Consider the following 56,303-nt stretch of genomic DNA (forward strand, 5'->3'; position numbering starts at 1 on the left):
GCACCTTCTCCAGGACGGGAGCCTGACCGGTGGCCTCGAGGTCGGCGTAGTACGCGCGGGCCTCGTTCTGTGTGACAGCGACCTGGTGGAGCTGGGGGGAATCGAACCCCCGTCCAACGCTGAGTCTCCACGCCTTCTCCGGGCGCAGTCTGTGGAAGCGTTCTGCTCGGCTCCGACCTTTGTCACAGACACCTAAGTCGACGAGCCCAGCCTGGGAAGAGTCCCACGTGACGTCCAGACGCCGTCACGCAGCAAGATTCCTAGATGACGCCAGGATCCGTATCGGAATCACATACGGTCTGACGGACTATCGGGCTCGCTTAGGCAGCGAGGGCGAAGTCGTTGCGCTTGGTTTCGGCAACTATTGTTTTGCAGAGAGCGTTTACGAGATAACTCTGCATCCTCGGCCCGCTTCTCGTGGATTCACAGGCGCTGTCGAAACCGATCAGCCCCGTGGTCCTTCTCTCGAAGGAGCCGCTGTCACGCTGTGGAATTGTCAGCCTCGGACGACGAGCGCCCGAGCATCACAGACTACAACGTCTGCGCCGCCGCCGCCATTCCCGCCGCCGTGCCCGTCGCGTAGAGTCGCCCCATGAGCGATGTGACAGTCACCGTCCGCGGCGAACACGAAGCCCGCCTGGCGCCGGAACGGGCGACCATCCGCGTCTCGGTGCGCGCCGAGGGTCCGGAGCGGGCGACCGTCGTCGACCACGTCATGCGCCTGGCTGAGCCGGTCCGCAGCAGCATCGTGGGACGCGTGGACGCCGGCTCCGCCCTCGACTGGAGTAGCACGCGGCTCTCCGTGCGCGCCGAGCGCCCCTGGAACGCCGATGGCAAGCGGCTCGCCCCGGTGTACTACGCGAGCATCGACCTGACCGCGACGTTCGCGGAGGCCTCGGAGCTCTCGCTCTGGATCTCCGACGTATCCGCCTGGGACGGTCTCGAGATCGGCGGGGTCGACTGGCACCTCACTCCCGAGACCCGCGTCCGCGTGGAGCGCGAGGTCGCCGCGCAGGCAGTCGGAGTCGCGGTGACGCGAGCAGAGGCGTACGCCACCGCGCTCGGCCTCGCCGAGGTGACGCCCCTGGAGATCGCCGACACCGGCCTGCTGTCCTCGGCGCCGGCGTCCGGCGCTCCGCTGGGGAAAGCACGCGGGGCCGTCGCCTTCGCGGCCGACGCCGCTCCCGCCATGGAGTACGAGCCGCAGGACATCGTCCTCACGGCGACCGTCGAGGCACGCTTCCTGGCTCGCTGAGCCTTGGTCGTCAGGCGCTGACGACGAAGTCCGCGAGGTCGGCGGCGAGCCGCTCGGACACGTGCGCGTGGACGGCGGTACCCGCCTCCCGATGCTCGACCGACAACAGCATCCCGGTCTCGTGGATCGCCGCGACGAGGTCGCCGCGATCATACGGGATCACGGCGTGGAGTTCCACGGCCGGCTTCGGCAGTGCCTCCTCGATCGCCGCGCGGAGCTCGACGATGCCTTCTCCGGAACGCGACGACACGAAGTGGGCCCGGGGCTCCAGGCCGCGCAGCACCAGCCGCTCGTCCTCCGGGATGAGGTCGGCCTTGTTGAAGACGACGATCTCAGGCATGTCGCGTACGCCGACATCGCCCATCACGTCACGCACCGTCTGCAGCTGGCCCGCCGGATCGGGGTGCGAGCCGTCGACCACGTGCAGCACGACGTCGGCGTCGCCGACCTCCTCCAGCGTGGAGCGGAAGGCTTCGACGAGCTGATGAGGCAGGTTGCGCACGAATCCGACCGTGTCGGTCAGCGTGTACACACGGCCGTCTTCGGTCTCCGACCGACGGACGGTCGCATCGAGGGTCGCGAACAGCGCATTCTCCACGAGCACGCCCGCGCTCGTCAGAGCGTTGAGCAGACTGGACTTGCCGGCGTTGGTATACCCGGCGATCGCGACGGAGGGGATGGTGTTCCGCTTGCGTTCGGCCCGCTTCGCCTCGCGTGCGGGCGCGAAGTCGCGGATCTGCCTGCGCAGGAGCGCCATCTTCGTCCGGATGCGTCGGCGGTCGAGCTCGATCTTGGTCTCACCGGGACCGCGCGAACCCATGCCCGCGCCACCGGCGCCGACCTGTCCACCGGCCTGTCGGCTCATCGACTCACCCCAACCGCGCAGGCGCGGCAGCAGGTACTCGAGCTGCGCGAGCTCGACCTGAGCCTTGCCCTCTCGACTCTTCGCGTGCTGACTGAAGATGTCGAGGATCACGGTGGTCCGGTCGATGACCTTGACTTTCACGACGTCTTCGAGCGCGCGTCGCTGGCTTGGGGCCAGCTCCGTGTCGGCGATGACGGTGTCAGCCCCCACGGCCGCGACGATGTCCTTCAGCTCCTGCGCTTTGCCGCGACCGAGATAGGTCGCGGCGTCCGGGTGCGGACGGCGCTGCAGGACGCCGTCGAGCACGACGGCGCCTGCCGTCTCCGCAAGTGCGGCGAGCTCGCGCAAGGAGTTCTCCGCGTCCTCCTGGGCACCCTGCGGGTACACGCCGACCAGCACCACGTTCTCGAGTCGCAGCTGCCGGTACTCGACCTCGGTGACGTCTTCGAGCTCTGTCGACAGACCGCCCACGCGCCGCAGCGCGTGCCGATCCTCGAGGTCCCACTGATCGCCGTCCGCCGTCGAGTGCGCGGCCGTGGCTTCGTCCTGGAGCGCCTGCGCTGCGCCGAACGTCCGCACCTCCGAGCGCTTCTCTGCGTTCGCCAGCACGCGGTCGACCGTCTGGTCGTCGGTGGAGGGTGTCTTCGTCTCCGTCATCCGTTCCTGTCTCTGGTTTCCTCGCGAGCCTTAACCTTAGCCCGCGCCGTCCGGTACGCTCACCGTATGGGGTCCGACCACTACTTCACTGCGGCCCCGGCTAGCCCCGAGAACCTGCGCAAGATCCGCGTATCCCTGGCAGGACGTGAGCTCGAAGTGACCACCGCGGGTGGTGTCTTCAGCCCTGATCGACTCGACGCCGGCACCGCAGTGCTTCTCGCCAACATGCCTCCCGTCCCACCCGGAGGTCATCTTCTCGACCTCGGCAGCGGGTGGGGTCCCATCTCCCTGTCGATGGCGCTGGCCTCGCCCCACGCGACCATCTGGGCGGTCGACGTGAACGAACGGGCTCTGGACCTCGTGCGACGCAACGCCGCAGCCCTCGGACTCACCAATGTCAACGCCGCACTGCCCGGAGATGTTCCCGCCGACGTGACCTTTCGCACGATCCGGTCCAACCCTCCGATCCGGGTCGGGAAGAACGAGCTGCACGGTCTGCTCGAGAAGTGGATCCCGAGACTCGACGAGCGCAGCGATGCCTGGCTCGTCGTCCAGCGGAACCTCGGCGCCGACTCCCTGCAGCGCTGGATCGCGGCGACCTTCCAGCCGGGCTACAGCGTCTTCCGGACGGCGACCGGCAAGGGCTACCGCATCCTCAAGGTGCGAAAGCACGGAACGCCCCCGACGGAGCCGATCGACGTCATCTGAGCGGCCCGCCCGTCGGCGCCTCAGGCGAGATCGACTTCGCCCTGATAGACGAGCTGCGCCGGTCCGGACAGCGCGACATGCTCCCCGTCTTCGGCGGGGAACATGCGGACGCCCAGTGTGCCGCCGGGAACCTCGACCTGCCAGTTGTCGGGGGCCTGGGCTCCGGCCCAGTAGCGCACAGCGAGAGCCGTGGCGGCGACGCCCGTTCCGCAGCTCAGCGTCTCTCCGACTCCGCGCTCGAACACACGCATCCGCACGTGCCCGATACCGTCGCGCACGAGGGGCTCACCGGGCACCACGAACTCGACGTTGGCTCCCGCGGGCGGAGCCGGCTCCAGCTCGGGCGTGCGGGTGAGTTCCAGCAGTCCGAGCTCCGCGTCCGAGGCCAGCGCCACCACGACGTGCGGGTTCCCGACATCGATGCCCAGTCCCGGACGGGTGACGGTCAGCCCGTCCGCGCGCACCAGCGGGTCGTCTCCCGACAGCTTCCACACGCCGAGGTCGACCTGATAGCCGCTCACGCTGCGTGTGACGTCACGGACGCCCGCTCTGGTGCCGATCGGAAGCGTGCTGCCCGGCTCGATCGCCGCGAGACCGGAGCGGACGAGGTAGTGGGCGAAGACGCGGATCCCGTTGCCGCACATCTCCGCGACGGAGCCGTCCGCGTTCCGGTAGTCCATGAACCACTCGGCATCCGGCTCCTCGGCCAGGGCCGCAACGCCCTCCGTGATCGCGGACGATCGCACGACGCGCAGCACGCCGTCAGCGCCGATCCCGAAATGCCGATCGCAGAGCACAGCCACCTGCTCGGCCGTCAACTCCAGCTGGCCGTCGGGGTCGGCGATGATGATGAAATCGTTGCCCGTACCGTGCCCCTTGGTGAATGCGACCATACGACCATCCTACGGAGCCGAAGGCCCCGCATCCGGCCGTGCGACGCGATAGCGCCCGCAGAGGAAGCTGCGGTTGCGCGCCACCTCGATCAGCTCGAGGTCGAGGCGCCGGGGAAGCAGCGGAGCCCCTGCACCAAGAGTGACCGGTGCGTACTGCACCCACACCTCATCCAGAAGCCCGGCGTCCGCGAACTGGCCCGCCACGTCTCCCCCGCCGACCACCCAGAGGTCTTTGCCGCCGGCCGCGTCGAGCATCGCCGCGTGCACGTCGCGGATGTCGGCGCTCGTCACCCGGATCGCGGCTGCCGCCGGCACCGCGAGATCACGATGCGAAAGCACCCACGTGGGCTGCGAGTAGGTCCAACGGCCTTCCTCATGGCGCATAACCCACTCGAAGGTCGACGCTCCCATCACGAGCGCGCCGATGTTCTTCTCAAAGGCCGGATACGCCATCGGACCTTCCATGTCGATGTCCTGGCTCAGCAGCCAGTCCAGCGAATGCTCGGTCGTGGCGATGTATCCGTCGAGACTGGACGCGGTGAAGTAGTGAGTGGCCATGCGCGCATCGTCGCACAGGCCGCCGACATCGGATCAGACGTCCAGCAGGTCGGCGATCGCGACCGGCGGCGTCAGCCACTCCAGCTCCGGGTACCGCTTGAACCACGACACCTGTCGACGTGCATAGCGTCGCGTGAGAGCCTGCGTCTCGGCGATCGCCTCTTCGGCAGTGAAGCGGCCGTCCAGCTGTGCGAGCGCCTGTGCGTATCCGATCGCCCGCGGGGCTGTCGTCCCCCGCTCCAGACCGTGTTCCCGCAGCCCGGCGACCTCGGCTACCAGGCCGTGCTCCCACATCCGACGCACGCGGGCATCGAGGCGGGCGACGAGCTCGGCGCGATCCACGTGCAGGCCGATCAGCCGCGTGTGCGGGTACCAGAGCGTGGGTGTCTCCGGCAGTGCCGCTCCGTGCGTCGCACTCCCCTGCTCGACGACTTCGAGGGCGCGGACCACGCGTCGACCGTTGCGTGGGTCCACGCGCGCCGCGGCCTCCGGATCGCGCACACGCAGCCGCTGGAGCAATGACTCGACACCATCTCGATCCAGTTCCTGCTCCAGACGCTCGCGGATGGCGGGGTCCCGAGGCGGAAAGTGAAAATCGTAGACGACGCTCGAGACGTAGAGTCCGGATCCGCCGACGAGGATCGCGTCGCCGCCTGCCGCGTGGATTCGCTGCACAGCCTCTCGTGCAAGAGGCTGATACCAGGCCACGGCGGCGTCCTGCGTCACCTCTCGCGCGTCGAAGAGGTGGTGCGGAATGCCGCGACGTTCGGCGACCGGCAGCTTGGCCGTGCCGATGTCCATGCCGCGGTAGAGCTGCATGGCATCGGCATTGACGATCTCCGCCGGGTTGCCGCGGCGCCGGAGCTCCTCCGCGAGATCGAGTGCCAGGTCGCTCTTTCCCGTGCCGGTCGCGCCGACGACGACCCAGAGCCGAGGTGCGGTCACACCCCGACGCGGAGAGTCGGAAGGCCGAGGGAGACGGCGCGCGGAGCGCCGTCGCTCGGTGCCGGCACGGCGCACGACTCGGCCTGTCCCCGATCCCAGGCGTCGCCACCACGCGTGCGGCGGATGCGGAGCGGGGCACCCGTCGGGTCGTCGGCGAGGAGGTGGAACGGCGCGGCGTGCGTCACCGTCACCGTGACGACATCGCCCGGGCGCGGCAGCTCGGACCCGGGAGTGACCTCGAAGTGCACGAGGCGGTTGTCCTGCGCCCGCCCGGTCAGGCGACGCGTCTCCGTGTCCTTCTTGCCTTCGCCCGTGGACACGAGAACCTCGACCTCCCGGCCGACCTGCTTCTGGTTCTCCTCGAGCGAGATGCGCTCCTGGAGCGCGATCAGCCGGTCGTAGCGAGCCTGGACGACGTCCTTGGGCACCTGGTCCGGCATCGTGGCCGCAGGGGTGCCTTCGCGGATCGAGTACTGGAAGGTGAAGGCTCCGGAGAAGCGCGACTGCTCGACGACGCGCATCGTCTCCTCGAAGTCCTCCTCGGTCTCGCCGGGGAAGCCGACGATGATGTCGGTCGTGATGGCCGCGTGCGGGATGCGCTCACGGACGCGGTCCAGGATGCCCAGGAAGCGCTCGCTGCGGTAGGAGCGACGCATCGCCTTGAGGATCCGGTCGCTCCCCGACTGCAGCGGCATGTGGAGCTGCGGCATGACGGCGGGGGTCTCCGCCATCGCGTCGATCACGTCGTCCGTGAAGGCGGCGGGATGCGGGCTCGTGAAGCGGATGCGCTCGAGCCCCTCGATCTCGCCGGCGGCGCGGAGGAGCTTTCCGAACGCCTGACGATCCCCGAACTCCACCCCGTACGAGTTCACGTTCTGCCCGAGGAGCGTCACCTCGATGGCGCCGTCCTCCACCAGCAGACGGATCTCGTTAAGGATGTCGCCCGGGCGACGGTCCTTCTCCTTGCCCCGGAGGCTCGGGACGATGCAGAAGGTGCAGGTGTTGTTGCAGCCGACGGAGATCGACACCCAGCCGCTGTGCGCGGAGTCGCGCTTGGTGGGAAGCGTCGACGGGAAGACCTCGAGGGACTCGAGGATCTCGAGCTCGGCATCGCCGTTGTGGCGCGCGCGCTCCAGGAGACCGGGCAAGGACCCCATGTTGTGCGTGCCGAAGACCACGTCGACCCAGGGGGCCTTGTCGAGCACGGCCTGCTTGTCCATCTGTGCCAGGCAGCCGCCGACGGCGATCTGCATCCCGGCCTTGCGGCGCTTGACGGCGGCCAGGTGCCCGAGCGTCCCGTAGAGCTTCCCGGCGGCGTTGTCCCGGACGGCGCAGGTGTTGATGATCACCACGTCCGCCTCGGCTCCGGCCTCGGCGCGGATGTAGCCGGCGCTCTCCAGGGACCCGGACAGACGCTCGGAGTCGTGGACGTTCATCTGGCAACCGAAGGTGCGCACTTCGTAGGATCGCCGGCGCCCGTCGTCGTCGACGGCCGCTGACGACGCGCTGATGATCGTCGGTACGCTGCGGGGGATAGTCATGATCCTCCCATTGTACGAGCGTCGCCGAGAGCCGACCGCGAGCGGACCGTCAGTCGGAATCCACGAACCGGACGCCGGAGACGCCCCCGCCGAACGAAGCTTCCCGCAGCGCCGTCTTCGCCGCGTTCATGGCGACCGATCCCCCGTACCCGCGGCGAGACAGCTGTCCGACCAATCGGCGAAGCGCCGCGTCCGGATCGAGACGTCCCATGGAGCGGGCCTTGGTCCGGGCGAACTCCAGCGCGCGTTCGGCGTCGTCATCGGGGAGCTCATCGAGAGCGGCGTCGATGACCTCACGGGGAATGCCCCGCTGCGACAGCGCTCGTGAGAGGGCGACCCGGCCCTGACCCTTGCGTTCGACACCGGACGTGACGAGGAGCTCCGCGAGCACGGCGTCATCGAGGTAACCACGGCGTACGAAGTCATCGATCACGTCGTCGATGGCGTCCGTGGCGAGTCCGTGTCCCTTCAACACCAGCCGGGCCTCGGAGACCGACAGCGACCGCGTTCGCAGCTTCCGCACCAACGACTCCTCCGCCGTCGTTCGGATCTCCTCCGCCGACGCGCCGCTCTCTGTGTCCGCCCCCTCTTCCGTCGAGCGGGACACGCCGCCGACGGCGCGCAACGTGGTGGTCTTCCCGCCCCGGGAAGCGGCTCGCGCCGAGGCACCACGAGCGGGATGCCGGGCGCTGGGGGAACCGTCGTCAGCCGACGGTGTCCCTGTGGGCGCGGGCTCGTGCCACGTCGAGCGCCAGAGTCCCGCAGCGTCCGCCGGCGACCCGGACCGCACGGGTCGAGCGGACGACGAGTCGCCTGCCCCGCTATCAGCCGGACGCTCGGTGCGCGCAGCTCCGCCGAAGAGAGGGATGATGGGGGCGATCCGCTCGGAATCGCCCCCACGCTGATCACTCATCAGGCCGGGCGACGCTCGGCCAGCTCATCAGCACCCGGAGCCGCGGCCGGGCCGCCGATGCCGAGCTTCTGCTTGATCTGGCTCTCGATCGCCAGCGCGATGTCCGCGTTGTTGAGCAGGAACGTCCGCGCGTTCTCCTTGCCCTGACCCAGCTGATCGCCGTCGTAGGTGTACCACGATCCCGACTTCTTGACGATGCCGTGCTCGACGCCAAAGTCGATCAGGCTGCCCTCGCGGGAGATGCCGACGCCGTAGAGGATGTCGAACTCCGCCTGCTTGAACGGCGGGGCCATCTTGTTCTTGACGATCTTGACGCGGGTGCGGTTACCCACGGCGTCCGTGCCATCCTTGAGCGTCTCGATGCGGCGGATGTCCATACGCACGGAGGCGTAGAACTTCAGCGCCTTACCACCGGCAGTGGTCTCCGGGGAGCCGAAGAACACGCCGATCTTCTCGCGCAGCTGGTTGATGAAGATCATCGTCGTGTTCGTCTGGTTCAGACCACCGGTGAGCTTCCGCAGCGCCTGCGACATGAGGCGGGCCTGGAGACCAACGTGGGAGTCTCCCATCTCGCCCTCGATCTCCGCACGCGGCACCAGGGCCGCCACCGAGTCGACGACGATGAGGTCGATGGCACCGGAGCGCACGAGCATGTCGGCGATCTCGAGAGCCTGCTCACCCGTGTCGGGCTGCGAGACGAGAAGGGCGTCGATGTCGACGCCGAGCTTCGCGGCGTAGTCGGGGTCGAGCGCGTGCTCGGCATCGATGAACGCCGCGATACCGCCGGCTCGCTGGGCGTTGGCGATGGCATGCAGCGTCAGCGTCGTCTTACCGGAGGACTCCGGGCCGTAGATCTCGACGATGCGGCCACGCGGCAGACCTCCCACGCCGAGGGCGACGTCGAGGGCGATGGAGCCGGTGGGGATGACGGCCACAGGCGCCCGCTCATCGCTGCCCAGCCGCATGACCGAGCCCTTTCCGAACTGGCGGTCGATCTGAGCGAGAGCCGTCTCGAGGGACTTCTCGCGGTCGGCGGGTGATGGCATGGTGTGCTCCTTCTGCGCGTGTGCTGCCGCCTGTAGGCTGTCGCGGCTCTTCCGGCTGGAAGGAACTCTCCGACAAGGCGTATGGCTTTTCAGCTTGGCCCTCACGGTACGGCGGGCCTCCGACATTGCATCGAGGAGCCACGGATCGTGAGGATCAGAGCCTTCTGACCACTTGTGCAGAAGACTACGCCCGGTTCGAACAGATTTTCGACAACACGCCGGAGTAGGCGTGTCGAACATCCGCACACCGGGACACGCCCGTCACCGCCCGCGCGGCTCCAGACGCCCCACCCCGTGGCGCCGGGAATCGGGCACATCCATGTCGGCGCACAGCGCGAGCCAGATGTCCCGCGGGGGCACCCCGGCGTCGAGAGCTTCGAGCGCGGTGCGCCCACCCATCCCGGAGAGCACGAGGTCGTTCAGCAGAGAGGACGCCCGGGCTTTGAATTCGGCGTCCACGGCGCGCAGGAACTCACTGCGTCGCATGAAGAAGTTCTCCGGGAATCAGCGGAGCGAGAGCTCGGGTTCCACGGAAGCGACCAGGTCGTCCGGGACCACGTCGGGGAAGACCTGGATGCCTTCGAGGACCGAGATGCGGTCACCGACCTCACGCATGATGGTGGAGATGGGGACGTCGAGAGCTTCCGCCACCGAGGCGAGGATCTCGCTCGAGGCCTCCTTCTGTCCGCGCTCGACCTCACTGAGGTAACCGAGAGCGACGGACGCCTTGCTCGCGACTTGGCGGAGCGTCCGCCCCTTCTGCAGACGGAAGTCCCTCAGCACGTCGCCGATCTCCTGTCGTACAAGAATCATCGGAACCTCCTCCGCAGTTCATGAATCGAGGTCTCCCTCGAAGAGACGGCCAGTCTAGTCCTCCTGGCTTGCACAGAATCTACCCTTGCACTCTGTGGTTTAAATGTGAGCACATCCGTATCAACATGACGCGAGGGGTCGCTATTCCCGCAGCGCAGCGGCCAGCACATCGAGGACCGCCCCGACCGTCTGTGCTCGCACCGCGTCGCGGTCCCCCTCGAAGTGGAACGGTCGGGTCCGACTCGCCGTCGGGGTGACCACGCCGATGTGGACGGTGCCCACGGGTTGCCCATCCGGAGACTCCGGGCCCGCGATCCCCGTGGTGGACACTCCGACATCGGCGGGGAGACCATCCACCGCGACGGCCTCGCGCACTCCGGCTGCCATCTGCCGCGCGACCTCCGGGTGCACTGGCCCGTATCGCTCCAGCAGGTCGGTGTCGACGCCCAGCAGCGTGTGCTTGACGGGGGTGGCGTAGGCGACGACGCCGCCGAGGAGCACCGCGGAGGCGCCGGGCACCGCGACGAGCGCCGCGCACACCGCACCGCCAGTGAGCGACTCCGCGACACCGAGGGTCCAACCTCGCTCACGCAGAGCGTCCAGAGCCTCGGCCGGCGTCGTGCCGATCATCGGCTCTGACGGGTGCCGCGCACCTGCGCGACGATGTAGTCGATCCCGCTGACGACAGTGAGCACGAGCACGATGACCATGAGGACGGTCGTCACGACGGTCCACGGGCCGAGCCCGATGAACACGTGCAACGGCAGGAGCGCCCACCCGAGGGCGACGCCCTGGAACGCCGTCTTGATCTTGCCCATCCAGGCGGCCGCGACCACATGCTCGCTGGCGACGACCAGCCGATGGATGGTGATCCCCCACTCGCGGACGAGGATGATCACGACGATCCACCACGAGACCTCGCCCAGGATCGCGAGCCCCACGAATCCCGCACCGGTGAGGAGCTTGTCCGCGATCGGGTCCCAGAGCTTGCCGAAGTCGCTGACGATGTCGTAGCGACGTGCGAGATAGCCGTCGACCCAGTCGGTCGAGATGGCGACGATGAAGAGGACGGCGGCGATCCAGCGCACCGTGAGATCGGCGAGGCCGTACGTCCCCCCGACGAGCAGGAGGACGAAGAACACCACGGCGAGCGGGATGCGCGCCACCGTGATGGCGTTGGGGAGCTGCCGAGGGATCGCCATCAGTCGCGTCCCGTCAGGCCCCAGGCGTCTTCGTCGCCCTCCGCTTCGACGACTGGCAGGCCGTCGTACTGCGCCTCCAACGGATCACGTTCGGCAGGCGCCGCCGCGGCCGCAGGAGCCGACGGAACGTCTTCGCCGCGGAGCTTCGCCATGACCTGCGGCAACTGCTCCGGGGTCGCGAGCACATCGCGCGCCTTCGAGCCCTCCGAGGGGCCGACGACCTCGCGCGACTCGAGGAGATCCATCAGGCGTCCGGCTTTGGCGAAGCCGACCCGCAGCTTGCGCTGCAGCATCGACGTCGATCCGAACTGCGACGAGACGATGAGCTCGGCCGCCGCGAGCAGGAGCTCGAGGTCGTCGCCGATGTCCTCGTCGACCTCCTTCTTCTTCGCCGGCTCCATCGCCTCCTGGACGTCGGCACGGTACTCGGGGCGTGCCTGACGCGTGACGTGCTTGACGACCGCGTCGATCTCCTTCTCGTCGACCCATGCGCCCTGCAGACGGAACGGCTTCGACGAGCCCATGGGCGAGAAGAGCGCGTCGCCCTGACCGATGAGCTTGTCGGCGCCGGGGCTGTCGAGGATCACGCGGCTGTCGGTGACGCTCGTGACGGCGAAGGCGAGGCGGGACGGCACGTTCGCCTTGATGAGGCCGGTGACGACGTCGACGCTCGGGCGCTGCGTGGCGAGCACCAGGTGGATGCCGGAGGCGCGAGCGAGCTGCGTGATGCGGACGATCGAGTCCTCGACGTCGCGCGGGGCGACCATCATCAGGTCGGCGAGCTCGTCGACCACGACGAGGAGGTACGGGTACGGCTTGAGCACCCGTTCGCTGCCCGGGGGCACCTCCACCTCGCCCGCACGCACGGCCCGGTTGAAGTCGTCGATGTGGCGGAAGCCGAACGACGCGAGGTCGTCGTACCGCATGTCCATCTCCTTCACGACCCACTGCAGCGCCTCGGCCGCCTTCTTCGGGTTCGTGATGATGGGGGTGATCAGATGCGGAACACCCGCGTAGCTGGTCAGCTCGACGCGCTTCGGGTCGATGAGGACCATGCGCACGTCGGACGGGCGCGCCCGCATGAGGAGGCTCGTGATCATCGAGTTCACGAAGCTGGACTTACCGGAGCCGGTGGAACCGGCGACCAGGAGGTGCGGCATCTTCGCAAGGTTGGCGACGACGAAGTTGCCGCCGACGTCCTTGCCGACGCCGATCGTGAGCGGGTGCGTGCTCTTCTGCGCGGCTCCCGACCGCAGCACGTCACCCAGGGCGACCGTCTCGCGGTCGGTGTTCGGGATCTCGATGCCGATCGCGCTCTTGCCGGGGATCGGCGAGAGGATGCGCACGTCGTTGGAGGCGACCGCGTACGCGAAGTTGTTGCTGAGCTGGAGGATCTTCTCGACCTTGACGCCGTGGCCGACCTCGACCTCGTACTGCGTGACCGTCGGGCCGCGGGAGAAACCGGTGACCTTGGCGTCGACCTTGAACTGGTCGAGGACGCTCGTGATCTGCTCGACGATGCGGTCGTTCGCCTCGGACCGCGCGACCGAGGGCGGACCCTCGGACAGCACACCGGGCGACGGAAGGATGTACGGGGCCACCGGCGCCTGCGGGCCGCGGTCGCCGGGCCCCTCCGTGCCGAAGCCGTCCAGTCCGGGGAGCTCCGGCATCTCGCCGGTGTCGGACTCGTCGTCCAGAAGCGCGGTCGTCTGCTGCTCCGCGAGCGTGTCCGTCACGGAGCGGACGTCGCTGAGCACCTCGGTCGCCGCGTCATAGGGGTTCGCCACCGTGACGGCCTGGTCGTACGCGGGGGTGGCCTCGGTCGTGGACAGCAGCGCGGTGATGTCGTCCGAGGCGAGGGTCCCCTCGTCGGGGTCTTCCTCGCGGCCGGTCTTGTTGCGCCGCCACCAGGGCAGCACGTCCGGGTCGTCGACCTTGTCGGCCTCGTCGACCGCGGCCGAGGAGTCCTTCGCCGGCTTCTCCGGGCGCTCGGCGTCGAACATCCACGCGTAGAGGTCTCCCAGGCGCGCACCGATGCGGTTCGGCGGGGTCTTCGTGAGGATGAGGATGCTGAGGGCGGCGAGCAGCCCGAGGATGATGTAGGCCGGGATGTCGGTCAGGTACGTCAGGGGCTGCCCCACGAGCCATCCGAGCAGACCACCCGACTCGCTCAGCGCGGGCATGCCCTGGTTCGGGTGGGGACGAGGGCCGGCGACGTGGAAGATGCCCGCCAGAGCGAGCACGAACATCCCGAAGCCGATCCCGATGCGCCCGTTGTCGTGCACGGACGACGGGTGCCGGAACAGCCATCCCGCCAGGAAGAGCAGCAGCACCGGCATGATGAAGGCCACCCGACCGACGAAGAGCCCCACCGAGTAGGCGCTGATGTTCGCCGCGACCTCGTTGCCGATGAAGAACCACTCGTTGACGGCACCGAGCGCCGCCAGGATCACCAGCAGGAACGGGAAGCCGTCCCTGCGGTCGTCCTTCTGCAGCGTCTCGGGCCCGAAGGCCCGGAAGAGTCCGCCGACGCCGTGCGCGAGCCCGTTCCAGGCGCGCGCGGCGACGGGCGGCTTGTCCGCCTCGTCGATGTACTTCTTCGGAGCGGGCTGCGCCTTCGGAGCCGCCTGCCGCTTGGGGCGCGACGGGGCGCTCGTCGAGGCGCGCTCGGTCTTGGTGCTGCTCCTGGCCATGCCTCCACGGTACGACCCGAGACCGACATCTCCGCGTCACCACGCGGAACTCGACGATCACGGCGCGCGCGGGCACGCCGTGATCCGACGGTCAGGCCTCGATGACGAGAGGGACGATCATCGGACGACGGCGCAGCTTCTGGTTCACCCAGCGGCCGATCGTGCGACGCACCACCTGCGACAGCGCGTGCGTGTCGCGCACGCCGGTGCCGGACGCCTCCTTCAGGGCGGCGACGATCTTCGGGGCGACGTCGTCGAAGACCGCGTCGTCCTCGGCGACACCGCGCGCATGGATCTCCGGACCGGAGATGATGCGCCCGGTGGCGGCGTCCACCACGACAATGACCGAGATGAACCCCTCCTCGCCCAGGATGCGGCGGTCCTTGAGGTCGGCGTCGGTGATCTCGCCGACGGTCGAGCCGTCGACGTAGACGAACCCGAGGTCGAGCTGCCCGGCCACCCGCGCGACTCCGTCCTTCAGGTCGATCACAGTGCCGTTGGAGGCGATGATCGTGTTCTGCTCGGGGATCCCGGTGTCCTGGGCGAGCTTGGCGTTGGCGATCAGGTGCCGGTACTCCCCGTGGACAGGGAGGACGTTCTTCGGCTTGAGGATGTTGTAGCAGTAGAGCAGCTCGCCGGCCGCGGCGTGCCCGGACACGTGCACGCGTGCGTTGGCCTTGTGCACGACGTTCGCGCCCAGCTTGGTGAGTCCGTCGATGACGCGGTAGACGGCGTTCTCGTTGCCCGGGATGAGGCTCGACGCCAGGATGACGGTGTCGCCCTCGCTCACCTCGATGGCGTGGTCCATGTTGGCCATGCGGCTCAGCACGGCCATCGGCTCCCCCTGCGAGCCGGTCGACATGTAGACGATCTGCTCGTCCGGGAGGTCGCGCGCCTTCTTGAAGTCGATCAGCACACCCGCCGGCACCTTGAGGTAGCCGAGCTGCTCCGCGATCGTCATGTTGCGGACCATGCTGCGGCCGAGGAACGCGACCCGACGTCCGTGCGCGTGCGCGGCGTCGATCACCTGCTGCACGCGGTGCACGTGGCTGGAGAAGCTCGCGACGATCACCCGGCGCGGAGCCTTGCCGATGACCTGGTCGAGGACAGGGCCGATGGAGCGCTCCGTGGGCGTGAAGCCGGGGACGTCGGCGTTGGTGGAGTCGACGAGGAAGAGGTCGACCCCCTCCTCCCCCAGGCGCGAGAAGGCGCGCAGATCGGTGATGCGGCCGTCCAGGGGCAGCTGGTCCATCTTGAAGTCGCCGGTGGCGAGGGCCATGCCCGCGGGGGTGCGGATCGCGACGGCCAGCGCGTCGGGGATGGAGTGGTTCACCGCGACGAACTCGAGGTCGAACGGTCCGACCTTCTCCTGCTGCCCTTCCTTCACCGTCAGGGTGAAGGCCTTGATGCGGTGCTCCTTCAGCTTCGCCTCGACGAGGGCGAGCGTGAGTCCGGAGCCGATCAGCGGGATGTCGCTCTTCAGCCGCAGCAGGTACGGAACGGCCCCGATGTGGTCTTCGTGCCCGTGCGTCAGCACCACGCCCACGATGTCGTCGAGACGATCACGGATCGGCTCGAAGTCGGGGAGGATCAGGTCGACGCCCGGCTGGTGCTCCTCCGGGAAGAGCACCCCGCAGTCCACGATCAGGATCTTGCCCGCGTACTCGAACACGGTCATGTTGCGACCGATTTCCCCCAGGCCGCCGATCGGGATGACCCGGAGCGTCCCTTCGTCGAGAGCGGACGGTTCGGCCAGGGGAATGGACATGCTGTCTCCTCAGTCGGACACTCCACGCGTCCGTTCGTTCATGGTGACGCGGCTCAGCGCGTCGTGCCGTGCACCTTCGGCAGGGCGCCGCCCGCGGCCGCGTTGCGGTCGGGCCGGAAGTTCGAGAAGTCCGCCCCCGGCACGCCGCTGACGAGATCGAGCTCGTCCTCGATGAGGGCGGCCTCCCACTCCTCCGGGCCGACAAGGGGAAGGCGGACACGCGGACTGGAGATACGGCCCAGCCCGTGCAGGATGTACTTCGCGGCGACCGTTCCGGGGACGTGCGTCATGACGGCCCGGACCAGCGGCTCCAGTCGCTTGTGCTCGGCCGTCGCGGTGGCGAGGTCGCCCCGGTTCACCGCATCGATGATGGTCCGGTACGGAGCAGCGGCGACGTTCGCCGTCACGCCGATGAGGCCGGTCGCCCCGATCGACAGGTGCGGCAGCACGTTCGCGTCGTCACCGGAGAAGTACATGAGATCGGTCTGGTTGAGCACACGGCTTACCTCGGAGAAGTCGCCCTTGGCATCCTTCACCGCGAGGATGTTCGGGTGCTTCGCGAGCCGGAGGATCGTCTCGTACTTGATCGGGACCCCGGTCCGCCCGGGGATGTCGTACAGGATGACCGGCAGGTCGGTGGCGTCGGCGACGAGCCGGAAGTGCGTGAGGATGCCCGCCTGCGTCGGCTTGTTGTAGTACGGCGTGACGATCATGATGCCGTCGGCGCCGGCCTTCTCGCTGGCCTTGTACAGCTCGATGGCGTGCGCGGTCTCGTTCGAACCGCCGCCGGTGATGATCTTCGCGCGGCCTGCGGAGACGGACTTGCCGACCTCGACGAGCTTGAGCTTCTCCGGGTCCGTCAGGGTCGAGGTCTCGCCGGTCGTTCCCGTCACGACGATGCCGTCCGCGCCTGCGGTGATCACGTCATCGATGTGCTTCTCGACGGCGGGCCAGTCGACTTCGCCGTCGGCCGTCATCGGAGTGACGAGCGCGACGAGAACCTGTCCGAAGGGGTTGCCCGAGTGCGTCATGCGTCCAGCGTATCGGGTCGGATGCCGCTGCCGCGGACGCGTCCGCGTCCTCCTCTCCCGTCGGCCATAGGCTCACACCATGGGTTGGATCACGCACGCCTCACGCACGACCTACGAGAACGCCTGGATCCGCGTCCGTGAGGACGACGTCACCGGGCCGGGCGGCCCGGGCGTCTACGGCGTGATGACGGTCAAGAACCCCGCGGTCTTCGTCGTCGCGATGGACGCCGACGACCGGGTCTGCCTGGTGACCGTCGACCGCTACACGGTGGGACCGTCCGTCGAGGTCCCCGCCGGCGGTACCGACGGCGAGGACCCGCGTGCCGCCGCGGAACGGGAGCTCCGGGAGGAGTCCGGGTACCGTGCGCACCGGTGGGAGCACCTCGGCAGCACGCACGCACTCGACGGCATCGCGGAGGCCACGGAGCACGTCTTCCTGGCACGGGAGATCGAGCGCATCGACGACGCGGTCGACAGCCGCGCGGAGGAGGGCATCGACACCGTCGAGTGGGTCGCGTTCGGGGAGGTCCTCCGGATGATCGCCGACGGTCGGATCACCGACGGGGAGACGATCGCCGCGATCGCTCTCGCCGGGATCCGTCTCGGGCGATTCCGCTGACCGGAAGCGTCAGACCCGGCCGCGACGGGCTATAGCCGCAGTGAAGGATCGGGGCAGCACCTTCGTCACGGCGACGACGGCCTTGTAACGCAGCGAGGGGATGGACACGGACTTCCCGCCCGCGGCGTCGCGGAGCCCTTCGCGCACGACGTCGCGGGCATCGAGCCACAGGACCGGCGGCACGCCCTCCTCGCCGACTGCGAGACCCATCCGCTCGTGGAAGGAGGTGTGTGTGAAACCGGGGCAGAGCGCCGTGACGCTCACGCCGTCCGGACCGTAGGCCGTGTTCGCCCATCGACTGAAATCGATGAGCCAGGCCTTGCACGCCGAGTACGTCGACCGCGAGATGAACCCGGCCACCGACGCGACGTTGATGATCCTGCCTCCCCGCCCCCGCATGGTCTGCAGGGCTGCGTGCATCAGGCGCATGGAGGCCTCGACGTGCACGCGCAGGTGCCGCACCTCGTCTTCGATGTCGTTGTCGGCGAACTGCAACGGCAACCCGAACCCGGCGTTGTTCACGAGCAGGTCGATCGGGTCGTCCCGATCGCGGAGCCGAGCCGCGACGCGCTCGACGCCGGCCTCCTCGGACAGATCGGCCGGGAGAACCTCGACAGCCACTCCCCACTCGCCGCGCAGCTCCATCGCGAGAGCCGACAGCGATTCCTCCGAGCGGGCAACGAGAACGAGATCGGCGCGCCGACGAGCCAGCTGACGGGCGAACTCGGCGCCCAGCCCGGCGCTGGCTCCGGTGATCAGTGCGGTGGGCATCAGCGCTCGTACCTCAGGAAGCGATACCGGATACCGGTGCGGGAGGTCTGCCACTCCCCCTCATCCACCACGCGCCATCCGGTCTTCGGCGGAGCGAAGGTGTCGCCGTCGACCTCGAGGTCGAGCTCGGTGACCTCGAGGCGGTCGGCATCGGCGATCACCTGGCGGAAGATCTCCGCGCCGCCGATGATCCACACCTTCTCACGACCGCGGACGGCCTCGGACACCGTGGCCGCACGGCGGGCGCCCTCCGCCGTCCAGTCCTGCTGGCGGGTCACGACGATGTTGTCGCGACCGGGCAGGGGGCGGAACCGCTCCGGCAGCGAGTCCCAGGTCTTGCGCCCCATGACGACCGGAGCACCCTGCGTGGTCTCCTTGAAGTGCGCCAGATCCTCCGGCACGTACCAGGGCATGCCGCCCTCGGCGCCGATCACGCCGCCAGCGGCCTCGGCCCAGATGAGCCCGACCCAGGTCATACCGCCACCGCCGCCCTGATCGGTGCGTGGTGCTGGTAGTCCTCGACGACGAAGTCCTCGAACCGGTAGTCGAAGATCGATTCCGGCTTCCGTGCGAACCGCAGCGTCGGGTACGGATAAGCATCTCGCGTCAGCTGCTCACGCACCTGCTCGACGTGGTTGTCGTAGACGTGGCAGTCCCCGCCGGTCCAGACGAAGTCGCCGGGCTCCAGCCCCACCTGCTGCGCGATCATCATCGTCAGCAGCGCGTAGGAGGCGATATTGAAGGGGACGCCGAGGAACATGTCCGCGCTGCGCTGGTAGAGCTGGCAGGAGAGCTTTCCGTCAGCGACATAGAACTGGAAGAGCGCGTGACACGGCGCGAGGGCCATATCGGGGATGTCTGCGGGGTTCCAGGCGGAGACGAGCAGGCGCCGCGAGTCGGGTGAGCGCCGGATCTGCTCGATGACCTCGGTCAGCTGATCGATGCTGCCGCCGTCGGGTGTCGGCCAGGAGCGCCACTGGACGCCGTACACCGGGCCGAGGTCGCCGTCCTCGTCCGCCCACTCGTCCCAGATCGAGACGCCGTTCTCCTGCAGCCAGCGGACATTGGAGTCGCCCCGCAGGAACCACAGCAGCTCGTACGCGATGGACTTGAAATGGACGCGCTTCGTGGTGATGAGGGGGAACCCCTGCGCGAGGTCGAAGCGGATCTGGCGCCCGAACACGCTGGTGGTCCCCGTCCCGGTGCGATCGCTCTTGTGCGTGCCCGTCTCGAGCACATCGCGGAGCAGGTCTTCGTACGGAGTCGGGACAGCGGCGCTCATGGTTGTCAGGATACCCGCCCCGCTCCCGTCGGAGGCGGTGACCGTGACGCGATCCGCGCGTCACGTACTGAAACATCGCGACGCTTCCACAGCCGCGGCTCTAGCCTCGAGGGATGTCCCCCGCGCTCGCTTTCGCCGCCCTGGCAGCGCTTCTGGTGCTCGCCACCGTGGTCGGTCTCGTGCTCCGCGGGAGAGAGGGCCGCCGCCGCGACGGCGGCGACCTGCGGTTCGATCCGGCCGACGCGGAGGGCGCGGCACTGGGTGCCACCGCGACGCTCGTGCAGTTCAGCACGGAGACCTGCGCCCGCTGCCCCCAGGTGCGTCGTCTTCTGGGCTCCTATGCGTCCGGGGACGGCGGCCTCGCCCACATCGAGATCGATCTCACCCATCGCCCGGATCTGTCGGCGCGCTACCGTGTGCTGCAGACGCCCACCACCTTCGTGCTCGATGCCACCGGGCGCGTCAAGGTCCGCTTCGCGGGCATACCCGCTCGCGAGAGCCTGACCCTCGCCCTCGCCGCCGTCTGAGACCCCGTCTGGAGCAGATGATGACCCCTCCCCCCGGAATCGATCCACGCGGGCCCCGCTTCGCCGCCGGGATCACCGCACTCCTGCTCGCCGTCGCGACGTTCCTGGCCCTCATCGGGATCTCCACCGCGCGGACCACCGATCGCTGGTTCGCGCTCACGGCGTCGTCGGAGTTCGCGTTCGTCGGAGGAGGCGGCTGGGCGGTCTCCTCCGCAGGGCCCGTCGCGCGCGTGCTCGACCCGGGCTTCCTCCTCGCCACGCTGATCGCGCTCCTGTTCCTCTGGGGTGTGGTCTCCCCGGCCACCGCGCCGTGGGGCGTCCTCTACCGCCGCCTCGTCCGTCCGCGCCTCGCGCCGCCCGCCGAGCTGGAGGATTCGCGCCCCCCGCGGTTCGCCCAGGGCGTGGGTCTCGTCGTCGTGGAATTCGGCCTCCTGCTCCACCTCGCCGGGGTGCCGTGGGCCCTTCCGATCGCCACCGCCGCCGCGTTCCTCGCCGCCTTCCTCAACGCCGTGTTCGGACTGTGCCTCGGGTGCCAGCTCTACCTCCTGCTGCAGCGCGTCGGGCTCACCGGCCGACCGCGCCGCGCCGCCTGACGCCGGTTCCCGAAGACCCGCTCGCTCGGTAGGCTGACGAGCAAGCGACGCCGCTCCCCCGGCGGCGTCAGAACCGGAGGAACCATGCCCGTCACCAGTGAAGCCGCCGCCACCTGGACCGGATCGCTCACGGAGGGTTCCGGCACGGTCGCCTTCTCCTCCTCGCATCTGGGGACGTTCCCGATCGACTGGAAGTCCCGCAGCGAGGGCAGCGAGACGACCACGACGCCGGAGGAGCTCATCGCCGCGGCCCATGCCTCCTGCTTCAGCATGGCGCTCTCGCACGCACTCGCAGAGAACGGCACGCCCCCGGAGCGCGTCGACACCAGCGCCTCGGTCACCTTCAAGCCGGGGGTCGGCATCACCGGCAGCCACCTCAACGTCAACGCCTCGGTGCCGGGTCTGACCGCCGAGAAGTTCCAGGAGATCGCCGAGGGGGCGAAGACCGGATGCCCGGTGTCCCAGGCGCTCGCGGGCATCGAGATCACGCTCGAGGCGACGCTCGCTTGAGCCGCGTGGACGTCAGGCGCGGGAGAGGCTGATCGCCTGTCTGATGCTCGCCCTGGCGTCCTTGCGGCGTCCGGCCGCGTCCTGCACGACGCCGAGGCGATAGCGCGCCCTCCAGTCGGTGGGTGCCGCCTCCGCCTCCGCCGTGTACCGCGCGACGAGCGCGTCCGCATCCTTGCGGGCGAGGCGCCCGCTGGGCGTCAGCTCGGTCTCGACCGGCGGCATGCCACCCTCGGCGTCGAGCAGCCGGCCCAGGCGGTCGGCGCCGAACCCGAAGAGCATCTCGCGAACCAGCGCCCACCCGCCCACGGGTGCGAGCACGAGGAGCGTGATGCCCATCCCGATGGAGACGGGCGTCCCCACGGCCAGGAACATGACGGCCAGCCAGCCCGCCACGACGAGGTAGAGGAGGAGGGCCGCGGCCATCAGCCCGACCCCGATCCGCGACATCACGAGCGGATGCCGATGTCGAGCATGTTCTCCAGGCCGACCACGACGCCGGTGGCGGTGGCCGCATAGGGCACGGCAAGACGGATCCCCGGCGCGTACGCCAGGGCCGGGTCGGTGGTGTCATGCGTGAAGGTCAGCGACTCCCCCGGACCGGACAGGATGACCTCCTGCTTGGCGATCACCCCGGGGCGGCGGAGCGAGTGGATGGGCACGCTGCCGACCTGCTGCCCTCGGGCGCGCTGATCCGCATGCGGCGCACTCACCGGGCCCTGGGTCGCACGCGCGGCGGCGATGAGCTCCGCCGTGCGGACGGCTGTCCCGCTGGGCGAGTCGACCTTCGTCTCCCGGTGTGCCTCGACGATCTCCGCCGAACCGAAGTAGGGCGCGGCGGCCGCCGCGAGTGCCGAGCCGAGAACGGAGCCGAGGGAGAAGTTCGGGATGAACACCGCACCGGTGTCGGCAGATTCGACGAGCGGCCGGACGAGAGCGATCCGCTCCGCCGACCAGCCGGAGGTGGCGACGAGGATGTTGAGCCCGTGTTCCACGGCCGTGCGTACCACGTCGATGCTGACCTGCGGCGTGGAGGCGTCGATCACGAGGTCGGCCCCCGCGAGCTCCGACAGGTCGCTCGCCGACGTCAGCACCCGGCTCACCTCGTAACCCTCGAGCTCCTCGATCACCGCAGCGATGATCGTCCCGAGCTTTCCGGTCCCTCCGACGAGGGCTACCTTCGTGGTCATGCGTCCAGTCTATTTCCGGGCGTCGGCCGGCGGTCGCGGCGCGCGGAGGCGTCGATCAGACCAGCAGCGCGTCCGGGATGCCCGTCCGCAGCTCCATCGGAAGATGGCCGGTGTCGTTGTGGGTGAGCAGGGTCCAGGGCCGTCCCTGCTTCTGCGCGATCACCGTCAACCCGCAGTGCGACTGGTTCAGGGTCATCCAGCGCCAGTCCGGTGCGGCGAGGACCTCGCGCACGAACCACGAGATCACGAAGTTGTGGGTGATGAGCACCTCGTGCACGTCGCCGGTCTTCCGCACGAGGAACTCGTTGACGGCATCCGACATCTGCGCGCGGCCCGCCTCGATCTCCGCCTCGGTCACGGAGCCGAAGAAGGGCTCGAACACCGCGGGCGTCTCCTCCGTCATCCCCGTCGGCACGCAGTCGAACAGCAGGGCGGACGGCTCCGGATCCACGGACGGGAGTCGGCCGGCGATGGCCCGCGCCGTCTCCGCCGCGCGAAGAAGCGGCGAATGCCACACGGCGTCGAGCGGGAGGCCGGACAGGCGGTCCGCGATGAGCTCCGCCTGCCGCTGGCCGCGCGGCGACAGGGGTCCGTCGGCGAGGCCGTGCTCGGCATCCTGATGTTCACCGTGTCTGACCAGATAAATGTAGTGCGTCACAACTCGCTCGCTCGCCTCGTCGCCAGCATCCGCCGGTCTTCCTCTTCCACCCTATGTCACGGGTGATGCGAGCTCAGGCGCCCGCGCGGGTGAGGTCGGCGACCTGCACCCGGGACAGCGTGACACCGGCGCCCTGCATGAGCTCGTCGACGTGGTCGGTCGCGAACGTGTTCACGATCGGCGCGGCGACCGTGCGCTGCGCGAGCAACCAGGCGATGGACACGGCCGCCACGGGGACGGCCAGTTCGGCAGCCACCTGATCCAGCGCACGCAGCACCTTGGTCCCGCGGCGGTTGAGGTGACCCCGCAGCTGCTCGCCGCGGACGCCGCGCGACGCGACCGCCTTCGTCCGGTGACGGCCGGACAGGAACCCGTGCTCCAGAGCGTGGGACGGCGTCACGGCGAGGTTCTGCGCGCCCGCGACGAGCCGCAGGTCGCCCTCGAACGGCTGCCGACGGACGAGGTTATACGGCGTGTCGATCACCGTGATGCGCGGATATCCCGCCGACGCGAGGATGCGCGCCTCGACGAGCCTCTCCGGAGTGAAGCCGTACGCGCCGAGCGCGCCGATCTTGCCCGCCTCGACGAGCCACTCGACCGTGGCCAGCGTGTCCTCCAGGTTGGTGGTCGCATCGAGCGTGGCGTCCAGATAGAGCACGTCGATGCGATCGACGCCGAGCCTCGTGAGCGACCCCTCGACGGCGCGGACGAGGTTGACCGATCCCAGACCGGGGTTGTCGGCGTGCGCTCCGATACGCACGCTCAGAACGACGCGCTCGCGCTGGTCGCGAGACCGCAGCCACTGTCCGAGGATGTGCTCGCTGCGCCCGCCGGAGAATCCGTCGGCGGTGTGGATGGCGTTGCCGCCGAACTCCACGTAGCGGTCCAGGATGCCGTGGCTGGTCTCGAGATCGACGTTCCACCCGAACTCCGCCGCACCGAGCATGAGCGGGAACGTCTCGTATCCGGTCTCGCCGAGGGCGGCGCGGATGGACTCCCCGACCCCGGGACCGACGATCGGGATGGGGGCGGAGGGATGGTCCTCATGCTCCTGCGGGGCGCGTTCAGCAGGTGTTCCTGCGCCTACGCTGAACAACCGCATACTCTCACCCCCGCCGCGATCGGCCGGAGCCGATCGACATCACTGCTTCGCTGGCACCCCCCGGTGCGTACTTCGAGGGTATGCGACGTGCGCGAACGTCCCGACCAATCCGGGGAACGGCGCGCAAACTTCCCATAACGTTTCGATCACGGCACAGACGACGGAACCCGGGCCCTCCTGACGGAGGAGCCCGGGTTCCGTGTCATCCGTGACTTACTCGGCGGCGTCCTCGGCCGGAGCCTCGTCCGCAGCGGGCGCGTCGTCGAGCACGGGCTCGAGCGACAGCTTGCCGCGGTCGTCGATCTTCGTGATCTTCACGAGGATCTTCTGGCCGACGGAGAGCACGTCCTCGACGTTCTCCACACGCTTGCCACCGGCGAGCTTGCGCACCTCGGTGACGTGCAGGAGCCCGTCCTTGCCCGGGAGCAGCGAGATGAAGGCGCCGAAGGTGGCGATCTTCACGACGGTGCCGAGGAACTGCTCGCCGACCTCCGGGTTGGTCGGGTTGGCGATCGCGTTGACCTGGGCACGGGCTGCCTCGGCCGAGGGGCCGTCGGTCGCGCCGATGTAGACGGTGCCGTCCTCCTCGATGGAGATCTGCGCACCGGTCTCGTCCTGGATCGCGTTGATCGTCTTGCCCTTCGGCCCGATCAGCTCACCGATCTTGTCGACCGGGATCTGGACGCTGATGACGCGCGGCGCGGTGGGTGCCATCTCGTCGGGGGCGTCGATCGCGGCGTTCAGGACGTTGAGGATCGTCAGACGAGCATCCTTGGCCTGGGTCAGCGCGCCCGCGAGCACCGACGACGGGATGCCGTCGAGCTTCGTGTCGAGCTGGATGGCGGTGACGAACTCGCTCGTACCGGCGACCTTGAAGTCCATGTCACCGAGCGCGTCCTCCGCACCCAGGATGTCGGTCAGCGCCGCGTAGCGGGTCTCCCCGTTGACCTCGTCGGAGACGAGACCCATCGCGATGCCGGCGACGGGAGCGCGCAGCGGCACACCCGCGTTCAGCAGCGACAGGGTCGACGCGCAGACGGAGCCCATCGAGGTGGAGCCGTTGGAGCTGAGCGCCTCGGACACCTGACGGATCGCGTAGGGGAATTCCTCGCGGCTCGGCAGCACCGGCACCAGAGCGCGCTCGGCGAGGAAGCCGTGCCCGATCTCGCGACGCTTCGGCGACCCCACACGGCCGGTCTCACCGGTCGAGTAGGGCGGGAAGTTGTAGTGGTGCATATAGCGCTTGCTGGTCGTGGGCGACAGCGAGTCGATCTGCTGCTCCATCTTGAGCATGTTCAGCGTGGTGACACCCATGATCTGGGTCTCACCGCGCTGGAAGATCGCGGAGCCGTGCACGCGCGGGATGACCTGCACCTCGGCGTCGAGCGGACGGATGTCCGCCAGCCCACGGCCGTCGATGCGGGTGCCCTCGGTGAGGATGCGACCGCGGACGATCTTCTTCGTGACGGACTTGTACGCCGCGGAGAACTCCAGCGGGGCCGCGGCCGGGAGCGAACCCGCCTCGGTGGCCTCGATGAGCTCGGCCTTGACGCGGTCCTTGATCGCGTCGTCGGCGTTCTGGCGCTCGGTCTTGTCGGCGATCTGGTAGACGTCGCTCAGCTCGGCGAACGCGCGCTCGGAGACGAAGTCGTAGACCTCGTCGCTGTACGCGGGGAAGACCGGGTAGACACCCGGCTCCTTCGACGCGGTGGCGGCGAGCTCGGCCTGCGCCTTGACGAGCTGGGCGATGAACGGCTTCGAGGCCTCGAGGCCCTGGGCCACGATGGTCTCGTCGGGCTTGGTGGCACCGGCCTTGATCAGGTTCCAACTGCCCTCGGTCGCTTCGGCCTCGACCATCATGATCGCGACGTCTTCGGAGCCGTCGGCCTTGGTGACCACGCGACCGGCGACGATCAGGTCGAACACGGCCTCGGAGACCTGCTCGGCGGTCGGGAACGCGACCCACTGGTCCTCGTGCTGACCGTGGCCGGGGATGAACGCGAGGCGCACACCGGCGACGGGGCCCGAGAACGGCAGGCCCGAGATCTGGGTCGACGCGGACGCGGCGTTGATCGCGAGGGCGTCGTAGAACTCGCCCGGGGCGATCGAGAGGACCGTGATGACGATCTGGACCTCGTTGCGCAGGCCGTCGACGAACGACGGACGCAGCGGACGGTCGATCAGACGGCAGACCAGGATCGCCTCGGTCGAGGGACGACCCTCACGACGGAAGAACGAGCCGGGGATCTTGCCGGCGGCGTAGGAGCGCTCCTCGACGTCGACCGTCAGCGGGAAGAAGTCGAAGCCCTCACGCGGGTGCTTGCCCGCGCTCGTGGCCGACAGGAGCATGGTCTCGCCGTCCAGGTAGGCGGCGACGGCGCCCTGAGCCTGCTGCGCGAGGCGGCCGGTCTCGAAGCGGATGGTGCGGGTGCCGAAGCGGCCGTTGTCGAGAACGGCCTCGGTGGCGGTGATTTCAGGACCTTCCAAGAGGTCTCTCCTTCTTTGTTTAGACTCGCGAATCCGTGTGACGCGCGAGCGTGTTCAAAGGAGCGGAACGGAAGGGTTCGGGCGCGCGGGCATTCCCGCGAATCTCGCCTGCGCTGGCCACCAGTAGAAAGCCACCCGACATGCGCCGAGGAACCCACCACAGGGGACCAGCTTCTCCGCCGATCGCTCCATGAGTCGATGTGAAATTGTCGGGTGACCGGAGTCACCCTCGACCACACTACCAGCGTGTCCGTCAAGACCCGAGGGTTATGCGCGCGGCGCAGTCCCGACACCCGACCGTCACCCGGCGTTCACCGTCCGTGCGCCGGAGCGAGAGACGGCCCGGCTGTGCTGAGCCCATGCGGATGTCGGTGATCGGATGCGGGTATCTGGGAGCGGTGCACGCCGCGGCGATGGCCTCGCTCGGGCACGATGTCGTGGGGATCGACGTGGACGAGGGCAAGGTGGTCGGCCTCTCCGCGGGTGCCGCGCCGTTCTTCGAGCCGGGGCTCGCCGAGCTGCTCGACGAGGGGCTGCAGTCAGGGCGGTTGCGCTTCGCCGCGGATCCGGCTGCCGCCTCCGGTGCGGATGTGCACTTCCTCGCGGTCGGCACCCCGCAGTCAGCCTCCGGCCCCGCGGCCGATCTCCGCTTCGTCGACGCGGCGATCGACGGGCTGCTCCCCCACCTGCGGCCGGACGCGGTGGTGGCCGGGAAGTCGACGGTCCCCGTGGGAACCGCCGCCCGTCTGGCCCGTCGGATCGCGCAGACCGGCGCGACCCTCGTCTGGAACCCCGAGTTCCTCCGGGAGGGCTGGGCCGTCCACGACACCCTCCGCCCCGACCGTCTGGTGGTGGGGGTCGAGGACTCCCCGCAGGGCGCCGCCGCCGTCGATCTGCTCCGCCGCGTGTACGCCGGGGCGATCGACGCGGGCTCGCCCTTCCTCGTGACCGACCTCGCCACCGCGGAGCTCGTGAAGGGTGCCGCCAACGCCTTCCTCGCGACGAAGATCTCGTTCATCAACGCCATGGCCGAGATCGCCGAGGCGGCAGGAGCGGACGTCACCCTGCTCGCCGAAGCACTCGGACACGACTCGCGCATCGGCCGCCGCTACCTCGGCTCGGGGATCGGGTTCGGGGGCGGCTGCCTGCCCAAGGACATCCGCGCGTTCGCGGCGCGCGCCGAAGAGCTCGGACGCGGGGAGGCCGTCGGCTTCCTGCACGAGGTGGACGCCATCAACCTCCGCAGACGGGATCGGGGGGTGCGGCTCGTGGTGGATGCCCTCGGCGGCCTCGTCTTCGGGCGGAGGATCGCCGTCCTCGGCGCTGCCTTCAAGCCCTTCAGCGACGACGTCCGCGATTCTCCCGCTCTGGAGGTGGCCGTGCGGCTGCGGGGACTGGGCGCCGACGTCGTGGTGACCGACCCCGCGGCGCTCGAGAACGCCCGCGCACGGCATCCGCAGCTCGGGTACGCCGCGTCCAGGGACGAGGCCCTGCGGGACGCGGATGCGGTCGTCGTCGTCACGGAGTGGGACGAGTACCGCCGCGAGCTCACTCCGCAGCACGCCGGCGGACTCGTGCGGGGCCGCATCGTGATCGACGGGCGGAACTGTCTGGACGCCGACGCCTGGCGGGCTGCCGGCTGGACGTACCGCGGGATGGGGCGACGCTGAGACCTCCCGTCGGTCAGACCACGCCGGCGTCCTGCGGCACCGTGGAGCGCCCGACGTAGACGTAGTCTTCGTGCTTCGCCCGACGCCCGTCCCCCGCGGCGCGGCCGTGCAGTCGTCGCCACACCCACGGGAGCGCGTACTGCCGCCACCAGGCGGCGCGTCCGATCGGCTCGTTCTCGTGCAACGCCGCATCCAGCACTCCCAGCGCGTCGGCGTGCGGTACCCCGAGCACCTCCGCGACGCGGTAGGCGAGGAAGCGGTGTCCTCGACTGCCGAGGTGCACGAGGTCCTCGCCCCAGTGCTGCCGCTCCCCCAGCTCCGGATGCAGATCCGTGTCGATGAGGATCGAACCGGTCCGCGCAGCGACCCCTGCGAGCGCCGTGGCGAAGGCGGAGAAGCGCCGCGCGTACAGCGCCGCCGCGCGGCGGGCGGGCAGGAACGGGGTGACCAGGATCACGTCGGCACCGGTCGCGCGCAGCCGCCGCACCGCGGCCTCCAGGCTCGCGGCGAGCGCGGCCACGTCGACGCGGTGCCTCACAAGATCGTTGGCACCCACCAGCACGGTGACCAGATCGGGGCGGAGGTCCAGCGCTCTCTCCGCCTGCCGGCCGCATACGTCGGCCACGCGCTTCGAGCGGATCGCGAGGTTCGCGTAGTGGAGGCCACCCCGCGCGGCGAGAAGCAGCGCGAGCCGGTCCGCCCACCCGCGGAGCGCCCCGTCGGGGCCGGGGTCGCAGAGCCCCTCGGTCACGGAGTCGCCGAGGGCGACGATCCTTCGCCACCGGCGCGCGGGCGCGGGCGGGGCCGGCTCCGGTCGGACGAGGCGCCGAGCGCCCAGCCGACGGTCCACGGCGTGCAGCCTCCGCGCCTCCTCGAAGTGATCCAGGAGCTGATCTCCGAGGTGCGCCCAGCTCCGGCCCTGCACCGCGCTCCAGCCCGCCTCCCCGAACTCCCGACGCCGACGCTCGTCTCCGGCGAGCGCGGTCACGCGATGGCGGAGGTCTGCGAGGTCTCCTGGTCGGTACAGCCATCCGTCGATGCCGTGTCGGACGAGATCGAGCGGGCCTCCTCTGCCTGTGGCGACCACGGGAACACCGCTTGCGTGCGCCTCCTGGAGCGTCTGCCCGAAGGTCTCGCTCTCCCCCGGATGCACGAAGACGTCGAAGGAGGCCAGCGCCGCGGCGAGCGCCTCCCCGTCGAGCCGCCCGAGGAACAGGGCGTCGGGAAGCTGCTCCTGCAGCCGCTCCCGCCGGGGGCCGTCTCCGACGATGACGAGACGCGTGCCGGGGATGCCGTGTAGCGCGGCGAGATCCTCCACCTGCTTCTCGGGGGCGAGGCGTCCGACGTAGCCGATGACGATCTCGGCTCCCCACTCGGCCCGGAGCGCGTCGCTGCGCCGCGAGGGGTGGAAGAGCTCGGCGTCCACACCCCGCCCCCAGGACCGGATGCGGTCGATGCCGAGCCGGCTCAGCTGCTGTGCCGACTCGGTGGACGGCGCGAGGGTGAGCGTCGCCCTCCGGTGCAGTCGAGCGATGTGGGCATGGGCGATCCCGGTCGTCGCCGCGACGCGATACCTCTCCGTGTACGCGGCCACGTCGGTCTGGTACGCCGCGACCGTTCCGACACCCCCTCGTTCTGCAGCGAGCAGGCCCCGCCACCCGAGCGCGAACGGCGACGCGAGGTGGACGACGTCGGGACGGAAGCGGTGGAGCTCCGCGCCGATCCTCCGAGTGGTCGCCGCGCCCACCCGGACGTCCCGGTACCCCGGGAGCGGGACGCTGGTAATCGCCGTGACGGGCGCGCCGTGCAGCTCCGCCGGGATTCCGATCGCGGCCGGAGCGAGCACACAGGAATCATGCCCTCGGCGCTCCAGGTGACGGAGGATCTGCATCACGGATCCGGTCACACCGTTCATGTGCGGAAGGAAGGACTCGGTGACGATCGCGACTCTCACACCCTCAGGATGGCGGCGCTCCCCGTCCCCGCCGAGGGGAATCGGCGTCGGGCACCGGATGTTCACCGGATGCTGGATCACGGGTCACCGGCTATCCGCGCGTTGGTTCCCGTTCACCACCTCGGGGCAGAGTGACGCCCGTGCCGACAGACCTGCTCGCTGACGTCCTCGCCGGCCCCTGGAGCCTGGCCGCGATGAGCCTGCTCGTGCTCGGTGACGCGTTCTTCGTCGTCATCCCTGGAGAGATTGCCGTGACCGCCCTCGGCGCCGTGGCGGTGACCACCGGAACGCCCGCGCTCTGGGCGGTGGTGCTCTGCGCTGCGGGGGCAGCGGTGCTCGGCGACGCCTGTTGCTATCTGATCGGCCGCGTCGTCGGCACCGAGCGCTGGGGCTGGATGCGAGGGCGCCGCGTCCGGCAGGCCCTCGCCTGGGCACGCGAGCGGCTGGACCACGGCACGGCCACGGTACTGTTCACCGCGCGCTTCGTGCCGTTCGCCCGGCTCGCCGTGAACCTCGTGGCGGGCGCCTCCCGCATCCATCCACCTCGCTACCTGGTACTCGTGACCCTGGCCGCGCTCGGGTGGGCGGGCTACCAGGCCGCCGTCGGAGCGATGGTCGCCGCAGTACTGCCCGGGGGCCCTCTCGTCGCCGTCCCGGTGTCGGTGGCACTCGCCGTCGCCCTGGGGCTCGGGCTCGACCGACTCACCCGGGGGCGGGAGCGGTGACCCTCGCCGCCCGTCCGGCCGTGCTCTAGGCTCGGGAGCATGAGCACCGAAGAAGGCGCCGGCTCCTCCTCCGAGGACATGAAGCGCAAGTTCAAGGAAGCGCTCGAGAAGAAGAACGCGCACCACCGGCAGGGCGAGGCACACCTCGACGGCGATTCCGCCGTGCATGCCGCCAACGCCCCGCAGACGCGGCGCGAGTTCCGACGCAAGAGCGGTTGACCGCGCGGATGCGGGAGCCGGTCTCCCTGCTCCCGCATCCCTCTCCGCAGACAGGGACGTGCCCCGCACCGGAAGGCGCGGGGCATGTCCATGTCAGGCAGCCGTTCGGGTCACTCTCCGGCGAGACCGCCGAGCATGTGACCGAAGGAGCGTCCCTCACCCAGGTAGGTGGCGGGGTCGTACGGGTCGACGACGGCAGCGGCATCCCTGCGCGCGACGGCCTCGGCGAGTTCCCTCGCACCCTTCTCGACCCGCTTGGCCAGCGGCGCGACGTCGTCTCCCGCGCCGCCCCAGTCGCTCGACGCCGCGAAGACGCCCGTCGAGACGGCCTCGGCATGCAGGTAGGCGAACAACGGTCGGATCGCGTAGTCGATCGCGAGGGAGTGCCGCGGCGTTCCCGCGTTGGCTCCGATCAGCACCGGCTTCCCGGTGAGCGCGTCCGGGTCGAGCACGTCGATGAACGACTTGAACAACCCGGAGTAGCTCGTCGAGAAGATCGGGGTGACCGCGATGAGGGCGTCGGCCGAGACGACGGTGTTGATCGCCGTCTCGAGTGCGGGAGGCGCGAAGCCGGTCAGCATGTTGTTCGTGATGTCGTGCGCATGGTCGCGCAGCTCGATCACGTCGACGGTGGCCTCGATGTCGCGCTCCGCGAGCGCCTTCACGGTCTCCGCGGCCAGCCGGTCGGCGAGCATCCGGGTGGACGACGGGTTGGACAGCCCCGCCGAGACGACGGCGATGCGACGCGTGGTCATGTCAGGCCTCCTTCCGGCCGAGTCCGAATGCGGCACCAGCGGGCGCCGGCGTGTCCTGGTAGGGCGAGTCCCCGGTGAGGTTGTCTCCGCGGTTCGCACCGGGGCGCGCCTGCCGGGTGGGCCCGTCACCGTACGTCGCCTGCACGCGCGCGGCGTGGGTCGGCGCGTCGGGCACCGTGGACGGGCGGTCCTTCGCGAGCTCCTTGCGGAGCACCGGCACGACCTCGGAGCCGAGGATGTCGAGCTGCTCCAGGACCGTCTTCAGCGGCAGACCCGCGTGGTCGATGAGGAACAGCTGGCGCTGGTAGTCGCCATAGTGCTCGCGCATCGCCGCGTACCGGTCGATCACCTGCTGCGGCGATCCCACGGTCAGCGGGGTCATCTCGGTGAAGTCCTCCATGCTGGGGCCGTGACCGTAGACGGGCGCGTTGTCGAAGTACGGGCGGAACTGGTTCACCGCGTCCTGCGACTTCGCGGCCATGAACACCTGGCCGCCCAGACCGACGATCGCCTGCTCGCGCGTGCCGTGGCCGTAGTGTTCGAAGCGCTGACGGTACAGCTCGATGAGGCGCTGGTAGTGCTCCTTCGGCCAGAAGATGTTGTTCGCGAAGAAACCGTCGCCGTAGTACGCGGCCTGCTCCGCGATCTCCGGAGTGCGGATCGAACCGTGCCACACGAATGGGGCGATGCCGTCGAGGGGACGGGGCGTGGACGTGAAGCCCTGCAGCGGGGTGCGGAACTTGCCCTCCCAGTCGACGACGTCCTCACGCCACAGCTTGTGCAGCAGCGCGTAGTTCTCGATCGCGAGCGGAAGGCCCTGACGGATGTCCTGCCCGAACCACGGGTACACCGGGCCGGTGTTGCCGCGGCCCAGCATGAGGTCCATGCGGCCGTCCGAGACGTGCTGCAGCATGGCGTACTCCTCGGCGATGCGCACAGGGTCGTTCGTCGTGATCAGCGTCGTCGAGGTCGAGACGATGAGGCGTTCCGTCTGGGCGGCGAGCGCGGCGAGGAACGTCGTGGGACTGGACGACCAGAAGGGCGGGTTGTGGTGCTCGCCGATGGCGAAGACGTCGAGGCCCACCTCCTCGGCATGCGTGGCGATGGCCAGCGTCGCCTTGATCCGCTCCTGCTCGCTGGGGGTGACTCCCGTGGTGGGGTCGCGGGTGATGTCGCTGACCGACATGATGCCGAACTGCATCGCCTGCGCGCCTGACTGCTCGCTCATGATTGCTCCGTGTTCTCCGAATCGGATGTCGGACATCCGGTTCTATTCATTTGAATGTAATTGGGTCAACGCGTGCAGGGCAACTTTATTCCCGGCCGGTAGCCTCGGAGAATGAGCACCACCGGAGTCGGGACGACGGGGCCCCACACAGGGCCGGTCGCCCGCAAACGCCGACGCGTGCCCTTCTGGGACAACGCGCGATACGCCTGCATCGTCCTGGTGGTGTTGGGTCACGCCATCCAGCGCCTCAGCTACGACTCGGACATCGCCTTCGCCCTCTACCTGGCGCTGTACGCGTTCCACATGCCGGCGTTCGCCATCATCTCGGGCTACTTCTCCAAGTCGGGCTCCCCCACCCGGACGCAGATGGCCCGCGTCATCACCGACATCATCCTCCCCTACGTCATCTTCGAGGCGCTCTGGACGCTCACGAAGTGGCTGGTGGAGGGAGAGACCACCCCGAATCCGACCCAGCCCAGCTGGACGCTCTGGTTCCTGCTCGCGCTCGGGATCTTCCGTCTCGTCCTCCCCTACCTCGCGCTGCTGCGCTGGCCGCTGCTGTGGACGGTCGTGATCTCCGTCGGCGCCGGCTACCTCCCGAACGTCGACAGCACGTTCTCGCTCTCCCGGACCCTGGGCCTGCTGCCGTTCTTCACCCTGGGCTGGTGGCTCCGGGAGCGGAACGTCGTCGACCGCCTCCGCCTCCTCGACGTCCGCCCGTGGTGGAGCCGCGTCCTCGCGCTCGTCGTCCTCGGCACGGCCGGATGGGCGGCGTGGAACTGGCTGCCGCTGTGGCAGGCGGTCGACCTGCGGCACTGGCTGTTCTACGAAGACTCCTACGTCGACCTCGTCGGCGACCAGTGGTGGGCTGGCGGCATCCGCATCCTGCTCATGCTGCTGGCGGTCGTGCTGTGCACCGCCTTCTTCGCCCTCATCCCGCGCGGAGCGTACTGGTGGACCACGTTCGGCCAGTACACGATGTACGTCTACCTCCTGCACTCCTTCGTGCTCTACCCGTTCCGCGAGAGCGGCGTGCTGCGCGACCTCGAGCCGACCTGGTTCTGGCTCCCTGCGGTCACGGCGCTGTCGGTGGTCCTCGCGCTGCTGCTCGCGACCAAGCCCGTGCGGCGGGTGTTCCGTCCGCTCGTGGAGCCGCGGCCGCGGTGGCTGTTCGCCGACCCCGAGCTCGCCTCGCGGGAAGGCCGCCGGAACGATCCGACCGGCTCCCGGCGTCCGCGATGACAGCCGCCCACCCCGCGTCCGAGGTCCGGGACCGGCTCGTGGCGATCGCCGACTCCCAAGGGTTCGCCGCGCACGGGCTCCACGTGCGCATCGGCGACGACATCGCGGATCACCGCTGGACGCCCGACGTGCGTGAGGACGTGCACTCGATCGCGAAGGGCGTCTGCGTGCTGGCCGCCGCGCTCGCCGCCGACGACGGGCTGATCCGCCTGGACGATACCGTCGCCACCCTCCTGCCGGACCACGAACTCGGAGAGGGCGTCGCTCACATCACCCTGCGTCACCTGCTGTCGATGTCGAGCGGCATCGACCTGCCGTGGTCCGAGACGCTGATGACGGACTGGCCGGATCTGGCCCGCGAGTTCCTGCGACGACCCTCGCGCGGGCGTGTGTTCCAGTACTCCAACGCGAGCACCTACACCGCGATGACCGCCCTCTCGACCCGGGTGGGCGACGTCGGCGACTACCTCTCGACGCGCCTCTTCGCCCCGCTCGGCATCGAGGACGTGGCGTGGTCCCGCTGCCCGAACGGACGCATCGAGGCGGGTGGCGGCCTGCCGCTCCGCACCGAGGAGGTCGCGCGCCTGGGGCTGCTCATCCGCGATCGCGGCTCCTGGCGGGGTGGACAGCTGGTCTCGCCCGAGTGGATCGACGCCATGCATCAGGACGGCGTCGTCGCGGGCGTCAACCCGGGTTACGACCGCTATGCGCTCGCGGGCTGGCAGGGTCCGGGGCGGGCGTGGCGGCTGCACGGGGCCCACGGCCAGCTCCTCCTGTTCCTCCACGACGCGGTCGTGACCGTCACCGCTCACGATCACGCCGGGGCGGATGCCTTCGCGGCCGCGACCGTCGGTGTCCTCGAAGAGGTCGCGGTCTCCCCCTGAGTCCTGCTCAGGCGAACAGCTCCGCCCCCACGTACGAACCCGGTCGCGCTCCCGGCGGGATGGCCCAGATGCCCGAGCCCACGTGACGGATGTACTCGTTGAGACGATCGGTCGACAGTCGGCGCTGCAGGCCGATGAACTGCGCGGGATCGCGCTGGTAGGACAGGAAGAACAGCCCGGCATCCAGGCGCCCCAGAGTGTTGTTGCCGTCGACGTAGTTGTACCCGCGGCGCAGGATGCGGATGCCGTCGTTCTGCTCGGGATGCGCGACCCGGACGTGGCTGTTCGCATCGATCGTCGTGCCGTGGAAGTCCGGAGCCGTGAACTCGTCGCCTCCGGAGAGCGGCGCCCCGACCCCCTTGTCCCGTCCGATGATCGTGTCCTGCTCGGCCAGGCGCACCCGGTCCCAGGTCTCGATGAGCATGGCGATCTTCCTGGCGACCAGATACGAACCGCCCGCCATCCAGGACGGCTCGTCGCCCTCGGCGACCCAGACGTGGTCGGCCAGCGCCGCGATGTCGTCGGCGAGGATGTTGGCCGTGCCGTCCTTGAAGCCGAAGAGATTCCGCGGCGTGGCCTGGCTTGCCGTCGTGCGCGAGGTCTTGCCGAATCCGAGCTGCGACCAGCGCAGGCGCGCCCGTCCGAACGCGATGCGGCTGAGGTTGCGGATCGCGTGCACGGCGACCTGGGGGTCGTCGGCGCAGGCCTGGATGCACAGGTCGCCGTGCGACGCCGTGGGGTCGAGGTCGTCCCCGAGGAACGCGGGGAGCCGTTCGAGACCGGGCGGCCGCCGGGCGGCCAGACCGTAGCGATCGCCGTCCTCGTTCTCGAACAGCCCCGGACCGAACCCGAACGTGAGGGTCAGGCCCGCGGCGGGGAGCCCCAGCGCCTCCCCCGTGTCATCCGGGGGCGCTTCGGCGGGACCGTTCACCGCGCCGCTCGCACTCACCTCCAGCCCCTGCGTCATCCGTGCCGCGGCGTACGACCAGTCCTGAAGCAGGGAGAGGAGGTCGTCCCGGTCGGTGCGAGGCATCATGTCGAAACTCGCGAAGTGCAGGTGGTCCTGCACCGGCGTCGTGATGCCCGCCTGGTGCGCGCCGAAGAACTCGTACCGCGACTCGGCCTCCTCCGCGGCGCGTGCGCGTCCGAGCGCCACGCCGCCGGCCGTCCCGGCTCCCAGGCCGACGGCCAGGCCCGCGACCCCACCGCCCACGGCCAGCCCGAGCAGCCCGCGGCGGCTGAGGCCGCCGCGGGAGGGCGCGGGAGGCGACCCCGCTGCCGTCTCCCGGGCCTCCGGTTCCGACTCGTTCACGTCCGTGCTTCTCCGTGTGCCGTCGTCAGTCGAGCACCGTGCCGGTGAGCTGCGAGAGCGGCTCAGCCAGGGCGTTGATGAGATCGGTGAACTCCCGCTTGTCCGCTTCGGTCAGCTCGCCGTAGCTGACGAACCCGTCAGCGAGCGAGCCGTGCGCGGCGAGGGACTCCTCGAGGGCGGCGTAGCCGTTCTCGATCTCGGAGACAAGGGCTTCACCGTGATCGCCCTGTGCTGCGGCGAAGTCCTGCACGAGCGAGAAGGCCATCTTGGAGCCCTCGACGTTCGCGGCGAAGTCGAAGAGATCCGTGCCGGACCACCAGTCCTCCTCGCCGGAGATCTTGCCCGTGGCCACCTCGTCGAGCAGCGCGATCGCGCCGTTGGAGATGCCGGCGATCCCCTGGTCGTCCAGCGCGGTCGTGAAGTCGTCCGAGTGCACGTAGTCGTACAGCTCCTGCACGTCGGCCAGCAGCAGATCGCCGTAGTCGGCGCGCTCCGCAGGCGTGGACGGCGCCCAGTCCTGCCACGCCGGCGTCTCGCCGTCGGCGTTCAGCGCGTCCTTCGCCGGCACCCAGAGGTCCTTCTCGATGCGGTGGAAGCCGGTCCAGTCCAGCCCTTCCGCGACCGCATCGACCTCTCGGTAGTCGATCCGCGGGTCGAGGTCCCCGAGCGCCTCGGCGACGGGCTCGATGCGCTCGTAGAACGCCCTCGTCTGCGGGAAGAGCGTGCGGGCGGTCTCGTCGTCACCGGACTCGTACGCAGCCACGAGGTCTTCCACGGCCGGTACGAGCTGCCCGACCTGATCCTTCACGAAAGCCCCGTAGAGATCGACGGCCTTCTGCTTCTGCTCGGCGTCGGGGCCGTCCACCGCCACCCGGTCTCCGGTCACCGTGAACGAGGCCCGGCCGACACCGTCGCCGACCATGCCCGGCTTGCAGAGCGTGAAATACTCGCCCGGCTGGGCGACCACCGTCAGCGTGCGGGACGCGGCCGGGGCGATGTTCTCCACCTCTCCCACGATGCGCAGACCGTCCTCGGCCAGTAAGTAGAACTCGGAGACCTGATCGGTGTCGTTCGTCACGTCGAACGTCAGCGTCCCGCTCTTCGCGGTGGAGCCCGAGACGGCGCAATCGGTGTCGGTGGACGACACGTCGAATGCCCCGGTCGCCGCGGCGTCGCTCTTCGCGACGCAGCCGCTGAGGAGGAGGACGGCGGTGCCCGCGGCGGCGGCCGCGGCGAGGACCCGGTGCGAGGTGATCATGCTGCTCCTTGCTGTGTGAGGGAGGACGTCGGGGCGGCGGCGGAGGCGCCGCGCGTCGAAGGGCGTGCCGAGCGCAGGCCGCGGAGGTAGAGCCCGCCCACGACGAGGAGGTAGAGGCCCCAGGCGAGCACCTGCAGCCATGTCATGGCGGGCATGAAGCCGACCGTGGCCTGCAGGACGGAGGCCAGCGCGCCGCCGGGAGCGATCGCCGCCGACACGTCGAACGCCCAGCCGAACGGGAAGCCGGCCGCGCCCACGGCGACGGCGCCGGTGACCGGGTCGAGCGGAGCGGCGGCGGTGAACGGGCCGGGAAGCGCGCCCGCCTCCTGCAGATCCATCAGCGCGTAGGCGAGGACGCCGGCCGCGACGATCACGAGGAAGCCGCCCGTCCAGGCGAAGAAGCGCCGCAGGTCCAGGCGCAGCGCCCCGCGGGAGATGAGCCAGCCAAGCACGACGGCCACGGAGAGTCCCAGGAGCGCGCCGACGAGCGCCGAGGGGGCGTCGCCGAAGGACTGTACCATCGACCACAGCAGCAGCGTGGTCTCGATGCCCTCGCGCGCGACGGACACGAAGCCGATCGCGACGAGCGCCCAGAGGCCCCCGGCCGTCAACGCCCGGTCGATGCCGCCCTCGAGCGTCGCCTTCATGGTGCGGCCGGCGCGCTGCATCCAGAAGATCATCCACGTCACCATCGCCACCGCGACGAGCGAGAGACCGCCGCCGATCAGCTCCTGGGCCTGGAAGGTCAGCTCGTAGGCCCCGAAGGTCAGGACCGCGCCGATGCCCAGAGCGAGAGCGATCGCGAGACCGACGCCCGCCCACATCCGCGGCAGCGCGTCACGACGCCCGAGCCGGCGGAGGTAGGCGACGAGGATGCCGACGACGAGCGCGGCTTCGAGACCCTCGCGGAGTCCGATGAGGAAAGTGGCGAGCACGGGAGACACACTCTCTGACGGGCGACTGAGGTAAGGCATCCCTTACCACCGAGACTCTAGCACCGCGACCGGACCTCACCCGACACCGCCCACCGAAGTAATGGAGTGCAACAGAGCATCCTCGGGCCTCATCTGCGACATAGCCTCGGTCCATGGCTGAACTCTCGCTCCCCATCCTCGACCTGTCCCAGCTCGACGACGGCCCCGAGGCCGCGGCGCGCTTCCGCGACGACCTCCGCGCGGCCACCCACGACGTCGGCTTCTTCTACCTGACCGGCACCGGGATCTCGCCGGAGCTCGAAGCGCGGCTGCACCAGGCCGCCCTCGACTTCTTCGCGCTGCCGGAGGAGGACAAGCTCGCGATCGAGAACGTCAACAGCCCGCACTTCCGCGGCTATACCCGGATCGGCGGCGAGCGGACCCAGGGCAAGGTCGACTGGCGCGAACAGATCGACATCGGCCCCGAGCGCGAGCCGGTCGAGGGCGGGCCCGTCTTCAACCGCCTCACCGGCCCGAACCTCTGGCCCGCCGCGCAGCCGGAGCTGAAGGAGATCGTCACGGAGTGGCACGACACCCTGACGGAGATCGCCCGCAAGCTCCTGCGCGCCTGGGCTCTCACCCTCGGGGCGGAGGAGACCTACTTCGACGAGCCGTTCCGCGAGCCGTCGACCCTGATCAAGATCGTGCGGTATCCGGGCACGAACGAGCCGGAACCGCAGCAGGGCGTCGGCGCGCACAAGGACTCCGGTGTGCTGACACTGCTCTGGGTCGAGCCCGGCAAGGGCGGTCTCCAGGTCGAGCGTGACGGCGAGTGGGTGTCGGCTCCCCCGGTGCCCGGCGCGTTCGTCGTCAACATCGGCGAGCTGCTGGAGTACGCCACCGGCGGATACCTCAAGGCCACGAACCACCGCGTGATCTCGCCGCGGGCGCCGGAGGAGCGGATCTCGATCCCGTTCTTCTTCAACCCCGCGCTCGACCAGCAGCTGCCGCTCCTCGAGCTCCCCGCGGAGCTCGCCGCCGAGGCGACCGGAGTCACCGAGGACCCGAGTAATCCGATCCACGCGACCTACGGCGAGAACGCCATGAAGTCCCGCCTGCGGGCGCACCCCGACGTGGCAGCCATCCACCACCCCGACCTGGTGCAGGCGACCGCCTGAGCGGATCCACACCGCCACGACATGACGAAGGCCGCCCCACACCGTGGGGCGGCCTTCTCAAGAATGTTCTGCGCGATTGAACGCTGGGTCCGTGGTGCCTTATCGGCGAAGACCAAGGCGTGCGATCAGCGAGCGGTAGCGCTCGATGTCGACGCTCTGGAGGTAGCCGAGCAGACGACGGCGCTGACCCACGAGCAGGAACAGACCACGACGCGAGTGGTGGTCGTGCTTGTGCTCCTTCAGGTGCTCGGTGAGGTCCTTGATGCGCTGCGTCAGCATCGCGGCCTGCACCTCGGGGGATCCGGTGTCACCGGGGTGCGTCGCGTACTCTTCGATGATCGCCTTCTTGACGTCTGCTTCCAGTGCCATAGATTCGATCCCCTCTCTGCTTGTTGCGCGGCGCCCGACGCCTGATGCGTGAGCTCTCTTTATCCGCGGCCGATCGAACGGCAACCTGACGAGTCTACCAGCCCGAACGACCACGGCGGGACACGGCGTCCGGAGCGAGGTGCACCGGTCAACTAGGCTCGGGATGTGCAGAAGAAGATCGCCCTGTGAGCTCCCGACGCGGCCATCTGATCGACCTCACCCCGCTGAAGGCGAGCCCGGCCTTCGCCCGGATGTGGATCGGCTCGACGCTCGCCGGGATCGGCGGTCAGCTCACCATCGTGACCGTGATGCTGCATGTGTTCGAACTGACCGCGAGCACGTTCGCCGTCTCGATGATCGCCGTCGCCGGCCTTCTCCCGATGGTTCTCGCAGGCCTCTACGGCGGCATGCTCGCCGACGCGTTCGACCGCCGGCGGGTCGCGCTGATCGCGGCCACCGTGACCTTCGCCTCCACCGCGCTCCTCGCCGCGCTCACCTGGACCGGCACGGAGACGATCTGGTGGCTGTACGCGCTGAGCATCGTGAACTCGGCGGCGAACTCCGTCGGGATGGCCACGCGGACGGCGATCGTCCCCCGACTCATCCCCCGCCGCATGCTCGCCGCCGCGTCCGCGCTCAACGGCGTCGCCTTCGGACTCACGGTCATGGCCGGCCCCGCCCTGGCCGGACTCCTCGTCGCGCTCACCGGATACGGCTGGACGTACACGATCGACGTCGTGCTCATGCTGTCGATGTTCCTCGGACTGTGGACCCTCCCCGCCCTGCGCCCCGAAGGCGACATCGTGCGCCCCGGCCTCGCCTCGCTCGTCGACGGCTGGCGCTTCCTCCGCCGGGCGGGCAACATCCGCATGCAGTACGTGATGGACATCATCGCGATGACGTTCGGGCAGCCGCTCGTCCTCTTCCCGGCACTGGGCACCGTGATCCTCGGAGGCGGGGCGTTCACGACCGGCATACTCACGGCGGCGGTCGCCGTCGGCACCTTCTCCTCGAGCCTGTTCTCCGGCCGCGTGGTGCAGTACCGGTGGCACGGCCGCGGCATCGCCCGCGCGATCGAGGCGTACGGCGCCGCCATCGCCCTGTTCGGCCTCGTCCTCCTGATCGGCGCCTTCTCCGGGACACCCGCCGGCGAGGACCGGCCGCACGTCCTGCTCATCGTTGCCGCCTGCGTGACGCTCGCGCTCTCCGGCGCCTCGGACAACGTGAGCTCGATCTACCGCAACACCATGATGCAGGCGGCAGTGCCAGACGCTATGCGTGGACGCCTGCAGGGCCTGTTCGTCGTGGTGGTGACCGGAGGTCCGCGCGTCGGTGCCCTCTACGCCGGGACGCTCGCGACGCTGACCTCGCTGTGGTTCCCCCCGCTGCTCGGCGGGATGCTGGTGATCGCCCTCGTCGCCCTCCTCGCCCGACGCCACCCCCGGTTCCGCGCCTACGACGCAGAGAACCCCGAGCCCTGACGGGCCCGGGGTTCGGAGAGGTCTGCGCGTCAGTCCTGCTGCAGCGCACCCTGGAGGTCGAGCGTGATCGTGACGTCCTTGCCGACGAGCACGCCGCCGGTCTCCAGCGCGGCGTTCCAGGTGAGGCCGAAGTCCTCACGGTTGATGACGGTCTTGGCGGAGGCACCGGCCTTGTAGTTGCCCCACGGGTCGCTGCCGAAGCCGCCGAAGTCGAGCTCGAAGGTGACGGGCTTGGTGATGCCGCGGATGGTGAGGTCGCCGTCCACGAGGAAGTCGCCGCCCTCGACGCGCGCGCCGGTCGAGACGAAGTCCATGGTCGGGAAGTTCTCGGTGTCGAAGAAGTCGGCGGAGCGGAGGTGCTGATCACGACCCTCGTCCTTGGTGTCGACCGAGGTCACGTCGACGGAGGCCTCGACCTTGGCGTCGAGGGGGTTCTCCGGGGCCACGAGCGTCGCGCTCTTCACGCCGAAGGTGCCGCGCACCTTGGAGATCATCATGTGACGGACGCTGAAGGTCACCTCGCTGTGGGACGGGTCGAGGACCCAGGTGCCGGGGCGGTAACCGGGGATGTCGATGCTGCTCATGAATGCTCCTCAGGAGTCGTCGGCCGCGGTGGCGGCGAAAGGGATGGCGCCGCGATCGTCCGCGGCACCCTTCCCACAACATACATTCACTCGCATGTATTCCCGTGTCGAGCAGAAAGTCCGGAGACATCGGAAGCGCCCCACACCACAGGGTGCGGGGCGCTTCCGAACGAGGGCGTCAGCCGACGGCGACGAGGTCGATGATGAAGATCAGCGTCTTGCCGGAGAGGAAGTGCCCTCCCCCGGCCGGGCCGTAGGCGAGGTGCGGCGGGATGATCAGCTCGCGACGACCGCCGACCTTCATGCCGGGGATGCCGTCCTGCCAGCCCTGGATCAGGCCGCGGAGCGGGAACTGGATGGTCTCGCCGCGACCCCACGACGAGTCGAACTCCTCGCCGGACTCGAACTCCACACCGGCGTAGTGGACGGTGACGGTGTCGCCGGGCTTGGCCTCGGCACCGTCACCCTCGATGATGTCGCGGATGACCAGTTCTGCGGGCGCAGGGCCGGTCGGGGCGTCGAACTCGGGCTTTGTGCGATCAGTCATGGCTCCATCCAACCCGACCGTCGCGCGCCCGGTCAACGCGACCGCACCTGCTCACAGCGAACACCTCGTCGAGCCGCCTCCACCGCCCCGGCGCGGAGGCTCTTGACACATCCCCGGGGCCGGGTGCACCCTGGTGGCAGATCAACTCAGCGCCCGGGAGACATGCAGGCATCGCCGCAGCACCGGGCGCTGAGTCTGTCTCCGGGCGCGCCGCTCAGTAGGCCAGCAGCGCGGCTCGTGCCGCCCTCGTCCGGATCAGCAAAGCACGCTCGTCTTCGACCGCGAGCGGGTCGCGACCGGTGATCGCCCGCTGGCGGACGGCGGCCAGAGCCGTCGCATCCTTGATGAACTCGCGCATCAGCGGCCGGCGATCACCACGCAGCTGCGCCGCCCAGGCGAGGCCCACCTTCCGGCCGGCCGGCGTCGCCAGCATCGTGACCTCCTCCGGCGTGAACCAGCCGGCGGCGGCATACTCGGCCAGGCGGGCGCGGGTGAGGCGGGCCTCCTCGCGCCGCAACGCGATGATCCCGAGGATGAAGCCGATGAACAGCGGCACCTGGAGGGTGAAGTAGAGCCCGAAGAAGTCGGCGAACGTGGCCGAGCCGTTCCACAGCCCGTGCAGGAGGATCGCTCCGACCATGCCCAGCAGGCCGGCTCCGGCCGCCGCACCCGCGGACGCATGACGGCGGGCCACGAGCCCGATCGCGAACCCGGTCAGCGAGGTGAACATCGCGTGGGCGAACGGCGACAGCACCGCGCGCACGATGAACGTGACGCCGAGCTGCTCGCCGCCGCCCTCGATCAGACTGATCGCGAAGTACTGGATGTTCTCGGTGAACGCGAAGCCCGCGCCGACGAGCGCCCCGTAGACGACGCCGTCCACCGGACCGTCGAAGGAGCGCCGCGCGAGCAGGAAGATGAGGAAGACTCCGAGGCCCTTCCAGAACTCCTCGACGATGGGCGCCTGGATCACCGCCGAGAACTCCTCGGAGCGGATGCCGAGCAGCATCGTGAGACCGATGTCGACCAGGAGCGTGAGGCCGACCGCGGCCACGGCACCCCAGGCGATCGCGAACGCCACGAGACGCTTGGGCTCCGGCTCCCAGCGGTCGATCATGCGCACCCCGAGGAAGACGATGGTGAGCGGGATGAGGGCCAGCACGAGCCCCACCACGGAGGCGGTCGGCCCGAGCGCCCAGCCGAAGTAGCCGATGAGCGCCAGCAGGAGGAAGCCGAGGAAGCCGAACAGCCACAACGAGATCGTGCGGCCCTTCCTGTTCGGCACCGGGAGAGCCGGCAGGGACTCCGCAGGCGACGGCGCGACCGGGGCCGGCGGCGTGTAGGGCGTCGGCTGCGCGAGCGCAGATGCGTAGCCCGGCTGCTGCCCGAACGACGGCGGCAGGTACGGGGACTGCGCGTACTGCGCAGCGGAGTACGCGCTCGGCTGCGCGGGCGGCGCGGACGGGGGCGTGTACCGCTCGGGCTGGTGGGGGTCGGACGGTCCTCCGAAGGTCATGGTCAAAGCTTATGGGGCACAAGCATCCGCGCCGGGCTCTGGGGGCTTCCTCCACCCGACGAGCCGCACGCACCCGGTAGCGTAGAAGCATGCGGTTCGCTCACCTGCGCCGTCCAGACTCCCCTCGTGCGGTTCTCGCCGTGGTGGAGGGCTCGGACGCCATCCTCGTCTCCGATCTCCTGTCCGACGCGCCTGCCACCCTGCAGCAGCTGATCGAGCGGGGAGACGCCGGACTCGACGAGCTCCGCACGGCCCTGCGCGACGGCGACGCTCCGCGTCACCCCCTGAACGGCTGGGGCTTCGCCTCCGCGGTGATCGGCCCGCCCGCCGTGCTGGCCGTCGGCCTCAACTACGCCGCGCACTCCAGCGAACTCGGCCTGAAGACCGACGCCGCGCCGACGGTCTTCACCCTGTGGCCCAACTCGCTCACCGGGCACGACCAGACGACCTCCTGGCCCAGGAGCCTCAGCGAGGCCGTCGACTACGAGGCCGAGCTGGGCGTGCTCATCGGCACCCCGGCGAAGGACGTCTCTGAAGCCGACGCCCTGGCGCATGTCTGGGGCTACACGGTGGTCAACGACATCACCGCGCGGAACATCCAGTTCTCCGAGGCGCAGTGGTCCCGCTGCAAGTCGTTCGACGGCTTCACCCCCACCGGCCCGTTCGCGGTGACCGCCGACGAGATCGCCGACCCGCAGGACCTCCACATCTGGACCGTCGTGGACGGGCACACCGTGCAGGACGCCAGCACGGACCAGATGGTGCGTTCGGTGGCGAAGCTCATCGCCCATCTCTCCCAGTCGCTCACGCTGCTGCCCGGCACCCTGATCTCGACAGGCAGCCCCGGCGGGGCCGGCTACTCCCGCGACCCGCAGATCTTCCTCCGCGACCGCTCGACCGTCACGGTCGGCATCGACGGGATCGGCGAGCTCACGACGCACTGCCGCATCCTCGACTGACCCGGACACGACGAAGGGGACGGGAGCCGCGAGCTCCCGTCCCCTTCGCGTCTCCGGTCGACGCTCAGATCTGGATGAGGTCGTCCGGGGTGACGATCGGGATGGCCGCGGTGACCGCCTCCAGACCCGAGAGGCGGGCAGGAGAGAGCTGCTTGGTGACCTCGTCGCGGGACATGAGCCCCGCCTCGACCACCAGGTCGGCGACGTTGCGGTTGGTCAGCAGGGCGGTCTTGGCCAGAGCCGCGGCCGCCGCGTAGCCGATGAACGGCGTGAGCGCCGTGATGACGCCGACCGACGCGCCGACCATCGCGCCCAGGCGGTCGCGGTTGGCGGTGATGCCCTCGACGCAGTTCACGCGCAGCGTCCACATGGCCTGACGCATCCAGGTGATCGACTGGAAGATCGAGTGCGCGATGACGGGCTCGAAGGCGTTGAGCTGGAGCTGACCGCCTTCGACGGCCATGGTCACGGTCATGTCGGCGCCGACGACCGCGAACGCCACCTGGTTCACGACCTCCGGGATCACCGGGTTGACCTTGCCCGGCATGATGCTGGAGCCGGCCTGACGCGCCGGCAGGTTAATCTCGCCCAGGCCCGCCTGCGGACCCGACGACAGCAGGCGCAGGTCGTTGCAGATCTTCGAGAGCTTGATCGCGTTCCGCTTGAGCGACGAGGAGAACGACATGAAGGCGCCCGTGTCGCTCGTGGATTCGACGAGGTCGGTCGCCGTCTCGAGGTCGAGTCCGGTGATCTCGCGCAGGTGCTTCAGCACCGCCGGCGCGTAGTCGGGGTGGGTCGTGATGCCGGTGCCGATCGCGGTCGCGCCCATGTTGATCTCGAACATGAGGGAGGCGTTCTCGGTGAGGCGGCTGTGGTCCTCACCCAGGGTCGTGGCGAAGCCGTGGAACTCCTGGCCGAGCGTCATGGGCACGGCGTCCTGGAGCTGCGTGCGGCCGACCTTGAGGATGTCGTGGAACTCCCCCGCCTTGCCGAGGAAAGCGACGCGCAGCGCGTCCAGTTCGTCGAGCAGCGAGCGCAGCGTCAGCGAGAGGCCGATCTTGACCGCGGTCGGGTAGACGTCGTTGGTCGACTGGCTGCGGTTCGTGTGATCGATCGGAGAGAGGAAGGCGTAGTCGCCCTTCTCGCGTCCGGCCATCTCGAGCGCGATGTTGGTGATGACCTCGTTCGCGTTCATGTTCGTCGAGGTGCCGGCGCCGCCCTGGATGACGCCGACCGTGAACTGGTCGTGGAACTCGCCGTCGATGACGCGCTGCGCCGCGCGGTCGATGAGGTCGGCCCGCTCGGCGTCGAGGACGCCGATCTCCTTGTTGGCCCTGGCGCTGGCCTGCTTCACCATCGCGAGCGCGATCACCAGTTCGGGGTACACCGAGATGGGGCGCTTCGTGATCGGGAAGTTCGCGTCGGCGCGGGCGGTGTGGATCCCCCAGTACGCGTCGGCGGGAATCTCCATGCTCCCCAGCGAATCGGTCTCGGTGCGGGTATTGGCGGGCGCGGCAGAAGCCATGTCACATCCTCGTGGGTCGTGGCGAACGGAAAGGTGGGGGATGCGACCAGTCTACGCCGGTCCCTGCGGGGATTTCCGGGAGAACGCCTCCAGGCGCTCTTCCGGGGTGAGCGCCGCCATCCGGGCGATCCACTCCTCCGAGAAGTAGTCGCCGGTCGGTGCGTCGACCACCGGGACGACGGTGTGCGTGAGGGTCTCCGGCCTCACGTGCACGAGCTGGAAGGCCTGGGCGGCGTCCATGCCGTTCACCTCCGCCGCCGGACGGGCGACGTTCATCGTGTAGCAGGTGGCGGATGCCACGCTCACGGGGACACCGGCGAACAGACCGTGTGCGGAGTAGTGCAGGTGGCCGGCGAGGATGCCGCGGACGTCGGTGCCGCGGATGACGGCGGCGAGCTCGTCCTGATGACGGAGCTCGAGGATGTCGAACAGCGGCAGATGGCTGGGCAGCGGCGGGTGATGCATCGCGAGGATCGTGCCGTGCGGCGCGGGCTCGGCGAGGACGTCGGCGAGCCACGCGAGCTGGGCCGGATCGAGGTCGCCGTGGTGCCAGCCCGGAACGCTGGTGTCGAGGGCCACGAGGCGCAGCCCGTCGAGATCCCACACCCCGGTGACCGGCTCCTCGGTGGGCTCGGCGTCGAGGAGCACCTCGCGCAGCGCCGGGCGCTCGTCATGGTTCCCCGCGACCCAGACCACGGGTGCGCCGAGCTCGGCGGCGACCGGCTCGACCGCGGCCCGGAGCCGGCGGTACGCATCCGGCTCGCCGAGGTCGGCGAGGTCCCCGGTGATCACGATGGCGGCGGGAGCGGGGTGCACGGCGCGGATAGCCTCGAGGGTCTGCGCGAACGTGCGCTCGACGTCGTACCGTCCTCCCAGCGCGGCACCTCCGGCGAGGAAGTGCGGATCGCTCACATGGATCAGGACGTGGGAGGCGGGGGCGTACCGACCGAAGACCGGAGGTGTTCCGTTGAGTGCGGACATGCCCTCAGCCTAGGGGCGGGCGCCGACGCTCCTCCTTGGCGCGCCGGACGCTCAGTGGCCGACGACGATGAGCAGGATGCCGGCGATGACCGCGGCCCCGCAGAGCACGAAGCAGCCGTAGGCGCCCACGAGGGCGAGGGTCTTCTGCCCTTCGGTGAGCGGGCTCTTCCTCGCCGCCTTCGCCGCCTGCTTGGCGGCCCGCTTGAGCTCCTTCTCGGAGATCACCGTGATGGCATCGGTGAACTCCGCGGGGCTCACGACGGGCGCTCGTCCGCTGCGTACGAGCAGACGCAGACCCAGGGCGTAGAAGGTGACGATGGCAGCAGCGCCGATGAGCGCGGCAGCGAACACCTGCAGGAAGGCGATCCAGTCGATCGTGACATTCATGCCGAATCCCCGTTCTGCGGCGCATCGGACGAGGAGACGCTGCCGGTCTTCGCGGCCTTCGCGTCGGCCTTGGCCTTGGCCTTCTTCTTCGCCTTGTCCTTGGCCTCGGCCTTCGCCTTCTCCTTGGCCTCGGCACGGGCCTTGGCTTCCGCCTTCGCCTGGGCGATGCGCTGCTGGCGACGCGTGGGCGGCGGGGTGTCGGGGACCTCGACCGCGAGGTGGGACTCGGCGACGTCGCTCATGGCGTTGGCCGGCGTGACGGCGTTCCGCCGGGAACGCATGTACAGCCCGAGGATGATCACCACCGCGAGCACAGCGTCGATCGCCACGCCCCAGGGACCGAGCCAGACGACGAGCAGCGCCGCCAGGGCGCCGACACCGCCGGCCGCGGGCAGGGTCAGCAGCCAGCCGACGCCGATGCGGCCGGCCGTCCGCCAGCGGACCGTCGAGCCGCGGCGACCGAGACCCGATCCGATGACCGATCCCGAGGCCACCTGCGTGGTGGAGAGGGCGAAGCCGAGGGCGCTGGAGGCGAGGATCGTCGCTGCCGTCGAGCTCTCGGCCGCGAAGCCCTGCGCCGGCTTGACGTCGGTCAGGCCCTTGCCCAGCGTGCGGATGATGCGCCAGCCACCGAGGTACGTGCCGAGGGCGATCGTGAAGGCACAGGCGACGATGACCCAGAGTTCGGGCTCGTGGTGCGCACCGGACTGCCAGCCGATCGTGATCATCGCGAGGGTGATGACGCCCATCGTCTTCTGCGCGTCGTTCGTGCCGTGCGCGAGGGCGACGAGGGAGGACGTGAAGATCTGCCCCCAGCGGAAGCCGTCGCGCCCGTCGGGCTTGCCGTCATAACGACGGGTGACCGAGTAGGCGATCTTCGTCGCCGCGAAGGCGATGATGCCGGCGGTGATCGGGGCGATGAGAGCGGGGAGGACGATCTTCGACAGCACGGCGCCGAAATCGATGCCCCCGAGGCCGGCACCGACGAGCGTCGCGCCGATCAGGCCGCCGAAGAGGGCGTGGGAGGAGCTGGACGGCAGACCGAGCAGCCAGGTCAGCATGTTCCAGGTGATCGCGCCGATGAGTCCGGCGAAGATCAGCGAGAGGAACAACTCCGCCCCTGCGGCGATGATCGCATCCTCCTGGATGATGCCGCCGGAGATGGTCTTGGACACCTCCGTCGACAGGAAGGCGCCGACGAGGTTCAGCAGGGCGGCCAGGAGCACCGCGGTCTTGGGCTTGAGGGCGCCGGTCGCGATGGGCGTGGCCATCGCGTTCGCGGTGTCGTGAAACCCGTTCGTGAAATCGAAGAAGAGTGCCAGCGCGATGACGAGCACGACGATGAGGGCTGCGGTTTCCACCGTTCGCTTTCGGTCTTGAGGAAGAGGGAGATGTCGACGGGATCGACGTGACGAACGAAGAGTTCACCGTGGGTTTGACTTCCGTTTACCGGCCCCGGTAAATCCTGCCACCGTCCCCCGTGCCGGTCAACTCGACCTGGGATAGCGTGGGACGGTGACTGACGCCCCGATCGCCGCCCGCCGTTCCACCCTCCGCACGCACCACGGCGACACGGTCGACGACCCGTACGAGTGGCTGCGCGCCAAGGACTCCCCCGAGGTCATCGCACACCTGGAGGCGGAGAACGCGCACACCGAGGCCGAGACCGCACACCTGGCCGATCTGCGCGAGACGCTGTTCCAGGAGATCAAGGGACGGGTCCAGGAGACGGACCTCTCCGTGCCGACGCGACGCGGAGACTGGTGGTACTACAGCCGCACCGAGGAGGGGGCGCAGTACGGTATCCACTGCCGCGCCGCCGCCGTCGAAGGCGACTGGACGCCGCCGCGTCTCGAGCCGGGGGTGCCGGTGCCCGGCGAGGTGGTACTGCTGGACGGCAACGTCGAGGCGAAGGGGCACGAGTTCTTCTCGCTCGGCGCGTTCGACACCTCCGACGATGCGACGAAGCTGCTGTGGTCGACCGATTTCGAGGGCGACGAGCTCTACACCGTGCGCGTGCGCGACCTGGAGACGGGCGTCACCCTCGACGACGAGATCCCGAACACCGGGGGTGCGTTCTTCACCCCGGACGGCACCGGCATCCTCTACACGACCCGCGACGACGCCTGGCGTCCGGACACCCTGTGGCTGCACCGCCTGGGCACCCCGGTGTCGGACGACATCACGCTGTTCCACGAGCCCGACGAGAAGTTCTGGCTCGGTGCAGGGATCACTCGCAGTCGTCGCTACCTCGTGATCGGGGTGGGCTCCAGCATCACGAGTGAGGAGTACCTCGTCGATCTCGCGGGCGACATCACCGCGGAGCCGCGTCCGGTATGGCCGCGGCGGGAGGGTGTGGAGTACTCGCTCGAGCACGCGGTGGTCGACGGTGAGGACCGGCTCCTCATCCTGCACAACGACGGCGCCCTGGACTTCGAACTCGTCTCCGTCGCGGCGGACGACCCGCAGGGGGCGCGCCAGGTCATCGTCGCCCATCGGCCGGGGCGACGACTGCTCGGGGTGGACGCGTTCCGCGACTTCGCCACGGTGGAGTATCGCAGCGAGGGGCTCGAGCGCGTCGGACTACTGGACTACGCGACGAACGCGGTGGAGGAGCTGCGGTTCGACGAGCCGCTCTACTCCGCGGGCGTCAGCGGCAACCCCGAGTGGCACTCCCCCTTCCTGCGTCTCGGCTACACGTCGTTCGTCACGCCCGGCACGGTCTACGAGCTCGACCTCGCGACGCGGGAGCTCGTGCTGCGCAAGCAGGTGACGGTGCTCGGCGACTACGACCCCGCCGACTACGGACAGCGGCGGGAATGGGCCACCGCGGAGGACGGCACGCGCGTGCCGATCTCGCTCGTGTGGAAGCGCTCCTTCGGCGAGCCCGGTGCGACCGCGCGTCCGGTCCACCTCTACGGCTACGGTTCGTACGAGCACTCGATCGACCCCGGCTTCTCCGTCGCACGGCTCTCGGAGCTGGACCGCGGGGTCGTCTTCGCCGTGGCGCATGTGCGCGGCGGCGGCGAGATGGGTCGGCAGTGGTACGAAGAGGGCAAGCTCCTGCACAAGCGGAACACCTTCACGGACTTCGTCGCCTGCGCCCGGCACCTCGTGGACCAGGGCACCACGACCCCGGCCCAGCTCGTCGCGGAGGGCGGCAGTGCGGGCGGTCTGCTGATGGGAGCGGTCGCCAACCTCGCGCCCGAACTGTTCGCCGGGATCCTGGCGGGTGTGCCGTTCGTCGACGCGTTGACCACGATCCTCGACCCCTCGCTCCCCCTCACGGTGATCGAGTGGGACGAGTGGGGCGACCCGCTGCACGACCCGGAGGTGTACGCGTACATGAAGTCGTACACGCCGTACGAGAACGTGCGCGACGGCGTGGAGTATCCGCGGATTCTTGCGGTGACCTCGCTGAACGACACCCGCGTGCTCTACGTGGAGCCCGCCAAGTGGGTCGCCCGGCTGCGGGAGGCCGGCGCGACGGACGTGCTGCTCAAGTGCGAGATGGTCGCGGGGCACGGGGGCGTGAGCGGACGGTACAACTCCTGGCGCGAGCGGGCGTTCGAGCTCGCCTGGCTGCTCGACACGCTCCACCTCGCCTGACGGCACCAGGCCCTCGCGGTATCAGGCACTCGCGCGGCATCAGGCCCTCGCGCGGCATCAGTCACGCGCGCGGCATCAGGCCCTCGCGCGGCATCAGGCGCGAGTGGTTCTCCTTGCCTGATCTCGCGTGGAGGCCTGCACTCCCGTGTCCGACGTCGGCTCAGACTTCCGCGCGTCCTCAGGCGCTCGCGCGACATCAGGCGCGAGAGGTTCTTGCTGCCTGATCTCGCGCGGACGCCTGCGGTGACGACACGCGACGACTGATCCTGCACAGGGCAAGGGTTTCGCGAACGACTTCCCCATCCCGAGCGCTGTGATGGAGAGTGCGGCGCGAGCGCTCAGGGTGGAGGGGTGAGACGCACAAGGGTCGAGAGCTGGGTTCGAGAGCAGGGGGGATCCGCGCATTCGTCGCGCGTACGGGAGGCGGGCTTCACCGAGTACCAGATGCGTCGCGCGGTGCAGGAAGGCGCACTCGAGCGCGTGCGCCGCTCGTGGCTCCTCGTCCCCGATGTCGATCCACGGCGCCGGGCCGCTGCTTCGGTAGGCGGGAGAGTCACCTGTGTGAGTGCTTCGGCCCTCGCCGGATGGTGGGATGTCGGGGCCACGGACGTACACGTCGCCCTCCCCCGTACCGCTTCTCGCTTCGACCGCGGCGGCGTCCAGGTGCACTGCGCCCAGGGACCTGTGCCGGCGCATCCGCGCGCGGCGGTCGATCCCGTCCTAGATGTCCTCTTCCAGGTCGCGCGATGTCGGGCGCCTGTCGAGGCCCGCGCGATCTGGGAGTCCGCCATCCGTCACGGGGCGGTGGAGCTGGATACGCTCGCGCGGGTGCGATGGCGGTGCGACGCCGCGAAACGCCTCGCTCAAACCGTCCGCGGCCGGTCCGACTCCGGCCCCGAGACGGTCTTCATCGAACGGATGCGCGCGATCGGCATCGACGTGCGACAGCAGGTGTGGGTGGACGGCCATCCGCTCGACGGTGTCATCGGCGAACGGCTCGCGATCCAGATCGACGGCTTCCGCCACCACAGCGCTGCGGCCGACCGGCGACGAGACCTCGCTGCCGACGCGAGGCTCGCACTCCGCGGCTACACCGTCCTGCGCTTCGACTACCACCAGGTCATGGTCGACGACAGTCATGTCGAGGACACCGTCCTAGCGGCGCTCGCGCAGGGCCTCCATCGCGGGAGCCGTCCGGCGGCTCGCGGGTAGCAGATCGAGCACAAGCCCAGCACTCGCGCGAGTTCAGGCGACAAAGACCGCACGATGCCTGAAGCCACGCGAGGGCCTGACACAGCGCGAGCCCGGGAGAACAGGCGGCCACGCGGACACAGGCTCTCACGGGAGTTCAGGCCACAAAGACCGCACGATGCCTGAAGCCGCGCGTCAGCCTGAAGCTGCGCGAGCCCAGCGAGAGCCTGAAGCTGGAGGTCAGCCGAAGAGGGCGGCGGCCTCGTCGTAGCGGTAGCGGGGTACGGTGTTCAGCTCACCGAGAGCATCGGCGAACGGAACGCGGACGATGTCGGTGCCCTGCATCGCCACCATCTGCCCCCAGGCGCCGTCGACGATCGCGTCCGCGGCGTGCAGGCCCAGGCGAGTCGCGAGGACGCGATCGAACGCCGACGGCGAGCCGCCGCGCTGGATGTGCCCGAGGATCGTGGCGCGCGTCTCGATGCCGGTGATCCGCTCGATCTCGGGGGCGAGCAGGTCGCCGATGCCGCCGAGCCGCGGGCGGTTGAACGCATCCAGACCCTTGTCACTGTAGGCCTCGTCCATACCGGCGAGCTTGAAGCCCTCGGAGACGACGACGAGCGGCGCGCGACCGCGATCGTGGGCACTCGTGACCAGAGCGGTGATCTCGTCCAGCGACATCGGCACCTCGGGGATGCAGATGACGTGCGCACCGGCGGCCATGCCGGCGTGCAGGGCGATCCAGCCGACGTGACGGCCCATGACCTCGGCGACCATGCAGCGCTGGTGGGAGTCGCCGGTGGTCCGGAGCCGGTCCATGGCGTCCGTGGCGATGTTCACGGCCGTGTCGAAGCCGAACGAGTAGTCGGTGGCACGGAGGTCGTTGTCGATCGTCTTCGGGACGCCGAGCACCTTGATGCCGTCCTTCGCGAGGCGGTCCGCCGCGGCGAGGGTGCCTTCGCCGCCGATGGCGACGATGCCGTCGATCTTGTGCCCGTAGAGGGTCTTCGCGATGTTGTCCGCACCTCCGCGCTCCCCCTCGTACGGGTTGGTGCGGGATGTGCCGAGGATCGTGCCGCCCACCTTGGACAGCCCCTTCACCTCGTGGCGCGTCAGGGGCATGAAGTCGCCCTCGACGACGCCGCGCCACCCGTCACGGATGCCGACGAACTCGAGGTCGTACGTCGTGGTGCCCTTGAGCACGATGCCGCGGATGACCGCGTTGAGTCCGGGGCAGTCGCCGCCGCTCGTCAGGATGCCGATTTTCATGCTGCTGCCTTCGGAGGTCGAGGGATGGGGGTGAGGCGACAGTGCCTGCGATCGACACTAGCGCGCCGCCCCCTCGCGTGGCCATTCGAGCGCGTCGAAAACCGCCGATCTTGACGGCCACGATGAGCGATTCCGTCGAAGTTCGCGCCGCGGAAGGATGTCGTCGCCGGAACGGCGTTAAGAAGTCGCGTTCTTGACGCCGTCTCAGCGGCCGCTCAGAGCCTCGCGAAGAAGGTGCATGAGCGCCGCCAGCTGCACCGACTCGCTCGCCGCCTCTTCCGTCGCCTCGCCGTCCAGAGCACGCGCTGCGAGCCCCTGCTTCTGGTCGATGAGCTCCGCGATCTTCGTGTCGATCGTGTGGGCGGCGATGATCCGCCAGGCCGTGACCGGCTCGTCCTGCCCGATGCGGTGCACACGGTCGATGGCCTGCGTCTGCTCGGCCGCCGTCCACGACAGCTCCGCGAGGACGACGTTCGACGCCGCCTGCAGGTTGAGCCCGACGCCGGCCGCCGTCAGCGAGCACACCGCGATGCCGACCTCGGGGTCGCCGTTGAAGTCGTCGATCGCCTGCTGCCGCGCCGTGTTCGTCTGGTCACCGCGGATGGACACCGCGCGGATGCCTGCCGAGGCGAAGTGCGCCTCCGCCTGATCCATGACGTCGATGTGCTTCGCGAAGAACACGACCTTGCCGACCGACCGCTGCAGCTGTGCGGCGTAGTCGGCCGCCAGGAGGGCCTTGGCCTGACCGATGCGGCGCACCATCGTGAAGACGTTGTCTCCCCCGGTCCCGGCGGCCTTCGACTCCTCGAGCTCGTTCTGCGCCACCAGCCGGACGATGTCGTCGTCGATCTCTCCGGGCGCGAGTCCTCGGTCGCCCCGCGCCTCGATGATGCGACGGTAGCGGGCGGCCAGCCGCTCCCCCAGTTCCCGCTCGGCCTGGCGGATGCTGCGACCGAACTCGTCGTCGAGCTGCACCGGCAGATCGGCGACCAGCTTGTCGGGCAGGTCGGCGGCGACATCCTTCTTCTTGCGCCGCACGATGCCCATCGAGATCACCGCGTCGCGGGCCTCCGGGTAGAAGGCCTTGTCCGCGGGCGTGAGCCCCGTCGCGTCGAGCTTCTCCATGAGCTCGGGTCCGGGCTTCTCGCCGTTCGTCCAGCCGAGGAAACGCCAGATGGCGTCGAAGTCCTCGACGTCGTTGATGAGCGGGGTGCCCGTGAGGGCGAGCATGAGCGGATCGTGCCCCGGGGTGCGCTCGCGCACCTGCGCCGCGAGCGACAGCACGTTCTGCGAGCGCTGCGAGGAGAGGTTCTTGATGAAGTGAGCCTCATCGACGACCATGCCGCGCAGGCCGATCGACGCGAGCCACGACATGTGACGGTCGAGGATCTCGTAGTTGACGATGAACACGTCGGCGAAGGCGTCGATGTCGTCGCCGTCGCCCTGGATGACCGTGGCACGACGCTGCGGCGTCCACCGCTCGACCTCGCGCGCCCAGTTCATCTTCACGACGTTGGGCACCACCACGAGCAGCGGATAGGCGCCGGCCACGGAGGCCGCGAGCACCGACTGCGCCGTCTTGCCGAGGCCCGGCTCGTCGGCGAGCAGGAAGCTGCGGTGTCCGGCGCGCACAGCCTCGAGGAATCGGGACTGGTGCACCATGATCTCGCGGCCCTTGGGCGAGATGTGATCGAACTCCGGGGCCGGCGGAAGCTCCATCGACGCCGCCGCACCGCCCGCGCCGGTCTCGAAGGCCTTGTACAGCGGCCCCATGAGCTCCCAGCCGTCGAGGCGGCGGCGGGGCGTGCTGGCCGGTCGCGGGGTCAGGTCGGGCGCGAGGAACGGGTTGGCGAGCTGACGGGCCTCCACCGACGGCGGGGTGACCTGACGCTCCGCGATGGCCGCGGGCACCACGGGCGTCT

General features: G+C 69.5%; 54 protein-coding genes and 1 other RNA gene (1 of these 55 running past the window's edge). 16 read left to right on the forward strand and 39 right to left on the reverse strand.

Annotated features, from left to right (window positions below):
* Positions 1-83: 83 nt before the first annotated feature.
* Positions 84-453: a transfer-messenger RNA gene (ssrA, locus tag DW296_RS10025) on the reverse strand.
* Positions 454-592: 139 nt separating this feature from the next.
* On the opposite strand from ssrA, the gene DW296_RS10030 reads away from it, so the two are divergent.
* Entirely contained in the window at positions 593-1,255 is a 663-nt protein-coding gene (locus DW296_RS10030) for an SIMPL domain-containing protein (protein ID WP_136052114.1), read from the forward strand.
* A 10-nt stretch (positions 1,256-1,265) separates the two neighbouring features.
* Here DW296_RS10030 and hflX read toward each other — a convergent pair whose 3' ends face one another.
* A complete protein-coding gene (hflX, locus tag DW296_RS10035; RefSeq protein ID WP_136052115.1) occupies positions 1,266-2,777 on the reverse strand; it encodes a GTPase HflX in 1,512 nt (503 codons plus the stop codon).
* Between the two features lie 66 nt (positions 2,778-2,843).
* Between hflX and DW296_RS10040 the strand changes: the two genes are divergently transcribed.
* On the forward strand, positions 2,844-3,485 hold the full coding sequence (locus DW296_RS10040) for a class I SAM-dependent methyltransferase (protein WP_136052116.1): 642 nt from the start codon (positions 2,844-2,846) through the stop codon (positions 3,483-3,485).
* A gap of 20 nt (positions 3,486-3,505) precedes the next feature.
* On the opposite strand, the gene dapF is transcribed toward DW296_RS10040, so the two are convergent.
* The 13 genes from dapF to dapA all read right to left on the reverse strand — a co-directional run bounded on the left by dapF (position 3,506) and on the right by dapA (position 16,888).
* Positions 3,506-4,378, reverse strand: a complete 873-nt coding sequence (dapF, locus tag DW296_RS10045; RefSeq protein ID WP_136052117.1) for a diaminopimelate epimerase — start codon at positions 4,376-4,378, stop codon at positions 3,506-3,508.
* A 9-nt stretch (positions 4,379-4,387) separates the two neighbouring features.
* Positions 4,388-4,936, reverse strand: coding sequence for a dihydrofolate reductase family protein (locus tag DW296_RS10050; RefSeq protein WP_136052118.1), 549 nt, complete (start codon positions 4,934-4,936; stop codon positions 4,388-4,390).
* 33 nt (positions 4,937-4,969) lie between these two features.
* A complete protein-coding gene (gene miaA, locus DW296_RS10055; RefSeq protein WP_136052119.1) occupies positions 4,970-5,881 on the reverse strand; it encodes a tRNA (adenosine(37)-N6)-dimethylallyltransferase MiaA in 912 nt (303 codons plus the stop codon).
* Positions 5,878-7,422, reverse strand: coding sequence for a tRNA (N6-isopentenyl adenosine(37)-C2)-methylthiotransferase MiaB (gene miaB / locus DW296_RS10060; protein ID WP_136052120.1), 1,545 nt, complete (start codon positions 7,420-7,422; stop codon positions 5,878-5,880). Before miaB ends, miaA begins: the two co-directional genes overlap by 4 nt.
* A 49-nt stretch (positions 7,423-7,471) precedes the next feature.
* Entirely contained in the window at positions 7,472-7,945 is a 474-nt protein-coding gene (locus tag DW296_RS16655) for a regulatory protein RecX (protein ID WP_240743059.1), read from the reverse strand.
* A gap of 389 nt (positions 7,946-8,334) precedes the next feature.
* On the reverse strand, positions 8,335-9,381 hold the full coding sequence (gene recA, locus DW296_RS10070) for a recombinase RecA (protein WP_025103229.1): 1,047 nt from the start codon (positions 9,379-9,381) through the stop codon (positions 8,335-8,337).
* 261 nt (positions 9,382-9,642) lie between these two features.
* The gene (locus tag DW296_RS10075; RefSeq protein WP_136052122.1) at positions 9,643-9,867 is read right to left on the reverse strand and encodes a DUF3046 domain-containing protein; all 225 of its coding nucleotides are present in this window, start codon (positions 9,865-9,867) and stop codon (positions 9,643-9,645) included.
* Between the two features lie 18 nt (positions 9,868-9,885).
* On the reverse strand, positions 9,886-10,194 hold the full coding sequence (locus DW296_RS10080) for a helix-turn-helix domain-containing protein (RefSeq protein ID WP_025103227.1): 309 nt from the start codon (positions 10,192-10,194) through the stop codon (positions 9,886-9,888).
* Between the two features lie 141 nt (positions 10,195-10,335).
* Positions 10,336-10,824, reverse strand: coding sequence for a CinA family protein (locus DW296_RS10085; protein WP_136052123.1), 489 nt, complete (start codon positions 10,822-10,824; stop codon positions 10,336-10,338).
* Positions 10,821-11,396, reverse strand: a complete 576-nt coding sequence (pgsA, locus tag DW296_RS10090; protein WP_136052124.1) for a CDP-diacylglycerol--glycerol-3-phosphate 3-phosphatidyltransferase — start codon at positions 11,394-11,396, stop codon at positions 10,821-10,823. The genes DW296_RS10085 and pgsA overlap by 4 nt, the downstream gene beginning before the upstream one ends.
* Positions 11,396-14,089 (reverse strand): FtsK/SpoIIIE family DNA translocase, encoded by a 2,694-nt coding sequence (locus tag DW296_RS10095; protein ID WP_136052125.1) that lies wholly within the window; start codon positions 14,087-14,089, stop codon positions 11,396-11,398. Before DW296_RS10095 ends, pgsA begins: the two co-directional genes overlap by 1 nt.
* Positions 14,090-14,180: 91 nt before the next feature.
* Positions 14,181-15,857, reverse strand: a complete 1,677-nt coding sequence (locus DW296_RS10100; protein WP_136052126.1) for a ribonuclease J — start codon at positions 15,855-15,857, stop codon at positions 14,181-14,183.
* 53 nt (positions 15,858-15,910) lie between these two features.
* The gene (gene dapA / locus DW296_RS10105) at positions 15,911-16,888 is read right to left on the reverse strand and encodes a 4-hydroxy-tetrahydrodipicolinate synthase (protein WP_025103222.1); all 978 of its coding nucleotides are present in this window, start codon (positions 16,886-16,888) and stop codon (positions 15,911-15,913) included.
* A 79-nt stretch (positions 16,889-16,967) separates the two neighbouring features.
* Between dapA and DW296_RS10110 the strand changes: the two genes are divergently transcribed.
* Entirely contained in the window at positions 16,968-17,507 is a 540-nt protein-coding gene (locus tag DW296_RS10110; RefSeq protein WP_136052127.1) for an NUDIX domain-containing protein, read from the forward strand.
* A gap of 9 nt (positions 17,508-17,516) precedes the next feature.
* On the opposite strand, the gene DW296_RS10115 is transcribed toward DW296_RS10110, so the two are convergent.
* Genes DW296_RS10115 through DW296_RS10125 form a run of 3 tightly spaced genes read right to left on the reverse strand, consistent with a single transcriptional unit; the run spans position 17,517 to position 19,560 of the window.
* Positions 17,517-18,278: an SDR family NAD(P)-dependent oxidoreductase gene (locus DW296_RS10115; protein WP_136052128.1), complete on the reverse strand. Its 762-nt coding sequence runs from the start codon at positions 18,276-18,278 to the stop codon at positions 17,517-17,519.
* Positions 18,278-18,754, reverse strand: coding sequence for a dihydrofolate reductase (locus DW296_RS10120; RefSeq protein WP_136052129.1), 477 nt, complete (start codon positions 18,752-18,754; stop codon positions 18,278-18,280). The genes DW296_RS10115 and DW296_RS10120 overlap by 1 nt, the downstream gene beginning before the upstream one ends.
* A complete protein-coding gene (locus tag DW296_RS10125; RefSeq protein ID WP_136052130.1) occupies positions 18,751-19,560 on the reverse strand; it encodes a thymidylate synthase in 810 nt (269 codons plus the stop codon). Before DW296_RS10125 ends, DW296_RS10120 begins: the two co-directional genes overlap by 4 nt.
* Positions 19,561-19,673: 113 nt before the next feature.
* Here DW296_RS10125 and DW296_RS10130 point away from each other — a divergent pair, with 113 nt between their 5' ends.
* The 3 genes from DW296_RS10130 (at position 19,674) to DW296_RS10140 (ending at position 21,190) form a co-directional block, all read left to right on the forward strand.
* The gene (locus DW296_RS10130; protein WP_136052131.1) at positions 19,674-20,087 is read left to right on the forward strand and encodes a thioredoxin family protein; all 414 of its coding nucleotides are present in this window, start codon (positions 19,674-19,676) and stop codon (positions 20,085-20,087) included.
* Between the two features lie 20 nt (positions 20,088-20,107).
* On the forward strand, positions 20,108-20,680 hold the full coding sequence (locus tag DW296_RS10135) for a DUF4395 domain-containing protein (RefSeq protein WP_136052132.1): 573 nt from the start codon (positions 20,108-20,110) through the stop codon (positions 20,678-20,680).
* Positions 20,681-20,764: 84 nt separating this feature from the next.
* Positions 20,765-21,190 carry an OsmC family peroxiredoxin gene (locus tag DW296_RS10140; RefSeq protein ID WP_136052133.1) on the forward strand — a complete coding sequence of 142 codons (426 nt, stop codon included), beginning with the start codon at positions 20,765-20,767 and terminating at the stop codon, positions 21,188-21,190.
* 12 nt (positions 21,191-21,202) lie between these two features.
* Here DW296_RS10140 and DW296_RS10145 read toward each other — a convergent pair whose 3' ends face one another.
* The 5 genes from DW296_RS10145 to DW296_RS10165 all read right to left on the reverse strand — a co-directional run bounded on the left by DW296_RS10145 (position 21,203) and on the right by DW296_RS10165 (position 26,624).
* Positions 21,203-21,637 (reverse strand): hypothetical protein, encoded by a 435-nt coding sequence (locus tag DW296_RS10145; RefSeq protein WP_136052134.1) that lies wholly within the window; start codon positions 21,635-21,637, stop codon positions 21,203-21,205.
* Entirely contained in the window at positions 21,637-22,377 is a 741-nt protein-coding gene (gene dapB, locus DW296_RS10150; RefSeq protein WP_136052135.1) for a 4-hydroxy-tetrahydrodipicolinate reductase, read from the reverse strand. The genes DW296_RS10145 and dapB overlap by 1 nt, the downstream gene beginning before the upstream one ends.
* Positions 22,378-22,432: 55 nt before the next feature.
* Complete coding sequence (locus DW296_RS10155) at positions 22,433-23,035, reverse strand: histidine phosphatase family protein (protein WP_025103212.1); 603 nt, start codon at positions 23,033-23,035, stop codon at positions 22,433-22,435.
* A gap of 73 nt (positions 23,036-23,108) precedes the next feature.
* Complete coding sequence (locus DW296_RS10160) at positions 23,109-24,137, reverse strand: aldo/keto reductase (RefSeq protein ID WP_136052136.1); 1,029 nt, start codon at positions 24,135-24,137, stop codon at positions 23,109-23,111.
* 213 nt (positions 24,138-24,350) lie between these two features.
* Complete coding sequence (locus DW296_RS10165) at positions 24,351-26,624, reverse strand: polyribonucleotide nucleotidyltransferase (protein WP_060921087.1); 2,274 nt, start codon at positions 26,622-26,624, stop codon at positions 24,351-24,353.
* Positions 26,625-26,983: 359 nt separating this feature from the next.
* Between DW296_RS10165 and DW296_RS10170 the strand changes: the two genes are divergently transcribed.
* The gene (locus tag DW296_RS10170) at positions 26,984-28,294 is read left to right on the forward strand and encodes a UDP-glucose dehydrogenase family protein (RefSeq protein ID WP_136052137.1); all 1,311 of its coding nucleotides are present in this window, start codon (positions 26,984-26,986) and stop codon (positions 28,292-28,294) included.
* A gap of 13 nt (positions 28,295-28,307) precedes the next feature.
* On the opposite strand, the gene DW296_RS10175 is transcribed toward DW296_RS10170, so the two are convergent.
* Positions 28,308-30,248 (reverse strand): GDSL-type esterase/lipase family protein, encoded by a 1,941-nt coding sequence (locus DW296_RS10175; protein WP_136052138.1) that lies wholly within the window; start codon positions 30,246-30,248, stop codon positions 28,308-28,310.
* 140 nt (positions 30,249-30,388) lie between these two features.
* Here DW296_RS10175 and DW296_RS10180 point away from each other — a divergent pair, with 140 nt between their 5' ends.
* Complete coding sequence (locus tag DW296_RS10180) at positions 30,389-30,973, forward strand: DedA family protein (RefSeq protein WP_136052139.1); 585 nt, start codon at positions 30,389-30,391, stop codon at positions 30,971-30,973.
* Positions 30,974-31,012: 39 nt separating this feature from the next.
* Positions 31,013-31,192, forward strand: coding sequence for a DUF5302 domain-containing protein (locus DW296_RS10185; RefSeq protein WP_136052140.1), 180 nt, complete (start codon positions 31,013-31,015; stop codon positions 31,190-31,192).
* Between the two features lie 110 nt (positions 31,193-31,302).
* On the opposite strand, the gene DW296_RS10190 is transcribed toward DW296_RS10185, so the two are convergent.
* Positions 31,303-31,947 (reverse strand): FMN reductase, encoded by a 645-nt coding sequence (locus DW296_RS10190; RefSeq protein WP_025103206.1) that lies wholly within the window; start codon positions 31,945-31,947, stop codon positions 31,303-31,305.
* Between the two features lies 1 nt (position 31,948).
* Positions 31,949-33,175, reverse strand: a complete 1,227-nt coding sequence (locus DW296_RS10195) for an LLM class flavin-dependent oxidoreductase (RefSeq protein WP_025103205.1) — start codon at positions 33,173-33,175, stop codon at positions 31,949-31,951.
* Between the two features lie 111 nt (positions 33,176-33,286).
* Here DW296_RS10195 and DW296_RS10200 point away from each other — a divergent pair, with 111 nt between their 5' ends.
* Positions 33,287-34,417, forward strand: coding sequence for an acyltransferase family protein (locus DW296_RS10200; RefSeq protein ID WP_136052141.1), 1,131 nt, complete (start codon positions 33,287-33,289; stop codon positions 34,415-34,417).
* Positions 34,414-35,301: a serine hydrolase domain-containing protein gene (locus DW296_RS10205; protein ID WP_136052142.1), complete on the forward strand. Its 888-nt coding sequence runs from the start codon at positions 34,414-34,416 to the stop codon at positions 35,299-35,301. Before DW296_RS10200 ends, DW296_RS10205 begins: the two co-directional genes overlap by 4 nt.
* A 7-nt stretch (positions 35,302-35,308) precedes the next feature.
* On the opposite strand, the gene efeB is transcribed toward DW296_RS10205, so the two are convergent.
* From efeB to efeU, 3 genes are read right to left on the reverse strand one after another with little or no spacing between them, the layout of a single operon-like run.
* Positions 35,309-36,613 carry an iron uptake transporter deferrochelatase/peroxidase subunit gene (gene efeB / locus DW296_RS10210; RefSeq protein WP_136052143.1) on the reverse strand — a complete coding sequence of 435 codons (1,305 nt, stop codon included), beginning with the start codon at positions 36,611-36,613 and terminating at the stop codon, positions 35,309-35,311.
* A 25-nt stretch (positions 36,614-36,638) separates the two neighbouring features.
* Positions 36,639-37,871, reverse strand: a complete 1,233-nt coding sequence (gene efeO, locus DW296_RS10215) for an iron uptake system protein EfeO (protein ID WP_136052144.1) — start codon at positions 37,869-37,871, stop codon at positions 36,639-36,641.
* The gene (gene efeU / locus DW296_RS10220) at positions 37,868-38,806 is read right to left on the reverse strand and encodes an iron uptake transporter permease EfeU (protein ID WP_136052145.1); all 939 of its coding nucleotides are present in this window, start codon (positions 38,804-38,806) and stop codon (positions 37,868-37,870) included. The genes efeO and efeU overlap by 4 nt, the downstream gene beginning before the upstream one ends.
* Positions 38,807-38,958: 152 nt before the next feature.
* Between efeU and DW296_RS10225 the strand changes: the two genes are divergently transcribed.
* A complete protein-coding gene (locus tag DW296_RS10225) occupies positions 38,959-39,963 on the forward strand; it encodes an isopenicillin N synthase family dioxygenase (protein WP_136052146.1) in 1,005 nt (334 codons plus the stop codon).
* 99 nt (positions 39,964-40,062) lie between these two features.
* Here the strand turns inward: DW296_RS10225 and rpsO are convergent, their stop codons facing one another.
* Positions 40,063-40,332, reverse strand: a complete 270-nt coding sequence (gene rpsO, locus DW296_RS10230) for a 30S ribosomal protein S15 (RefSeq protein WP_017203073.1) — start codon at positions 40,330-40,332, stop codon at positions 40,063-40,065.
* Positions 40,333-40,517: 185 nt separating this feature from the next.
* On the opposite strand from rpsO, the gene DW296_RS10235 reads away from it, so the two are divergent.
* Complete coding sequence (locus tag DW296_RS10235; RefSeq protein WP_136052147.1) at positions 40,518-41,813, forward strand: MFS transporter; 1,296 nt, start codon at positions 40,518-40,520, stop codon at positions 41,811-41,813.
* A gap of 29 nt (positions 41,814-41,842) precedes the next feature.
* Here DW296_RS10235 and DW296_RS10240 read toward each other — a convergent pair whose 3' ends face one another.
* The 3 genes from DW296_RS10240 to DW296_RS10250 form a co-directional block, all read right to left on the reverse strand.
* Positions 41,843-42,397 carry a YceI family protein gene (locus DW296_RS10240; RefSeq protein WP_025103197.1) on the reverse strand — a complete coding sequence of 185 codons (555 nt, stop codon included), beginning with the start codon at positions 42,395-42,397 and terminating at the stop codon, positions 41,843-41,845.
* Positions 42,398-42,575: 178 nt separating this feature from the next.
* Positions 42,576-42,944: an FKBP-type peptidyl-prolyl cis-trans isomerase gene (locus tag DW296_RS10245; protein WP_025103196.1), complete on the reverse strand. Its 369-nt coding sequence runs from the start codon at positions 42,942-42,944 to the stop codon at positions 42,576-42,578.
* A gap of 214 nt (positions 42,945-43,158) precedes the next feature.
* Complete coding sequence (locus tag DW296_RS10250; protein ID WP_136052148.1) at positions 43,159-44,460, reverse strand: PrsW family intramembrane metalloprotease; 1,302 nt, start codon at positions 44,458-44,460, stop codon at positions 43,159-43,161.
* 89 nt (positions 44,461-44,549) lie between these two features.
* Here DW296_RS10250 and DW296_RS10255 point away from each other — a divergent pair, with 89 nt between their 5' ends.
* Complete coding sequence (locus tag DW296_RS10255) at positions 44,550-45,419, forward strand: fumarylacetoacetate hydrolase family protein (protein WP_136052149.1); 870 nt, start codon at positions 44,550-44,552, stop codon at positions 45,417-45,419.
* A 64-nt stretch (positions 45,420-45,483) separates the two neighbouring features.
* On the opposite strand, the gene DW296_RS10260 is transcribed toward DW296_RS10255, so the two are convergent.
* From DW296_RS10260 to DW296_RS10275, 4 genes are read right to left on the reverse strand one after another with little or no spacing between them, the layout of a single operon-like run.
* The gene (locus DW296_RS10260; protein WP_071328404.1) at positions 45,484-46,944 is read right to left on the reverse strand and encodes an aspartate ammonia-lyase; all 1,461 of its coding nucleotides are present in this window, start codon (positions 46,942-46,944) and stop codon (positions 45,484-45,486) included.
* A gap of 51 nt (positions 46,945-46,995) precedes the next feature.
* Complete coding sequence (locus DW296_RS10265; protein ID WP_136052150.1) at positions 46,996-47,925, reverse strand: phosphodiesterase; 930 nt, start codon at positions 47,923-47,925, stop codon at positions 46,996-46,998.
* A gap of 51 nt (positions 47,926-47,976) precedes the next feature.
* Positions 47,977-48,312 carry a hypothetical protein gene (locus DW296_RS10270; protein ID WP_025103191.1) on the reverse strand — a complete coding sequence of 112 codons (336 nt, stop codon included), beginning with the start codon at positions 48,310-48,312 and terminating at the stop codon, positions 47,977-47,979.
* A complete protein-coding gene (locus tag DW296_RS10275) occupies positions 48,309-49,673 on the reverse strand; it encodes an inorganic phosphate transporter (RefSeq protein WP_136052151.1) in 1,365 nt (454 codons plus the stop codon). The genes DW296_RS10270 and DW296_RS10275 overlap by 4 nt, the downstream gene beginning before the upstream one ends.
* 154 nt (positions 49,674-49,827) lie before the next feature.
* Here DW296_RS10275 and DW296_RS10280 point away from each other — a divergent pair, with 154 nt between their 5' ends.
* Positions 49,828-51,921, forward strand: coding sequence for a S9 family peptidase (locus DW296_RS10280; RefSeq protein WP_136052152.1), 2,094 nt, complete (start codon positions 49,828-49,830; stop codon positions 51,919-51,921).
* Between the two features lie 561 nt (positions 51,922-52,482).
* The gene (locus tag DW296_RS10285) at positions 52,483-53,133 is read left to right on the forward strand and encodes an endonuclease domain-containing protein (protein WP_240743060.1); all 651 of its coding nucleotides are present in this window, start codon (positions 52,483-52,485) and stop codon (positions 53,131-53,133) included.
* A 219-nt stretch (positions 53,134-53,352) separates the two neighbouring features.
* Here the strand turns inward: DW296_RS10285 and DW296_RS10290 are convergent, their stop codons facing one another.
* Both DW296_RS10290 and DW296_RS10295 read right to left on the reverse strand, forming a co-directional pair.
* Positions 53,353-54,381 carry a 6-phosphofructokinase gene (locus DW296_RS10290; protein WP_025103187.1) on the reverse strand — a complete coding sequence of 343 codons (1,029 nt, stop codon included), beginning with the start codon at positions 54,379-54,381 and terminating at the stop codon, positions 53,353-53,355.
* A 204-nt stretch (positions 54,382-54,585) separates the two neighbouring features.
* Positions 54,586-56,303, reverse strand: partial view of a DEAD/DEAH box helicase gene (locus tag DW296_RS10295; protein ID WP_136052153.1) — the 3' portion only. Its footprint extends 427 nt past the window's final position; the window shows 1,718 of its 2,145 coding nt (coding positions 428-2,145); its start codon lies off the right edge, out of view — the gene reads right to left on this strand; the stop codon is at positions 54,586-54,588.

This window comes from Microbacterium sp. K36, assembly GCF_004794355.1.
In the GTDB taxonomy this organism is placed as follows: domain Bacteria; phylum Actinomycetota; class Actinomycetes; order Actinomycetales; family Microbacteriaceae; genus Microbacterium; species Microbacterium paraoxydans_D.

Excerpts from the sequence above, each read along its gene's own strand:
- DW296_RS10125 (WP_136052130.1), bottom strand. The coding sequence starts at position 19,560 with ATGAGCGCCGCTGTCCCGACTCCGTACGAAGACCTGCTCCGCGATGTG.
- DW296_RS10195 (WP_025103205.1), bottom strand. The coding sequence starts at position 33,175 with ATGAGCGAGCAGTCAGGCGCGCAGGCGATGCAGTTCGGCATCATGTCG.
- pgsA (WP_136052124.1), bottom strand. The coding sequence starts at position 11,396 with ATGGCGATCCCTCGGCAGCTCCCCAACGCCATCACGGTGGCGCGCATC.
- DW296_RS10130 (WP_136052131.1), top strand. The coding sequence starts at position 19,674 with ATGTCCCCCGCGCTCGCTTTCGCCGCCCTGGCAGCGCTTCTGGTGCTC.
- DW296_RS10260 (WP_071328404.1), bottom strand. The coding sequence starts at position 46,944 with ATGGCTTCTGCCGCGCCCGCCAATACCCGCACCGAGACCGATTCGCTG.
- DW296_RS10100 (WP_136052126.1), bottom strand. The coding sequence starts at position 15,857 with ATGTCCATTCCCCTGGCCGAACCGTCCGCTCTCGACGAAGGGACGCTC.
- rpsO (WP_017203073.1), bottom strand. The coding sequence starts at position 40,332 with ATGGCACTGGAAGCAGACGTCAAGAAGGCGATCATCGAAGAGTACGCG.
- DW296_RS10240 (WP_025103197.1), bottom strand. The coding sequence starts at position 42,397 with ATGAGCAGCATCGACATCCCCGGTTACCGCCCCGGCACCTGGGTCCTC.
- DW296_RS10190 (WP_025103206.1), bottom strand. The coding sequence starts at position 31,947 with ATGACCACGCGTCGCATCGCCGTCGTCTCGGCGGGGCTGTCCAACCCG.
- DW296_RS10095 (WP_136052125.1), bottom strand. The coding sequence starts at position 14,089 with ATGGCCAGGAGCAGCACCAAGACCGAGCGCGCCTCGACGAGCGCCCCG.
- efeO (WP_136052144.1), bottom strand. The coding sequence starts at position 37,871 with ATGATCACCTCGCACCGGGTCCTCGCCGCGGCCGCCGCCGCGGGCACC.
- dapB (WP_136052135.1), bottom strand. The coding sequence starts at position 22,377 with ATGACCACGAAGGTAGCCCTCGTCGGAGGGACCGGAAAGCTCGGGACG.
- DW296_RS10290 (WP_025103187.1), bottom strand. The coding sequence starts at position 54,381 with ATGAAAATCGGCATCCTGACGAGCGGCGGCGACTGCCCCGGACTCAAC.
- DW296_RS10080 (WP_025103227.1), bottom strand. The coding sequence starts at position 10,194 with ATGATTCTTGTACGACAGGAGATCGGCGACGTGCTGAGGGACTTCCGT.
- DW296_RS10140 (WP_136052133.1), top strand. The coding sequence starts at position 20,765 with ATGCCCGTCACCAGTGAAGCCGCCGCCACCTGGACCGGATCGCTCACG.
- DW296_RS10170 (WP_136052137.1), top strand. The coding sequence starts at position 26,984 with ATGCGGATGTCGGTGATCGGATGCGGGTATCTGGGAGCGGTGCACGCC.
- DW296_RS10250 (WP_136052148.1), bottom strand. The coding sequence starts at position 44,460 with ATGACCTTCGGAGGACCGTCCGACCCCCACCAGCCCGAGCGGTACACG.
- DW296_RS10200 (WP_136052141.1), top strand. The coding sequence starts at position 33,287 with ATGAGCACCACCGGAGTCGGGACGACGGGGCCCCACACAGGGCCGGTC.
- DW296_RS10110 (WP_136052127.1), top strand. The coding sequence starts at position 16,968 with ATGGGTTGGATCACGCACGCCTCACGCACGACCTACGAGAACGCCTGG.
- DW296_RS10255 (WP_136052149.1), top strand. The coding sequence starts at position 44,550 with ATGCGGTTCGCTCACCTGCGCCGTCCAGACTCCCCTCGTGCGGTTCTC.
- DW296_RS10225 (WP_136052146.1), top strand. The coding sequence starts at position 38,959 with ATGGCTGAACTCTCGCTCCCCATCCTCGACCTGTCCCAGCTCGACGAC.
- hflX (WP_136052115.1), bottom strand. The coding sequence starts at position 2,777 with ATGACGGAGACGAAGACACCCTCCACCGACGACCAGACGGTCGACCGC.
- DW296_RS10115 (WP_136052128.1), bottom strand. The coding sequence starts at position 18,278 with ATGCCCACCGCACTGATCACCGGAGCCAGCGCCGGGCTGGGCGCCGAG.
- miaB (WP_136052120.1), bottom strand. The coding sequence starts at position 7,422 with ATGACTATCCCCCGCAGCGTACCGACGATCATCAGCGCGTCGTCAGCG.
- DW296_RS10185 (WP_136052140.1), top strand. The coding sequence starts at position 31,013 with ATGAGCACCGAAGAAGGCGCCGGCTCCTCCTCCGAGGACATGAAGCGC.
- DW296_RS10135 (WP_136052132.1), top strand. The coding sequence starts at position 20,108 with ATGACCCCTCCCCCCGGAATCGATCCACGCGGGCCCCGCTTCGCCGCC.
- DW296_RS10120 (WP_136052129.1), bottom strand. The coding sequence starts at position 18,754 with ATGACCTGGGTCGGGCTCATCTGGGCCGAGGCCGCTGGCGGCGTGATC.
- DW296_RS10265 (WP_136052150.1), bottom strand. The coding sequence starts at position 47,925 with ATGTCCGCACTCAACGGAACACCTCCGGTCTTCGGTCGGTACGCCCCC.
- DW296_RS10160 (WP_136052136.1), bottom strand. The coding sequence starts at position 24,137 with ATGCGGTTGTTCAGCGTAGGCGCAGGAACACCTGCTGAACGCGCCCCG.
- dapA (WP_025103222.1), bottom strand. The coding sequence starts at position 16,888 with ATGACGCACTCGGGCAACCCCTTCGGACAGGTTCTCGTCGCGCTCGTC.
- DW296_RS10030 (WP_136052114.1), top strand. The coding sequence starts at position 593 with ATGAGCGATGTGACAGTCACCGTCCGCGGCGAACACGAAGCCCGCCTG.
- recA (WP_025103229.1), bottom strand. The coding sequence starts at position 9,381 with ATGCCATCACCCGCCGACCGCGAGAAGTCCCTCGAGACGGCTCTCGCT.
- DW296_RS10245 (WP_025103196.1), bottom strand. The coding sequence starts at position 42,944 with ATGACTGATCGCACAAAGCCCGAGTTCGACGCCCCGACCGGCCCTGCG.
- DW296_RS10075 (WP_136052122.1), bottom strand. The coding sequence starts at position 9,867 with ATGCGACGCAGTGAGTTCCTGCGCGCCGTGGACGCCGAATTCAAAGCC.
- DW296_RS10040 (WP_136052116.1), top strand. The coding sequence starts at position 2,844 with ATGGGGTCCGACCACTACTTCACTGCGGCCCCGGCTAGCCCCGAGAAC.
- DW296_RS10205 (WP_136052142.1), top strand. The coding sequence starts at position 34,414 with ATGACAGCCGCCCACCCCGCGTCCGAGGTCCGGGACCGGCTCGTGGCG.
- DW296_RS10050 (WP_136052118.1), bottom strand. The coding sequence starts at position 4,936 with ATGGCCACTCACTACTTCACCGCGTCCAGTCTCGACGGATACATCGCC.
- DW296_RS10270 (WP_025103191.1), bottom strand. The coding sequence starts at position 48,312 with ATGAATGTCACGATCGACTGGATCGCCTTCCTGCAGGTGTTCGCTGCC.
- DW296_RS10085 (WP_136052123.1), bottom strand. The coding sequence starts at position 10,824 with ATGATCGGCACGACGCCGGCCGAGGCTCTGGACGCTCTGCGTGAGCGA.
- dapF (WP_136052117.1), bottom strand. The coding sequence starts at position 4,378 with ATGGTCGCATTCACCAAGGGGCACGGTACGGGCAACGATTTCATCATC.
- DW296_RS10145 (WP_136052134.1), bottom strand. The coding sequence starts at position 21,637 with ATGTCGCGGATCGGGGTCGGGCTGATGGCCGCGGCCCTCCTCCTCTAC.